The sequence below is a fragment of the Luteibacter sp. RCC_6_2 genome, from assembly GCF_041360655.1.
Lineage (GTDB): Bacteria > Pseudomonadota > Gammaproteobacteria > Xanthomonadales > Rhodanobacteraceae > Luteibacter.
The window spans coordinates 1-56,366 of record NZ_JBFUPQ010000001.1; the positions used below are offsets into that span (position 1 = coordinate 1).

The 56,366-nt window shown below is 64.5% G+C and carries 54 protein-coding genes (1 of these 54 running past the window's edge); 24 read left to right on the forward strand and 30 right to left on the reverse strand.

The genetic code is table 11. The features are described 5' to 3' along the window. Nucleotides 1–285 (forward strand): hypothetical protein (locus tag AB6730_RS00005; RefSeq protein WP_371021608.1); only part of this gene is annotated, 285 nt, incomplete at its 5' end. A 51-nt stretch (nucleotides 286–336) separates the two neighbouring features. Here the strand turns inward: AB6730_RS00005 and AB6730_RS00010 are convergent. The 3 genes from AB6730_RS00010 to AB6730_RS00020 form a co-directional block, all read right to left on the reverse strand. Further along, nucleotides 337–1,161 (reverse strand): alpha/beta fold hydrolase, encoded by an 825-nt coding sequence (locus tag AB6730_RS00010; protein WP_371021967.1) that lies wholly within the window; start codon nucleotides 1,159–1,161, stop codon nucleotides 337–339. Nucleotides 1,162–1,401: 240 nt separating this feature from the next. Beyond that, nucleotides 1,402–1,785, reverse strand: a complete 384-nt coding sequence (locus AB6730_RS00015; protein ID WP_371021609.1) for a TraR/DksA family transcriptional regulator — start codon at nucleotides 1,783–1,785, stop codon at nucleotides 1,402–1,404. A gap of 95 nt (nucleotides 1,786–1,880) precedes the next feature. Further along, on the reverse strand, nucleotides 1,881–2,639 hold the full coding sequence (locus AB6730_RS00020) for a hypothetical protein (RefSeq protein WP_371021610.1): 759 nt from the start codon (nucleotides 2,637–2,639) through the stop codon (nucleotides 1,881–1,883). A 135-nt stretch (nucleotides 2,640–2,774) separates the two neighbouring features. On the opposite strand from AB6730_RS00020, the gene AB6730_RS00025 reads away from it, so the two are divergent. Next, entirely contained in the window at nucleotides 2,775–3,227 is a 453-nt protein-coding gene (locus AB6730_RS00025) for a nuclear transport factor 2 family protein (protein WP_371021611.1), read from the forward strand. A gap of 22 nt (nucleotides 3,228–3,249) precedes the next feature. Here AB6730_RS00025 and AB6730_RS00030 read toward each other — a convergent pair whose 3' ends face one another. Beyond that, nucleotides 3,250–3,591, reverse strand: a complete 342-nt coding sequence (locus AB6730_RS00030) for a hypothetical protein (protein WP_371021612.1) — start codon at nucleotides 3,589–3,591, stop codon at nucleotides 3,250–3,252. Nucleotides 3,592–3,650: 59 nt separating this feature from the next. Further along, nucleotides 3,651–4,016, reverse strand: coding sequence for a hypothetical protein (locus tag AB6730_RS00035; protein ID WP_371021613.1), 366 nt, complete (start codon nucleotides 4,014–4,016; stop codon nucleotides 3,651–3,653). Nucleotides 4,017–4,197: 181 nt separating this feature from the next. On the opposite strand from AB6730_RS00035, the gene AB6730_RS00040 reads away from it, so the two are divergent. Then, on the forward strand, nucleotides 4,198–5,316 hold the full coding sequence (locus AB6730_RS00040; protein WP_371021614.1) for a sensor histidine kinase: 1,119 nt from the start codon (nucleotides 4,198–4,200) through the stop codon (nucleotides 5,314–5,316). Continuing rightward, nucleotides 5,313–6,116, forward strand: coding sequence for a LytR/AlgR family response regulator transcription factor (locus AB6730_RS00045; RefSeq protein WP_371021615.1), 804 nt, complete (start codon nucleotides 5,313–5,315; stop codon nucleotides 6,114–6,116). Before AB6730_RS00040 ends, AB6730_RS00045 begins: the two co-directional genes overlap by 4 nt. A gap of 26 nt (nucleotides 6,117–6,142) precedes the next feature. Here the strand turns inward: AB6730_RS00045 and AB6730_RS00050 are convergent, their stop codons facing one another. Next, nucleotides 6,143–6,784, reverse strand: a complete 642-nt coding sequence (locus AB6730_RS00050; protein WP_371021616.1) for a glutathione S-transferase family protein — start codon at nucleotides 6,782–6,784, stop codon at nucleotides 6,143–6,145. A gap of 1 nt (nucleotide 6,785) precedes the next feature. Next, nucleotides 6,786–8,267 carry an efflux transporter outer membrane subunit gene (locus AB6730_RS00055; RefSeq protein ID WP_371021617.1) on the reverse strand — a complete coding sequence of 494 codons (1,482 nt, stop codon included), beginning with the start codon at nucleotides 8,265–8,267 and terminating at the stop codon, nucleotides 6,786–6,788. Nucleotides 8,268–8,322: 55 nt separating this feature from the next. On the opposite strand from AB6730_RS00055, the gene AB6730_RS00060 reads away from it, so the two are divergent. The 3 genes from AB6730_RS00060 (at nucleotide 8,323) to AB6730_RS00070 (ending at nucleotide 13,270) form a co-directional block, all read left to right on the forward strand. Continuing rightward, entirely contained in the window at nucleotides 8,323–8,937 is a 615-nt protein-coding gene (locus tag AB6730_RS00060) for a TetR/AcrR family transcriptional regulator (protein ID WP_371021618.1), read from the forward strand. 74 nt (nucleotides 8,938–9,011) lie between these two features. Next, on the forward strand, nucleotides 9,012–10,166 hold the full coding sequence (locus tag AB6730_RS00065; RefSeq protein ID WP_371021619.1) for an efflux RND transporter periplasmic adaptor subunit: 1,155 nt from the start codon (nucleotides 9,012–9,014) through the stop codon (nucleotides 10,164–10,166). Next, nucleotides 10,163–13,270: an efflux RND transporter permease subunit gene (locus AB6730_RS00070; protein ID WP_371021620.1), complete on the forward strand. Its 3,108-nt coding sequence runs from the start codon at nucleotides 10,163–10,165 to the stop codon at nucleotides 13,268–13,270. The genes AB6730_RS00065 and AB6730_RS00070 overlap by 4 nt, the downstream gene beginning before the upstream one ends. Before the next feature lie 112 nt (nucleotides 13,271–13,382). On the opposite strand, the gene AB6730_RS00075 is transcribed toward AB6730_RS00070, so the two are convergent. Next, nucleotides 13,383–14,030 carry a glutathione S-transferase family protein gene (locus tag AB6730_RS00075; protein ID WP_371021621.1) on the reverse strand — a complete coding sequence of 216 codons (648 nt, stop codon included), beginning with the start codon at nucleotides 14,028–14,030 and terminating at the stop codon, nucleotides 13,383–13,385. A gap of 91 nt (nucleotides 14,031–14,121) precedes the next feature. Between AB6730_RS00075 and AB6730_RS00080 the strand changes: the two genes are divergently transcribed. Continuing rightward, complete coding sequence (locus AB6730_RS00080; protein ID WP_371021622.1) at nucleotides 14,122–14,685, forward strand: TetR/AcrR family transcriptional regulator; 564 nt, start codon at nucleotides 14,122–14,124, stop codon at nucleotides 14,683–14,685. A 5-nt stretch (nucleotides 14,686–14,690) separates the two neighbouring features. Here the strand turns inward: AB6730_RS00080 and AB6730_RS00085 are convergent, their stop codons facing one another. Further along, nucleotides 14,691–15,677 carry a zinc-binding alcohol dehydrogenase family protein gene (locus tag AB6730_RS00085; protein ID WP_371021623.1) on the reverse strand — a complete coding sequence of 329 codons (987 nt, stop codon included), beginning with the start codon at nucleotides 15,675–15,677 and terminating at the stop codon, nucleotides 14,691–14,693. Between the two features lie 322 nt (nucleotides 15,678–15,999). Here AB6730_RS00085 and AB6730_RS00090 point away from each other — a divergent pair, with 322 nt between their 5' ends. After that, a complete protein-coding gene (locus AB6730_RS00090) occupies nucleotides 16,000–17,436 on the forward strand; it encodes a catalase (RefSeq protein ID WP_371021624.1) in 1,437 nt (478 codons plus the stop codon). 13 nt (nucleotides 17,437–17,449) lie between these two features. On the opposite strand, the gene AB6730_RS00095 is transcribed toward AB6730_RS00090, so the two are convergent. After that, on the reverse strand, nucleotides 17,450–18,076 hold the full coding sequence (locus AB6730_RS00095; RefSeq protein WP_371021625.1) for a phosphatase PAP2 family protein: 627 nt from the start codon (nucleotides 18,074–18,076) through the stop codon (nucleotides 17,450–17,452). A gap of 56 nt (nucleotides 18,077–18,132) precedes the next feature. Between AB6730_RS00095 and AB6730_RS00100 the strand changes: the two genes are divergently transcribed. Beyond that, nucleotides 18,133–18,570: a low molecular weight protein-tyrosine-phosphatase gene (locus tag AB6730_RS00100; protein ID WP_371021626.1), complete on the forward strand. Its 438-nt coding sequence runs from the start codon at nucleotides 18,133–18,135 to the stop codon at nucleotides 18,568–18,570. Here AB6730_RS00100 and AB6730_RS00105 read toward each other — a convergent pair whose 3' ends face one another. From AB6730_RS00105 to AB6730_RS00135, 7 genes are all read right to left on the reverse strand, one after another. Further along, nucleotides 18,571–20,793: a YjbH domain-containing protein gene (locus tag AB6730_RS00105; protein ID WP_371021627.1), complete on the reverse strand. Its 2,223-nt coding sequence runs from the start codon at nucleotides 20,791–20,793 to the stop codon at nucleotides 18,571–18,573. It lies immediately after the preceding gene. Continuing rightward, nucleotides 20,793–21,584 carry a capsule biosynthesis GfcC family protein gene (locus AB6730_RS00110; protein ID WP_371021628.1) on the reverse strand — a complete coding sequence of 264 codons (792 nt, stop codon included), beginning with the start codon at nucleotides 21,582–21,584 and terminating at the stop codon, nucleotides 20,793–20,795. Before AB6730_RS00110 ends, AB6730_RS00105 begins: the two co-directional genes overlap by 1 nt. After that, nucleotides 21,581–22,246: a YjbF family lipoprotein gene (locus AB6730_RS00115; protein WP_371021629.1), complete on the reverse strand. Its 666-nt coding sequence runs from the start codon at nucleotides 22,244–22,246 to the stop codon at nucleotides 21,581–21,583. Before AB6730_RS00115 ends, AB6730_RS00110 begins: the two co-directional genes overlap by 4 nt. 8 nt (nucleotides 22,247–22,254) lie before the next feature. After that, nucleotides 22,255–23,592, reverse strand: coding sequence for a UDP-glucose/GDP-mannose dehydrogenase family protein (locus AB6730_RS00120; RefSeq protein ID WP_371021630.1), 1,338 nt, complete (start codon nucleotides 23,590–23,592; stop codon nucleotides 22,255–22,257). Between the two features lie 45 nt (nucleotides 23,593–23,637). Continuing rightward, complete coding sequence (locus tag AB6730_RS00125) at nucleotides 23,638–24,753, reverse strand: polysaccharide biosynthesis/export family protein (protein ID WP_371021631.1); 1,116 nt, start codon at nucleotides 24,751–24,753, stop codon at nucleotides 23,638–23,640. 127 nt (nucleotides 24,754–24,880) lie between these two features. After that, nucleotides 24,881–25,213: a hypothetical protein gene (locus tag AB6730_RS00130; protein WP_371021632.1), complete on the reverse strand. Its 333-nt coding sequence runs from the start codon at nucleotides 25,211–25,213 to the stop codon at nucleotides 24,881–24,883. A 102-nt stretch (nucleotides 25,214–25,315) separates the two neighbouring features. After that, complete coding sequence (locus AB6730_RS00135) at nucleotides 25,316–25,441, reverse strand: hypothetical protein (RefSeq protein WP_371021633.1); 126 nt, start codon at nucleotides 25,439–25,441, stop codon at nucleotides 25,316–25,318. A gap of 182 nt (nucleotides 25,442–25,623) precedes the next feature. Here AB6730_RS00135 and AB6730_RS00140 point away from each other — a divergent pair, with 182 nt between their 5' ends. From AB6730_RS00140 to AB6730_RS00150, 3 genes are read left to right on the forward strand one after another with little or no spacing between them, the layout of a single operon-like run. After that, on the forward strand, nucleotides 25,624–27,075 hold the full coding sequence (locus tag AB6730_RS00140; RefSeq protein ID WP_371021634.1) for an undecaprenyl-phosphate glucose phosphotransferase: 1,452 nt from the start codon (nucleotides 25,624–25,626) through the stop codon (nucleotides 27,073–27,075). A gap of 54 nt (nucleotides 27,076–27,129) precedes the next feature. Beyond that, entirely contained in the window at nucleotides 27,130–28,107 is a 978-nt protein-coding gene (gene galE, locus AB6730_RS00145) for a UDP-glucose 4-epimerase GalE (RefSeq protein ID WP_371021635.1), read from the forward strand. Then, on the forward strand, nucleotides 28,083–29,291 hold the full coding sequence (locus tag AB6730_RS00150; RefSeq protein ID WP_371021636.1) for an acyltransferase family protein: 1,209 nt from the start codon (nucleotides 28,083–28,085) through the stop codon (nucleotides 29,289–29,291). Before galE ends, AB6730_RS00150 begins: the two co-directional genes overlap by 25 nt. Nucleotides 29,292–29,328: 37 nt before the next feature. Here the strand turns inward: AB6730_RS00150 and AB6730_RS00155 are convergent, their stop codons facing one another. The 10 genes from AB6730_RS00155 to AB6730_RS00200 are packed head-to-tail and all read right to left on the reverse strand — an operon-like array spanning nucleotide 29,329 to nucleotide 40,561. Continuing rightward, nucleotides 29,329–30,810 (reverse strand): right-handed parallel beta-helix repeat-containing protein, encoded by a 1,482-nt coding sequence (locus AB6730_RS00155; RefSeq protein ID WP_371021637.1) that lies wholly within the window; start codon nucleotides 30,808–30,810, stop codon nucleotides 29,329–29,331. Nucleotides 30,811–30,826: 16 nt separating this feature from the next. Then, nucleotides 30,827–31,648, reverse strand: coding sequence for a glycosyltransferase (locus AB6730_RS00160; RefSeq protein ID WP_371021638.1), 822 nt, complete (start codon nucleotides 31,646–31,648; stop codon nucleotides 30,827–30,829). Next, nucleotides 31,645–32,154 carry a serine O-acetyltransferase gene (locus AB6730_RS00165; RefSeq protein ID WP_371021639.1) on the reverse strand — a complete coding sequence of 170 codons (510 nt, stop codon included), beginning with the start codon at nucleotides 32,152–32,154 and terminating at the stop codon, nucleotides 31,645–31,647. The genes AB6730_RS00160 and AB6730_RS00165 overlap by 4 nt, the downstream gene beginning before the upstream one ends. Next, entirely contained in the window at nucleotides 32,147–33,355 is a 1,209-nt protein-coding gene (locus AB6730_RS00170) for an O-antigen ligase family protein (RefSeq protein WP_371021640.1), read from the reverse strand. The genes AB6730_RS00165 and AB6730_RS00170 overlap by 8 nt, the downstream gene beginning before the upstream one ends. 11 nt (nucleotides 33,356–33,366) lie before the next feature. Beyond that, entirely contained in the window at nucleotides 33,367–34,242 is an 876-nt protein-coding gene (locus AB6730_RS00175; protein WP_371021641.1) for a glycosyltransferase family 2 protein, read from the reverse strand. Beyond that, entirely contained in the window at nucleotides 34,239–35,681 is a 1,443-nt protein-coding gene (locus tag AB6730_RS00180) for a lipopolysaccharide biosynthesis protein (protein WP_371021642.1), read from the reverse strand. The genes AB6730_RS00175 and AB6730_RS00180 overlap by 4 nt, the downstream gene beginning before the upstream one ends. Before the next feature lie 12 nt (nucleotides 35,682–35,693). Beyond that, nucleotides 35,694–36,926 carry a glycosyltransferase gene (locus tag AB6730_RS00185; protein WP_371021643.1) on the reverse strand — a complete coding sequence of 411 codons (1,233 nt, stop codon included), beginning with the start codon at nucleotides 36,924–36,926 and terminating at the stop codon, nucleotides 35,694–35,696. A gap of 2 nt (nucleotides 36,927–36,928) precedes the next feature. Then, nucleotides 36,929–38,161, reverse strand: a complete 1,233-nt coding sequence (gene wcaK, locus AB6730_RS00190) for a colanic acid biosynthesis pyruvyl transferase WcaK (protein ID WP_371021644.1) — start codon at nucleotides 38,159–38,161, stop codon at nucleotides 36,929–36,931. 41 nt (nucleotides 38,162–38,202) lie between these two features. Beyond that, a complete protein-coding gene (locus AB6730_RS00195; RefSeq protein ID WP_371021645.1) occupies nucleotides 38,203–40,401 on the reverse strand; it encodes a polysaccharide biosynthesis tyrosine autokinase in 2,199 nt (732 codons plus the stop codon). After that, nucleotides 40,385–40,561 (reverse strand): hypothetical protein, encoded by a 177-nt coding sequence (locus AB6730_RS00200; RefSeq protein WP_371021646.1) that lies wholly within the window; start codon nucleotides 40,559–40,561, stop codon nucleotides 40,385–40,387. Before AB6730_RS00200 ends, AB6730_RS00195 begins: the two co-directional genes overlap by 17 nt. Before the next feature lie 582 nt (nucleotides 40,562–41,143). Here AB6730_RS00200 and dmeF point away from each other — a divergent pair. From dmeF to AB6730_RS00230, 6 genes are all read left to right on the forward strand, one after another. Then, complete coding sequence (dmeF, locus tag AB6730_RS00205) at nucleotides 41,144–42,133, forward strand: CDF family Co(II)/Ni(II) efflux transporter DmeF (protein WP_371021647.1); 990 nt, start codon at nucleotides 41,144–41,146, stop codon at nucleotides 42,131–42,133. Between the two features lie 9 nt (nucleotides 42,134–42,142). Beyond that, nucleotides 42,143–42,526, forward strand: coding sequence for a hypothetical protein (locus tag AB6730_RS00210; protein WP_371021648.1), 384 nt, complete (start codon nucleotides 42,143–42,145; stop codon nucleotides 42,524–42,526). Nucleotides 42,527–42,639: 113 nt separating this feature from the next. After that, on the forward strand, nucleotides 42,640–44,454 hold the full coding sequence (locus AB6730_RS00215; RefSeq protein ID WP_371021649.1) for a copper resistance system multicopper oxidase: 1,815 nt from the start codon (nucleotides 42,640–42,642) through the stop codon (nucleotides 44,452–44,454). Beyond that, nucleotides 44,451–45,257, forward strand: coding sequence for a copper resistance protein B (locus AB6730_RS00220; protein WP_371021650.1), 807 nt, complete (start codon nucleotides 44,451–44,453; stop codon nucleotides 45,255–45,257). The genes AB6730_RS00215 and AB6730_RS00220 overlap by 4 nt, the downstream gene beginning before the upstream one ends. A 9-nt stretch (nucleotides 45,258–45,266) precedes the next feature. Further along, nucleotides 45,267–45,812 (forward strand): cytochrome c, encoded by a 546-nt coding sequence (locus AB6730_RS00225; protein WP_371021651.1) that lies wholly within the window; start codon nucleotides 45,267–45,269, stop codon nucleotides 45,810–45,812. 80 nt (nucleotides 45,813–45,892) lie between these two features. Then, complete coding sequence (locus AB6730_RS00230) at nucleotides 45,893–46,837, forward strand: MBL fold metallo-hydrolase (RefSeq protein WP_371021652.1); 945 nt, start codon at nucleotides 45,893–45,895, stop codon at nucleotides 46,835–46,837. A gap of 4 nt (nucleotides 46,838–46,841) precedes the next feature. Here AB6730_RS00230 and AB6730_RS00235 read toward each other — a convergent pair whose 3' ends face one another. Next, complete coding sequence (locus AB6730_RS00235) at nucleotides 46,842–48,596, reverse strand: MOSC domain-containing protein (protein WP_371021653.1); 1,755 nt, start codon at nucleotides 48,594–48,596, stop codon at nucleotides 46,842–46,844. A 183-nt stretch (nucleotides 48,597–48,779) separates the two neighbouring features. Here AB6730_RS00235 and AB6730_RS00240 point away from each other — a divergent pair, with 183 nt between their 5' ends. Further along, nucleotides 48,780–49,682, forward strand: a complete 903-nt coding sequence (locus AB6730_RS00240) for an alpha/beta fold hydrolase (RefSeq protein ID WP_371021654.1) — start codon at nucleotides 48,780–48,782, stop codon at nucleotides 49,680–49,682. Between the two features lie 12 nt (nucleotides 49,683–49,694). Here the strand turns inward: AB6730_RS00240 and AB6730_RS00245 are convergent, their stop codons facing one another. Next, nucleotides 49,695–50,585 carry a LysR family transcriptional regulator gene (locus tag AB6730_RS00245; protein ID WP_371021655.1) on the reverse strand — a complete coding sequence of 297 codons (891 nt, stop codon included), beginning with the start codon at nucleotides 50,583–50,585 and terminating at the stop codon, nucleotides 49,695–49,697. 55 nt (nucleotides 50,586–50,640) lie between these two features. Beyond that, nucleotides 50,641–51,636, reverse strand: a complete 996-nt coding sequence (locus AB6730_RS00250; protein WP_371021656.1) for an aldo/keto reductase — start codon at nucleotides 51,634–51,636, stop codon at nucleotides 50,641–50,643. A 166-nt stretch (nucleotides 51,637–51,802) separates the two neighbouring features. On the opposite strand from AB6730_RS00250, the gene AB6730_RS00255 reads away from it, so the two are divergent. The 4 genes from AB6730_RS00255 to AB6730_RS00270 all read left to right on the forward strand — a co-directional run. Next, nucleotides 51,803–53,338, forward strand: coding sequence for a cation:proton antiporter (locus tag AB6730_RS00255; RefSeq protein ID WP_371021657.1), 1,536 nt, complete (start codon nucleotides 51,803–51,805; stop codon nucleotides 53,336–53,338). A 43-nt stretch (nucleotides 53,339–53,381) separates the two neighbouring features. Beyond that, nucleotides 53,382–54,578: a multidrug effflux MFS transporter gene (locus AB6730_RS00260; protein ID WP_371021658.1), complete on the forward strand. Its 1,197-nt coding sequence runs from the start codon at nucleotides 53,382–53,384 to the stop codon at nucleotides 54,576–54,578. A gap of 88 nt (nucleotides 54,579–54,666) precedes the next feature. Continuing rightward, complete coding sequence (locus tag AB6730_RS00265) at nucleotides 54,667–55,386, forward strand: IclR family transcriptional regulator (protein WP_371021659.1); 720 nt, start codon at nucleotides 54,667–54,669, stop codon at nucleotides 55,384–55,386. A gap of 76 nt (nucleotides 55,387–55,462) precedes the next feature. Further along, a protein-coding gene (locus AB6730_RS00270; protein WP_371021660.1) for an MFS transporter crosses the window boundary here: on the forward strand, nucleotides 55,463–56,366 show its 5' portion. The gene runs 350 nt beyond the window's last position; only the first 904 of its 1,254 coding nucleotides appear in the window; it begins with the start codon at nucleotides 55,463–55,465; its stop codon lies off the right edge, out of view.

Below are 56,366 nucleotides of genomic sequence, written 5' to 3' on the forward strand. Positions count from 1 at the left end.
CCCGAGGCATCGGAAGATCGCTTGCTGCAGTTCACGGCCGCATGTCACACGAACCAGATCACCGCCGACAATCTCTCTGCTGTTCATCTGAACGAGGAGACTCTGACGTTGACGATGCTCGGCAAAGGGCCATTGACGAGTCCGGCCCAGGTGGACCTCAGTACCCCTCCACCGCAGCCGGAACAGGCGATCGGGCAGATCCAGCAATTCGATCAGCAGCAATCACAGATGCTCCAGGCGTTCCAGGAGCAGAACATGCAGCTCAGCCAGGGGATGTCGCGCTAAGCGAAGCAGAAATTGCCGCAACGGCCAAACCCGTTGCGGCAACCCCACACATCAAGCCTTCTTGATGAAGGCCAGGATGTCCTTGTTGAGCTCTTCCGCATGCACGGTCAGCATGCCGTGCGGGTAGCCCTTGTAGATCTTCAGTTCGCTGTTCTTGAGCAGCTTGGCCGACAGCACGCCGGCGTCGGCGTAAGGAACGATCTGGTCGTCGTCGCCGTGCAGGACGAGGGTCGGCACGTCGATCGCCTTGAGGTCTTCGGTGAAGTCGGTTTCCGAGAAGGCCTTGATGCAGTCGTAGTGGGCCTTGGCACCACCGATCATGCCCTGGCGCCACCAGTTGTCGACCACGCCTTCGATCGTCTTCACGCCGGGGCGGTTGAAGCCGTAGAAGGGTATCGGCACTTCACGGTAGAACTGGGCGCGGTTGGCGGCCAGCTGCTGGCGGAGGCCGTCGAACACCGAGATGTCCAGGCCACCCGGGTTTGCCGGGGTCTTGACCATGATCGGCGGCACGGCGCTGACCAGCACGGCCTTGGCCACGCGGCCTTTGCCATGACGGGCGACATAGCGCGCCACTTCGCCACCGCCGGTGGAATGGCCGATGTGGATGGCGTTCTTGAGGTCGAGGTGCTCGGCGAGGGCGGCGACGTCGGCGGCGTACGTGTCCATCTCGTTGCCGGTGGCCGTCTGCGTGGAGCGGCCATGGCCACGGCGGTCGTGCGCGATGACGCGGAATCCTTCGTTGAGGAAGAACAGCATCTGCGCGTCCCAGTCGTCCGCGCTCAGCGGCCAGCCGTGGTGGAACACGATCGGCTGGCCCTTGCCCCAATCCTTGTAATAGATCTGGGTGCCGTCTTTGGTGGTGATGAAAGACATCGAGCTTTCCTTCTTGCCTGTGGAAGATGACGTGGGCGCGGCGACCGCGGGGGCCGAGGCGGTCATCGCGCCGGCACCGACGAGGGTGCCGGCGGCGAGCGTGCCTGCATTGACGACAAAGTTGCGGCGCTTGGGATCGAGCGCTGATTCATTGGGTTCGGTCACGGGTCTGTCTCCTGAGTGGCCCTCGGCCATTCTCAGGGGGTGCCGAAGCGGCACGATAGGACGCTCGTGCTTTTTTTAGCCGCGTCGTGCGGCGCGTTCGCGGTCGCTCGATTCCTCGACGGTGTAGCAGCTTTCCGGGACCGCCTCCAGGCGCTCGCGCGGGATCGGGTCACCGCTGCTGTCGGACAGGCCGTAGGTGCCTTCGTCGATCTTCTCCAGCGCACGGTCGATCGCGACCAGGCGGGCTTCGTTGTGCGACAACAGGGCTTCATCGTTGCCTTGCTGCGCGAAACGGTCGCCGTCGTCTCCCTCGTCCTGTGGCTCGCCGCCCGCGGCCGCCTGCCACCGTTGCTCGTCGTCACCGGCGGCATCGCCCGTTTCGATCAGCTGCTGGCGAAGGTCGAGCAAGCGTTGCTTCTGGCTTGCGATGAAGGCGGCATCCAGCGTGGCATGGGACATGGTGGTACTCCGGAGTGAGGTAAGTGGCGAGGCCAATACGCTGGTTTAACACCCCGTCCTGCACTCGGCTTGTGAATTTGTATCCTGCTTGCCGCTCAGCTCGCGCAGCGGCCGTCCAGCGGCGCGCTCAAGGCATCGTCGATGGGATCGCCCGTGACGGCGCTCCGCCGTTCCGACGGCGGGAACTCGATCCGCACGGGAATCGGCTTGCCACGGCCATCGCGGATGTTGCCCGGTCCTTCGTAGCGACGCAGGCGCCGATCGGCTTCGCTATAGGTCACCAGGATGGAGGGAGCCACGAAGGCGTACCAGGCATCCAGCTTCAGGGTGAGCTGGCGGTCACCGTCGCGTGGTTCGTCGGCGGAGATGTGGATCGGCATGAACCGGCCGCGCGAGGTGAGCAGGAAGGCCACCGTGGCGCCGCGCCGCACGACCGTGTCCCAATGGGTGCGCAGGTAAGTGTCGAAGCCGGCATCGATCACGGCGTCGCCCTTGTCCGGCAATGGCCGTTCCACACGCTGGCCGCCGGGCCGGCGGACATAGGCCACGCGCGTGGCGCCTTCGCGTGCCACCCCTTCCTCGTAGCCGGTACGGGCATCCACGAAGGAATAGTCCGGCTGAGGGGAACCGCCCCGCATGTCGAGCTCCTTCCTGGCGAAGGCCTTGCCATCGAGGCATTCGAACAGGACCGTGTGGCGCGAGGTGTCCACGAAGTGCACCTCGCGGTAGAGGGGCGTCGTGGCCCCGGCGCGGTAAGCCGTGCCGACATAACGTTCCACCGCGGCGGCCGGCGGCGCCACCATGAGGCACGAGGCCAGAAAGATCGTCCGACGGGCGGAATCGTCCAGGGTCATATGGCTGCCAGAAGAGGTATGGCCTCGACTGTACGCGTATTGCCGTCAAGCCGATGAATGCGTGACCACTGACACATACGCCCCGGCCCCCGATCCGGCTTAGGATGGCGCACGTCCTGAAGACAGGGGAATCGCATGAAGCTTGGGTCACTGGTCGCCGCCATGACGGCGTTCGTGGGTTTCGCCGTGCTGCCGGCCCACGCCGCCACCAAGGAAGAGGCCGCCGTCCTGGCGCCCGTCCAGGCCTTGTTCGACGGCATGGCGAAGTACGACAGCGGAGCGATGCTGGCCGCGGTGCAGCCGGAGGGCAGCGTGGCCTTGCTGCGCAAGGGCAAGGTCGTGCGCATGACCCTTGGCGATTTCGCCAACCACATCAAGCCAGGCAAGGACCGCATCGAGGAACGTATCTACGATCCGCTGGTGCGTATCGACGGTGACATCGCCATCGTCTGGGCGCCCTACGATTTCCTCGTGAACGGGCAGGTCAAGCATTGCGGCACGGATGCGGTGAACCTGGTGCGCGTCGATGGCCGCTGGCTGATTTCCGGTATCGCCGACAATAGCCGGGACGATTGCCCCGCGCGTTGAGGCGCGGACACGGCGGATTGCTTCAGTCGCCGTGCTCGGTCACATGGGTGTCGATCCACGCGTTGACGAAGGCATCGAGCGATGTCCTCGGCGGCGGCGTGAGGCCGGCGGTGCGCACGAATTCCACGGCGGCCTTGAGGAAGGCCTGCCGGGAACGTGCACTGGCCTGGCGCGCCGCCGCCTGTTTCTGACGAAGCTGCACGATGTGCGCCGAAGGCTGCCCCGGCCGTGCGAACTTCTGGTATCGACGCAACTCGTCGGCGGCCAGCGCCGTGTCATGGGCCGCCTGCGCCTCGGCGGCACGCGCTTCGAGCAATCGGTCGAGCCATTGGCCGGCGTCGCTCTGGGGATCGGGTCGTGTCATCGGGCGCCGACGGTTCCATGAAGGTCCGCTAGCGTAGCCGCCGCACGCTGGCGACGCACCTAGGTCGGTTGCGTACCCAGGCGCAGGCCGTGCGACCGGCACACGTCCACGCCGGAAAAGACCTGGCTGCGCCCACCCTGGAAGGTCACGCGCACGTCGCGCAGGCAATCGCCTGGTGGCAGCCGTACCGTGGCGGAGGTGAGGCCGCCGGGCAGGGCAGCGCCGAGCTTGGCATCCTCGAAGGCCTGCGAGTTCGCCGGTGCCGTGGCCAGCCCGGTCACGCTGTCGAAGGTGGCGTTGACCACGGTGAACAGGCTCACCTCGCGCTTCTCCACCGGCAGCCTCGTGAGGTCTCCGGCAAGGGCGGCGGTGGACGCGACAGTGGCAATGACGAGGACGGCGATAGTGGCGCGGATCGATGACATGGGACTCTCCTGAGTCGGTCGATGACGCCCCTATCTGGCCCTTGCATGGGCAAGCTGGACAACGCATCCGGGACGAATCGTAGGAGGGCCGGGGCGAATCGTAGCTGGCGAAAGGAACGCTTCTCCCGCGCTGGAAACTGCGTCTAAGATGGTCCCGCACTCTTCCTGGATACCCCCTGTGATGAAGCTTCGCCTCGGCACGACCGACATCGGATGGAGGCGTTATATCGGCCTGTGGACGATCGTGGTCGTCGTCTTCGCCGTGCAGCGTTACCAACAGGATGCCCTGTCCGGACACACCTGGGACGCCACGGATTACCTGCGCTGGTCGATGATCCAGTGGTACACATGGGCCGCCCTGGCGCCCGCCGTGTTCGAGTTGGCGGCGAGGTATCCTGTCATCGGCGTAACCCGGCTGCGTGAGCTGTTCCGGCCCATCGCGGCAAGTATCGCGGTGACGCTGCTGTCGCTCTTCATCGGCGCCCTGGTCTCCGCGCCGTTCGAACCCAGCTCCTTCGCGGAGCAGTTCCGGCAGTTCCTCGGCCAGCATTTCGCCACCGGCTTGCTCACCTACTGGTCGTTGTTCGCGATCCAGCAGGCGTTGCAGTTTCGCGAGGAAAAGAACCGCCGGGAAATGGAGGCGAGCCGCATGGCGGCCGAACTCGCGCAGTCGCGGTTACAGTCGCTGAAGTCGCAATTGCAACCGCATTTCCTGTTCAACACCTTGCACGCGATCGCCACCCTGCTCAAGGAAGACACGCTGTCCGCCGAGGACATGCTGCTGCGCCTGAGCGACCTGCTGCGTGCGTTCCTCGAAGATTACGACGGTCAGGAAGTGAGCCTGCGGCGCGAACTCGTGCTGCTGGACCTCTACCTCGGCATCCAGGGCATGCGCTTCAAGGACCGGCTCGCCATCCGCATCTACGTGGCACCGGACACGCTGGATTGCGCGGTTCCGAGCCTGATCCTCCAACCCATCGTGGAAAACGCCATCCACCACGGCATCAGTGAGCGGGTAGGCAGCGACATCATCGAGATCGAGAGCCGCCGCGAGGGCGATCTTCTTTGCATCGAGGTGCGCAATCGCAACAGTACACTGGAGAACGGGGAGGGGCGGCGGACACACAAGGGCCACGGGGTCGGCCTGTCGAACACGCAGCTGCGCTTGCAGGAACTGTACGGCGACGCGGGGAAGGTACGCCTCGACATGCTTTGGCCCGAGGGTGTCGCTTGCCGCATCCATCTGCCGTTCCGCCGCATCGAAGACATGGACGATTCACCGGAGATCGACTCGGTATGACCCTCACCGCCCTGGTCGTGGATGACGAGCCGATCGCACGGCGCGCCATCGTTCGCCTGCTGGCCGACGATCCCCAGGTGCAGGTGGCGGGCGAGTACGGCGATGGTGTGTCCGCGGTGCAGGCGATCCGCGAACATTCGCCGGACGTGGTTTTCCTCGACATCCAGATGCCGGGCATGGACGGCATGGACGTGGTGGCCGCGATCGGCCCGGCGAGGATGCCGGCCACCGTGTTCGTCACCGCCTTCGAGAACTACGCGGTGCGCGCCTTCGAAGCCAACGCCGTGGATTACCTGGTCAAGCCCTTCAGCCGCGACCGCTTCGTGCAGACGTTGCAGCGGGTGAAGACGAGGCTGGCCACGCCCGCTACACCCGGCATGAGGGCCACGGGCAGCGAAGCCATCCAGCAGGTGCTGGAAGCGCTGCGCCGGCGCGATGGTTACCTCGACCGCATCCCCATCCGCACGCGCGACCAGGTGACCTTCATCGATGTCGACGACATCGTCTGGATCAAGGCCAACGGCAACGCGGTCGAGATCCACCTGATGAACGGCGTGCACGAGATGCGCGAGACGATGGCGACCCTGGCCGAGCGGCTCGACCCGAAACATTTCGCTCGTGTGCACCGCTCCGCCATCATCAACGTACGAAGGGTGCAGGCCATCCATCCCTGGTTCAACGGTCACCACGTGGTCACGATGGATACGGGCCAGAAGCTGCGCATGAGCCGTTACCAGCGCGAGGCCTTCCTGCGGCTGGTGTCGGCGAGAGGGGATATCCGGCTTCCGCCGACGAGCTGAATGGCCCATACACGCCAGCGTGCAAATTATCCGGTTCTTGCGGTGTCATCCTGATAAAAAACGCGGCTTCCGGCCATGACCGAAGAGCGGGACGCCACGCGGTCACGCCACTCCGACAGGGCAGGGAGCCGTTGCCAGGGAAAGGCACTGCCCCACGAGGTCAGGATTGTGAAAGCAGCGATGTCGGCCAGCGAGAATGTGTCACCGGCCATGAAGGTGCCGTTTGCCGCGAATGTCTCGGCCAGTTCGGCCGTGGCACGCGAAAGCGCTTGCAGCTTCTCGGCCGCCGCCGAGTCGCCTTGTCTTGCGAGCCAGAAACCTGCGTGGCTGGGGGCAATGACATCGGTGACGAAAAAGAAATAACGTGCCATGACAATGGATGCCGCGGTGGCGCTGGTCGGCACCACCGCGCCTGGTGCGATGGCCGAGATCCGAAGCAAGATGGCGTTCGTTTGAGCCGTGACGCGAGGCGCGCCACAGGCACCACGCTCCTCGAGGACAGGAACCTTTCCCATCGGGTTCAGGGCCCGGAAATCGGCTGACTGGTGCTCGGCGTTGGCCAATGAGATACGTCGCGTCTCGAAGGGAAGCCCTGCCTCGTGCAAGGCAATGGCAACCCGGACGCAATTGCCCGTCTGGTCGCCCCAGAGCCGCAGGCCATGGCTCACGTCAGGGGGCCTTCTCGGGTGGCACATCCCAGCCGCCGCCCAAGGCGCGGAAAGATGAGATCGCGGCACGGGTCGCGGCTGCGTTCGCCCGAACGCGTGCGTCCCGTGTAGCAAGGAGTCGCGTGTCGGCATCGAGCACCTCGATGATGCTCACCGCTCCGCCTTCGAAGGCTCTTCGAGACGCCGTTTGCGCCTTCGTGAGCGCATCTTCGCCCTGGGCGAGGATGTGTGCCTGGGCTTCGCGTTTGACCAGCTCCGTCAGACTGTCTTCGACTTCCTCGCTCGCGTGCAGGACCGTCAGTCGGTAATTGGCAAGCGCTTCGGCATGGGCGCCCTTTGCCCGTTTGATATCCGCGTCGATGTGTCCGAAATCGAACAATCGCCAGTGCAGGCCGAGCATGGCCGACGCCTGGTTCGCGGATCCCGTGAACTGGTGACCCGCCGTGGTCGTCGCAGTGCCGGCGAGCGCCGAGAGCGAAAACGTGGGGTAGTACTCCGCGACGGCCACGCCGATGTTCGCATTGGCCGCGGCGAGTTGCCGTTCGGCGGCGATGATGTCCGGTCGACGGCGCAGCAATCCTGCCGGACCATCCATGGTGTCGACGCGGGGAGGCGTGGGTACCGGCGCATTGGCAGGGAGCTCACGAAGTGCCGTGCCGGGTTGTTGCCCGAGCAAGACATCGAGCGCGTTGCCTGCGGCTTCGAGGCTCGATTCGAGATCGGGGATGGCGGCGCTGACTTGAGCGAGGACTCCCTCGGTCTGGCGTAGCTGGAGCTCGGGAGCGACACCCGCATCGAACTGCATGCGTATGGTCGATGTCAGGTGCTCCTGCGTCTTGACCTGGTCCTTGGCAACCGCGAGGCGGCCTTGGAGTTCGCGAATAGTGACGTAGGTGCGCGCGACCTCCGCCTGGACCGCGAGACGCACTGCGATGCCCTCGGCCCGGGCTGCCTGGTAGCTGGCAAGGGCACTCTCGCGCTCGCGCCGGCGTCCCCCGAAGATGTCGATGTCCCAACCCACGGAGACGTCACCTTCGTAGAGGTTGCCGTATCGGTCGAAGTCCGGACTGCTGTCGAGCACACGTCCGAGTGGCGTCTCCAGAGACTGCTTTGCCCGGCTGCCGGAGGCATCGATGGCGCCATTGGGTGCGAGCGACGCGGTCGCGCTGGTGACCCCCGCGCGGGCCTGGAGGATGCGGGCCTCGGCGCGGGCGAGATCGAGATTCGCCTGCATGGCGCGTTCCACGAGCGCGGCAAGTGTAGGGTCGCCAAACGAGTTCCACCACCGCGTGGCGTCGGCGGACTGCGCGGTTCGGATGGAAGCCGTCGCTGCCGAATGAAAGCCCGTCGCCGGGTCGATGGCGGGAGGCTTCTTGTAATCAGGGCCGACGGCGCACGCTTGCAGGGCTGCCGCAAGGGACGCGGCGAGTACAAGCCGGGGAAGGGATGGCATGGGGAGGCCCTGACGATGAAAGGTGACCATATTACGAAATGGTCACTCGTTGTCAAGAACCTCGCCGGGGTTGTACTGTCATCCCATGACCAGTACAGCGCCAGCCCTCGTTCCGGATCCCCTCGCCTCCGTATCGGTGCGGGATCAAATCATCGAAGCCGCCGACGAGTATTTCAGCCGGTTCGGTTATGCCAAGACGACAGTATCGGACCTGGCCAAGGCCATCGGTTTTTCGAAGGCGTACATCTACAAGTTCTTCGACTCGAAGCAGGCCATCGGTGAGGCGATCTGTACCCGTTGCCTCACGGGGCAGCTCTTGGCCGTCGAAGCGGCGGTTGAGGCGGCGGACGGCCAGAATGAGCGCCTCCGTGCCTTTTTCCGCGAGATTCTCAAGCAGAGCCTCGAGCAGTTTTTCAACGATCGACAGCTTTACGACATCGTCTCCCACTCCTGCGCGGAGCAATGGGGAAGCTCGCAGCATTACACCAGGATGCTCCTGGCACGCCTGACCACGCTGGTCCAGGAGGGGCGCGACGCGGGCGCGTTCGAGAAGAAGACACCCATCGACGATGTTTGCTGCGGCATCTGGTTCGCCACATCGCCGTTTACAAATCCCGTGATGCTCCAACTCGACCTCGATGGGGCGCCTGCGGGTCTGGAGGTCGTCCTGGGGCTTGTCCTCAGGAGCCTTGCTCCTTGATTCTCGTGTGACCGATTGACAAATGGGTCACTAGACACCAACACTGGTGCTCCCTGTTTCTTTCGGAAGTCACCATGTTGCACGCTGCCGTTCGGCGCCGGGTTCCCATGCTCCTGGCCCCTGTCGTCGCCGTTGTCCTGTCCGCCTGTTCCCAAAGCCAGGCTGATCCGAGGCTCGAAGCCCCCCTTGTGCGCTCGCAGACGGCGAGTGCCGCGCGGCTCGTGAGTCGCGCCTACACGGGTGTGGTCTCGGCCCGGGTACAGAGCAACCTTGGTTTTCGTGTGCCTGGAAAAATCGTCGAACGCCTGGTCGATACAGGGCAGGTGGTCCACGCAGGCCAACCCCTGATGCGTATCGACAGGACCGATCTTGCGCTGGCCGACATGGCAGCGACGCAGGCGGTCGAAGGTGCGCGCGCGCAGGCGTTGCAAACGGCGGCGGACGAGAAGCGTTTTCGTGGCCTCGTCAGCGCCGGTGCGGTGTCGGCCTTGGCCTATGACCAGGCGAAGGCGGCGTCGGAAGCGGCCGCTGCGAGGCTAAAGGCGGCAGAAGCCCAGGCGCGCGTGTCGGCCAATGAGGCCGGATATTCGGTTCTTACGGCCGACGCCGACGGGACGGTGGTCGATACCTTGGCCGAACCTGGCCAGGTGGTGACGGCCGGACAGGTGGTTGTTCGCCTTGCCCATGCCGGTCCGCGGGAGGCGCTTGTCGACCTGCCCGAGACGGTGCGTCCGAAAGTCGGGTCGACGGCGAGTGCCATGATCTTCGGGTCGACCGGGCAGGGTAGCCAGGCACGCCTGCGCCAACTTTCGGAGTCGGCCGACGCGGCTACGCGTACGTTCGAAGCACGTTTCGTGCTCGAGGGTGATGCGGCCAATGCGCCGCTCGGTGCCACGGTGGTGATCCGCCTCGACCGGTCGGACGAGGGCAACATTGAAATTCCCCTCGGCGCCATTTACGACGCCGGCAAGGGCCCGGGCGTCTGGGTCATCGACGGCAAGAGCCACGCGGTCAGTTGGAGGCCCGTTCGCCTCTCGGGTGTGGGCGAGGAGACCGCATCGGTGGCATCGGGTCTCGCACCCGGGGATCGTTTCGTTGCACTGGGTGCCCATCAGCTTCACGAGGGCGAACGGGTGCGCGTTCTCGACGTATCCGGCACGGATGCAGCCAGATCCGCGGTGACGCCGGGTGACAAGGGCGGCGCGAATCTCGCGGGGGCCGCACGATGAGCGCATTCAATCTCTCGGCGCTCGCGGTGCGCGAGCGATCGGTGACGCTGTTTTTGATTGTCGCCATCTCCGTTGCCGGCTTGTTTGCATTCCTGCATCTGGGCCGCGCGGAGGATCCGAGCTTTACCGTCAAGGTCCTCACGGTCGTTACAGCCTGGCCGGGCGCCACGGCACGCGAGATGCAAGACCAGGTCGCGGAGCCGCTGGAAAAACGCCTCCAGGAGCTCAAGTGGTACGACCGCAGTGAGACCTTCACCAGGCCGGGGCTCGCCTTCACCACGTTGACGCTGCGCGATGACACGCCACCCACCGACGTGCCCGAGGAGTTCTACCAGGCGAGGAAGAAGCTTGGTGACGAGGCGGCGAAGCTGCCCCCGGGCGTCATCGGCCCCTTGGTCAACGACGAATACGCCGATGTGACTTTCGCGCTCTATGCATTGAAGGCAAAGGGCGAACCACACCGCGCGCTGGTTCGTGAGGCCGAAACGCTCCGCCAGAGACTCCTGCACGTAGCCGGCGTGAAAAAGGTCAACATAATCGGCGAGCGGCCCGAGCGCATCTACGTCGAGTTCTCGCACGAGCGCCTGGCCACCCTCGGTATCGCTCCGTCCGCCGTGTTCTCCGCGCTCAACGGCCAGAACCTGCTGACTCCCGCCGGTTCGATCGACACCCAGGGCCCGCAGGTCGTAGTACGCCTCGATGGCGCGTTCGACTCGCTCGACCGTATCGCTCAGACCCCTGTGGTGAGCAATGGGCGCACGCTTCGCCTGGCGGACATCGCGACCGTTCGGCGCGGTTACGAAGACCCCGCCACATTTCTCATCCGTAACCAGGGCGAGCCCGCGATCGTCCTCGGCGTGGTGATGAAGGACCGATACAACGGCCTGGAGCTCGGCAAGGCACTCGAACACGAGGCAGCCGACATCACCCGCGAATTGCCGGTGGGCCTGTCATTCACCAAAATCACCGATCAGGCGGTCAACATCGCCGAGGCGTACGACGAGTTCATGCTCAAGTTCTTCGTCGCACTCGCCGTGGTCATCGCAGTCAGCCTCGTGAGCCTCGGCTTTCGTGTCGGCATCGTGGTCGCGGCTGCCGTTCCCCTGACGCTTGCGGGCGTCTTCGTCATCATGCTCGCAACCGGGCGCGACTTCGATCGAATCACCCTCGGCGCGCTCATCCTGTCGCTTGGTCTCCTGGTCGACGACGCGATCATCATCATCGAAACCATCGTGGTGAAGATGGAAGAAGGGCGTGACCGGGTAACCGCGGCAACCTATGCGTGGGGACACACCGCGGCGCCGATGCTCGCGGGTACGTTGGTGACGGCCATCGGGCTCATGCCGGTGGGTTTTGCGAAATCGAGTGCCGGTGAGTACGCCGGCAACATTTTCTGGGTGGTGATGTTCTCGCTGCTCACTTCCTGGCTCGTCGCCGTGGTGTTCACTCCCTATCTCGGCGTCAAGCTCTTGCCGGACATCAAGCCGGTGCACGGTGGGCACGCGGCCATTTATGGCACGCCAAAGTACAAGAAGCTCCGAGGCCTCATCGCGTGGGCGGTCCGTGGCAAGTGGCTCATCGCAGGCTCGACGGTGGGATTGTTCGTCGTCGCCGTCTTCGGCATGGGCTTTGTCAAGAACCAGTTCTTCCCGGCGTCCGACCGCCCCGAGGTGCTCATTGAAATCCAGTTACCTGAAGGAAGCTCGATCAACGCGACGACGAAGGCCGTGACCGAGGTCGAGGCCTGGCTTCGCAAGCAGCCCGAAGCCAAGATCGTCACCAGCTACATCGGGCAGGGCGCGCCGCGCTTTTACCTTGCCATTGCGCCCGAGCTTCCGGATCCGTCGTTCGCCAAGATCGTGGTGCTGACGGACAACGAGCAAACCCGTGAAATTCTCAAGCGGCGGGTGTGGGAGGCTGCACAGAATGGACTCGCATCCGAAGCGCGTATCCGTGCGACACAGATTGTCTTCGGCCCGTATTCACCTTTCCCGGTGGCTTTCCGGGTTTCCGGTCCGGACGAGGAAAAAGTACGCCGGATTGCGGCGGATGTGAAAAACGTCATGCTCAGGAATCCGGCGATGCGCACAGTGAACACCGACTGGGGCGAGCGTGTGCCCACGATCCATTTCGTGCTCGACCAGGACCGTCTCAATGCCCTCGGGTTGACCTCGCAGGACGCCGCAAGCCAGCTGCAGTTTTTCCTTACCGGCGCGACGGTCACGCGGGTACGCGAAGATATCCGTTCAGTCGACGTGGTAGCCCGGAGTTCAGGCGATGCACGCCTCGACCCGGCGCTCCTCCAGGGATTCAGCCTCGTGTCGTCTTCGGGAAAGCGCATTCCGCTCGACCAGATCGGTCACAGCGAGGTACGAATGGAAGATCCCATTCTTCGCAGGCGCGACCGTATGACGACCATCACCGTGCGTGGCGATATCGGCGAGGAGTTCCAGCCACCGGATGTATCGATGCAGCTCATCAAGGATCTGAAGCCGATGGTCGACGCGTTGCCGGCTGGTTATCGCATCGATACGGCAGCTGCGTTGGAAGAAGCCGGCAAGGCGAACAAGGCACTGGCAGCCGTGTTCCCCCTGATGCTCTTGCTGATGATGGTGGTCATCGTCTTCGAGGTGCGGTCCATCTCTGGGATGCTGATGATCCTGGCGACGGCTCCGTTGGCACTGGTCGGCGTGGTGCCCACGCTCATCCTTTTTCACCAGCCGTTCGGCTTCAACGCCATTCTCGGGCTTATCGGCCTGGCCGGCATCATCATGCGTAACACGCTCATCCTCATCGGGCAGATCCATACCAATGAACGCCAGGGTCTCGACCCCTACCACGCCGTGGTCGAAGCGACCGTACAGCGCGCCCGCCCCGTCATCCTGACGGCGCTTGCGGCCGTGCTCGCCTTCATCCCGCTGACGTTCTCCGTCTTCTGGGGCTCGCTGGCGTTCACGTTGATCGGCGGGACCATCGGTGGAACGGTGTTGACCCTGTTGTTCCTCCCGGCGCTTTATGCCATCTGGTTCCGCATCCGGCCCGACCCGGACATCGATCCGACGGCCGTGCCGGCGATCGACCACGCGCCGACCGAAACCGTGTGAGTGCGCGAGACCCGGCCACGACGGGCTGGGTCTCGCGGATGAGCGCGGTAGATCATTAAACAAAAAAGGCACGACCCTTGCGGGTCGTGCCTTGGTCCCCCGGGTGAGGGCGTCAGGCAGAAGCCTGGATCACGGCGGGCAGCTGGTCGACCCGCTCTTTCCATTCGAGGAGCGCTGTCAGGGCCGACGGGACAGGGATCTGGGCGTAGAAGGCAAACAGCAGTCCGCCGAGGACGGTGGCGTCGGCCATCGAGAAGAAATCTCCGGCGATGTACGGCTGCTTTCGCAGGACGCTATCGAAGTAGTGCATGCCCGCCAGCGCCTTTTCGCGGTGCATCTCGCCCCAGTAGGTACGACCTTCCCATTCGGGGTGCTTATACGGCTGCAAGGCTTCGCCCAGACCGGGGGTGGCGTGATGGAAGTAGATGCCGATGGCGTCGATGAGTTCGGACTCGGCGCGCTTTTGCATCATGTGGACCATCGCTTTTTCGAGCGCGGTCTTTCCTGTCAGGATCGGGTTGCCGTCGAGGTTGTCGAGGTATTCGGTGATGGCCGTGCACTCGGAAATGTATGTGCCGTCGTCGAGCTCGAGCACCGGTACGGTGCCGGTCGGATTGATTGCCAGGAACGGCGGCCGCTTGTGCTCCGCACCGGGGAGGTCCACCGGGACGAAGTCGACCTTGTCGAGAAGGCCCTTGGCCGCCAGGACGACGCGAACGCGCAGGGGGTTGGGAAAACCGGGTATGTCATGGATCTTCATGGGGTCACCTATCTATGGATAGATAGATAATGCGGCTTGCAATTCGGGTCGTCAACCCCTATCAATCGATAGGTAAACGAATCGGAGAACCATGATGAACGCTGATACCCGCCAGTCCATCCTCGCCGTCGCCCGCGGGATGGTGCAGGCCAATGGGTATGCCGCCCTGAGCTTCCGGGACATCGCGACGGCGGTCGGGATCAAGAGCGCGAGCGTCCATTACCACTTCCCGACGAAGGGCGCCCTTGGGGCTGAACTCGCACGCCAGTACACGGCGGAGATGAGTGCATACCTTGGATCGCTCATCGATGAGGGCGTCGATCCGTCCACTTTCATACAGCGCTATACGGGTGTCTTCCGGGGCGCGCTCGCCAACGGGAACCGCATGTGCATGTGCGGAATCATGGCTGCCGAACGTGACGAGCTCCCGCCTGAAGTTCAGGAGGAAGTGATCCGGTTTTCCGAGGTCAACGTCGAATGGCTGACTCGCGCGCTGCAAGTGTCAGATGATCCCGCCGTGAAAGACGCAGGGGCGCGGGCGCTCGCCATCTACGCGGCGGTCGAGGGTGCACAGCTGGTCTCACGTGGGTTCAACGACATTGCCCTTTACGATCGCACGGTCGAGGCCTACCAGACGGCAGGCCTCATCCCGTAACGCTCTCAGGCGGACGGACCGAACAGCACGGAAGCCTTTCCCGTGGTTCGCCGTCCCGAATGCAAGGCTGATAAGGCGCGGTCGATGTCGCCGACCGTTCCCCGCACTCGGGCTCCGGTATGCGGACGTACTTTCCCTTGCTCATACCAGCGAACGGCGTGATGCAAACCATCAGTCAGGTGCTGGCGGATCGTGGCGGGGGCAAATGCCTGGTCGGTGAAGTAGCGGAGGACATTCGCGTTGATGTGCGAGGCGCCCTTGCTCTCCAGGATGTCGTCCACCGGGCTCTGCGTTTCCACGATTCTCGTGGTCTTGCCCGGGCCGACGCCGAGGACGATCCATTTCCCGCCGGGGCGCACGACGCGAGCACTCTGGACGAAGCTTGCTTCGCTGTAGGTCGAATCGAAGACCACGTCGACGCCTTGGCCGCCGGTGAGGTCGAGAACACGAGCGGCCAGGTGATCTTCGCGGTAATCGAGAATTTCCGATGCGCCGCTGTCCCGCGCCAAGGCGGTCGACTCTTCGCGGCCCGTGCTCGTGATGACCATGCCCGCGTCCAGGGCCTTGGCGGCAATCTGTATGGCGAGATGGCCGACGCCACCGCCGCCACCCGGGATGAAGACGGTGTCGCCCGGTCGCACGTGGCCGTGCAGTCCTTCCCAGGCAGCAAGAAAGGCAACGGGGAGCATGCCGGCGTCTTCAACGCTCATCGAGTCCGGTATCTTGACCACGAGCCAGGTCTGGGCCAGTGCATAACCGACGGATTGGTCTGCCCAGCATCCGTCGCGAGTCGGATCGAGCATGGCCATGACCCTGTCGCCTACGGAAAATTCAGCGACTCCCGGGCCGACGGCGACCACCACGCCTGCCGCGTCGAATCCGAGCGGGGAGGGGACGACACGATTGAGGAAATTGATGTCGGCCAGCTTTCGTTCGAGGGGGTTGAGCGAGCTTGCATGTACCTCGATCAGAACCTCATCGACGCCGGGCATGGGAATCTGGGTTTCGATGCGTTGAAGCGGAGTACCGACTGCGGTGACACTGCTGCCGACAGCGGGAAACGATGTGGGTAGGAGCATGGGGGGCGTTCCTGTATGGACGTTTAAATTACGATCATACTCCTAGCATTCGATCCGAGTCCTCCCGCACCTCGTTGAGTTTGCCGTTGCAAGATTGAGCAAGCGCGAGCAATCCATAGCTGGTCCCTATGGTTAGCTTCGGAAATATGTATTTCCCTTGTTGCGGTGACATGTCTATGGTTCATCGCATGCCGCTGTTCGCGCGGTTTCCCCTCAATGCACCAAGGTTCAATTCATGAGCAAGCTGACCACCGTATTCGGCGCACCCGTCGCCGACGATGACAACACCATGACCGCCGGCGCGCGCGGTCCGGCATTACTGCAAGATGTCTGGTTCCTCGAAAAACTCGCTCACTTCGATCGCGAAGTGATTCCTGAGCGGCGCATGCACGCCAAGGGCGCAGGCGCTTTCGGCACCTTCACCGTCACCCACGACATCACGAAGTACACGCGGGCGCGGATTTTCTCGGAAGTGGGCAAGACGACCGAGATGATGGCTCGCTTCTCGACCGTGGCCGGTGAACGTGGTGCGGCAGACGCCGAACGTGACATCCGCGGTTTCGCACTGAAATTCTATACCGAGGAAGGAAACTGGGACCTGGTGGGCAACAACACGCCAGTGTTTTTTATCAGGGACCCGCTGAAGTTCCCCGATCTGAACCACGCCGTCAAACGCGATCCGCGAACGGGCATGCGCAGTGCGGAGAACAACTGGGATTACTGGACGCTTCTTCCTGAAGCATTGCACCAGGTGACTATCGTCATGAGCGACCGGGGCGTTCCGAAGTCGTTTCGTCATATGCACGGCTTCGGCTCCCATACCTACAGTTTCATCAATGCGAGCAATGAACGGTTCTGGATCAAGTTCACATTCAAGACGCAGCAGGGCATAGAGAACCTCACGGATGACGAAGCGGGTCGTGTCGTAGCCAAGGATCGGGAGAGCAACCAACGCGATTTGTTTGAAGCCATCGAGCGCGGCGACTTTCCCAGGTGGACGCTCTACGTGCAGGTCATGCCGGAGGCAGAAGCAGCCAATGCACCCTACAACCCGTTCGACCTGACCAAGGTCTGGCCGCACGGCGATTATCCACTCCTTGAAGTGGGGTACTTCGAACTCAACCGGAATCCGGAGAATTTCTTCCAGGACATCGAACAGGCAGCGTTCGCGCCGGCCGTGATTGTCCCGGGTATCGGCTTTTCCCCGGACAAGATGCTGCAGGGCCGTCTGTTCTCGTACGGCGACACGCAGCGATATCGCCTCGGGGTGAATTATGGGCAGATTCCGGTCAATGCTCCAAAGTGCCCTGTCCATAGTTACCACCGGGACGGCGCCATGCGCATGGATGGCAATGGAGGAAGGTCGGCGCATTACTCCCCCAACAGCAAGGGGACCTTGCAGGCACAGCCGGATTTCTCCGAGCCGCCGCTCGACCTTGGCGATGCAGTGGCTAAGCGATGGAATCATCGCGAGGACACCGATTACTTCAGCCAGCCGCGAAAGCTCTTCGAATTATTCTCGCCTGAAGAGCGGCAGCGCCTGTTCGAGAACACGGCGCGGGCCATCAAGGGCGCGTCACAGTCGGTCGTCCAGCGCCACATCGATAACTGCACCATGTGCCACCCGGCTTACGGTGAGGGTGTCGCAGAAGCCATCGCACGGCTCGGCTGAAGGGTAGACCGCATCACCCCAGCCCCACGCGCCGCGTGAACACATTCGGATGGCCGCTCAGCCATAGCGCGATGTCCTGCAACACATGCTGCGAGGGAAACACGCGGCCATAGCAGACCAGGCCGATCGCCAGGGCGCCGCCGCCGAGCAGGGCGAGGCGCCACGGGTCGGCGGACCTGGCGGGGGTGTCGCGAAGCGCCAGTCCGCGCAGGAACCAGGTGACCACGGCGGTGCCGAGGATCGCGCCCAGCCAGACTTCCGACGGGCTGTGCACTTTCAACACCAGGCGCGAGACCGCGACGGCCGCGCCCATGCATGCACCGAGCGCGATCATGGACAGGCGCTGGCGCCGTGTACCGCCCAGGGAAAGGACGCCCGCGAGCGTGGGCCAAACCAGGATGGCGAGTGCGGTGTGTCCGCTGAAGCCGGTGTAGTTCAGTCCGGGAGGCCCGATGCCCCAGGCCATGAACAGCAGCTTGGAAAGCATCACGCCACCCCCGCATACCGCCGCGGCGATCACCCAGCGGCGCGCGTCACGCCATCCCGGCGTGGGCAGCAGCAGGCAGATCGCGATCCATGCGATCAACGGCAGCAGCAATGCGCTGTCGCCGAAGCTGGTGATGGCGGTCCATATCGTCATGCGTCGCGTTCGATCCGTATCATGGGCAGCGTATCCATTCGTCTATGATGGCGTCTATGTTCAAGCGAATACTCATTGCCTGCGTGGGCAACATCTGCCGTAGCCCGACGGCGGAATACCTCTTGCGCCATCGGCTGGGCGAAGGCCGCGACGTGCAGATCGGCAGCGCCGGCCTCAGCGCCATGACGGGCTACCCCATGGACGAGACCTCGCTTCAATTGTTGCGGGAGCACGGCATCGACGGGGAGCCGCACCGGGCCCGCCAGTTGGATACCGCGCTCCTGCGCCAGTCCGACCTCATCCTCGCGATGGAGAAAAGCCATGTCGCCGCCATCGGCCGGATGGCGCCGGAGGTCAGCGGCAAGGTGTTCCTGCTGGACCGCTGGGTGGAGGGCAGGGACGTTCCCGATCCGTACCGCCAGCAGCGTCCCGCCTATGAACACGTGTACGACCTGATCGATCGTGGCGTGGACAGTTGGTTGCGTTACCTCTAGTTACTCGCTGATCTTGCCGAGGTTCTTGTCGAACAGGTCGCTGTCGAGATCGTTGGTCAGCGTGTACAGGGTGTAGCGCTTGTTCAGGCGCGCGCCACCGTCACGGATCAGCGGTTGCCAGAGCAGGGTGGCGCGGCTGCGCGACGAGTGTGGCAGCAACATGTCGAACGGGATCGACACGTAGATGCCCTTGTCGAAGCTGCCCTCGCCATAGCCGGAACTGCCGGACTTGTTGGTGACCGTCGCGTAGGCACCCATGCGCGCGCCGTTGGCGAACTCGCGCGATACGTCGATGGTGGTGCCCCAATCGCCGGCGAGATAACGGCCCACGCTCACCGCCAGGGTCACGTTGTGGAAGCCGGTATCCAGGTAACCGGTCGCCTGTCCGGTGATGACGTGGTAACGCCGGAACGAGAAGTCCTGGTCGAAGCCGCGCTGCTTCACCCAGTTCACGTCCGCACCCACCGCCCAACGCTCCCCGAAGGGACGGTACAGCACTTCGCCGCCGGCGCCGCCGTACATGCTCTCCAGCATGCCTGCGTAGGCCATGCCGTAGAGGTCCTCGCCCAGGCGATGGGTGCCGGTGAGCTGGAAGTTCGGCAGGGTGAGGTCGGAACTGGTGAGGTACTGGCGAAGGTTCGTGCGCACGCGTGGAAGGTTGCTGGGCGCGTCGTACTTGAACTTGTCGTAGTTGTTGAAGAGGTTGAGCGAGATGACGCCGTCCAGCCACAGGTTGCGGGTGAAATTGAACGTGCCCGACGCCGCGCCGTAGACCTGATAGAGGACGAAGGCGTCGGGGCCGCCCAGGTTCTGCTGGTAACCGAGGGAGAAGCCGCCGCTGAAGCGTTTCAGCGGCGCGCGGTAGAGCACCTCTTCCTCGCGCGCCGTTACCGGGTCCTGCTCGATGCTGCGGCGGAACGTGGGAAGGTCGATGCGATGATCGAGCAGTTCCAGGAAACGCGGCCGGTGCACGCTGGTTTCCACCGTCTTCAGGCCGTTGCGTTCGCTGGCCACGGTGAGCCAGTCGATGCTGCGATCCACGCGGTTGTCGATGATGCGAGTGGCGCGGCCGACACCTTCGGCGCTGTAGAAGAACCGGTCCTGCTGGCCGTGGATCACCAGTTCCGAGCCACGGCGACCGATGCTGCTGACGTTGATGCCGGCGTTGTTGCGCAAGGCGGTGGCCACCTCCGGCCAGTCGACCTGTTCCGGCGCCGCACGCGTCGCCGGGTTGGCGGGGACAGCGTCGGCGGGGGCCTGGCTGGTCGAGCCCGGGCTGGCCGGGGGTGCTTCGACCGGCGTGGACTCGAAGGCCACCGTCTCGGGCTTGGGATCGTAAGTCTTCGGCGGATCGACGTGGGTGGCGAGGTTGGTATGCAAGTTGATCGCCGCGGTCGCCACCTCGCCGCGTTCGTATCCCAGCGTCAGGTCGACGTTGCGATTCAGGCGAAACACCGCGCCCAGGTTGACTGGCCACCGCTGCGGCTGGTTGTTCTTCTGCGGCTGGTGTTTGTAATCGTTGCCGTCGAGTTCCGCCTTCAGTAGCAGCCATTGCCATGGTGAGCGGTATTCGATGCCACCGATGAAGCCGGGACGCCCACGGAAGAACTTGTTGGTGCTGAAGTTGCCGGTGCCGGTGCTGCTGGTGGGCCGCGTCTCGAAGCGGTCGCTGATGAAATTCAGCGGATTGGCGATGTCGCCGCGCGCGCCCATGTAACCCCAGGCCAGGCCGAGGCTGAAATCGAACGGCCCGGCGCGCTTGCTGGTGACCACGTACTCGCTGGAGAACAGGCCCGTGCCGCCGATGTCGCGCGCGCCAACGACCACCGCCGGCAGCCAGCGGCTTTCCTCCCAGATCCTCACCTTCGCGTCGATCGACTTGTCCTTGTAGGTCTGGCTTCCGCTGAGCGAACGCGGTCCGTACAGCCGGTTGCTCACATTGGTGTAACGGAACGAGGCCTCCAGCCACGGCAGCGGCTGCATCGATACGTTGTAGTTGGTGTATGGCGTGGTCCGGCTCAGCACGAAGCTGAATTCGCCTTCGCGCGCCATGCGTGCGGTCGGCGTTTGCAACAGGCCGACGCCACCGAAGTCGCTCTGCGTATAAACCTCTTGCGCGTGCAGGGCGGTGGCTCCTCCGGCCCACAGGGCGAAGCCCGCGCGGCAGCAACCGTGCAACGCGGTTCGCCGCATGGCGAGCCGTGGCATGCGTGGCGCGCGCATTATCGCCAGCCCTCGTCGCTCAGGAGCTGGGTCGCGATGAAGTCGGCGACATCGCGGTTGAAGGCCTCGTCGGCCGCACCGGCGATCGCATGCCGGTCGAACGGCACGTAGATCCATGCGCCCGGCGCGAGCGGCCGCGGCAAGTCGCGATTCCACAAGGCGACGTTCTGGGCGAAGACCGCGCCATCGGGTTGCACGACGTAGATCAGGTCGGGGTCCGCGGCAGGGGAGGCAGGGCAGCTGGCCAGGTAACGCCGCGCGTCCTGCAACGGGACATGCGGAAGGCGGCATGGCTTGTCCACCGCACCGACCACGCGGATGTCCACGGGGCGCCGTGGGTAGAACAGGGTATCGCCCTCGTGCACTGGCCAGTCCTCGGCGGGTGTCACTTCGAGCCGGGCAGGGTCCAGCGCCACACCGGTGCGACGGCCGGTGATCGGCCGTGCCGAGATCCAGGCCTGGAACGCCGCCGCCGTTTCGCCGAGGGGCATATTTTCACTGCCTAGCGCCTGACGACGGATGGCGCCCAGTTCGTATTCGATACCGGCACGAAGCCGCAACTGGTCGCGCCGCAATGCGGGCTGCAGCCATGCTGCGCCGAGGATATACGCCTCCGGATCGACCTTGGCCGCCACGGCCACGGCGGAAAGCCGCGCGTCGGACGGGTAGGCGGCCGGACCGGCCTGGGCCACGGCGCCCTCGGCGGTGACCGTGATCGTCGCCGTCTGCGCCATCAGCGGCAGCGCATGTGCGCACAACAGCAGGCCGACCATGCGGGCGGCGCGCTTCACGACGCGTCCTCCCGGTAAGGCCGCAACTGGATCAGTTCGAGCGGGACGCCGGGAGCGATGTACTGCCTGCTTTTCCAGATGAAGCCATCCGAGGGATCGACCCAATAGCGGTTGGTCATGTGCGTGCCGAGGCCGGGCACGCTGAGTTGTTCGTCGATGCGTCGCAAATGACGGACGGTGCCGAGGATCTCCACGTCCTCCAGCGCCTTCGGTTCGAGATGGGCCTGCACGAGCACGCCGTAACGGTAGCCTGGCGACCAGTCCATGCGTCGCGCGTAGTCGAGCGGCCCGTTCAACCGTTGCAGGCCGGCCGCGAAGGGATTGCCGGAGGGGAAGGCCGAATCGTCGAGGTTCTGCGGCAGGCCGACGGTCTTCACTACCACGCCGTCGCGAGTGAACACGATGTCGTTGCCGGTGCCGTACCAGCCTAGTTGCCCGTGCCCGGTGCTGGCGAGGACGAGGATGGCCTCGCCCTCCGGTCCATTCACCTGGAGCTGGAAGTACGGCGCGGCGGCGACCGATGCCGCCGTCGGCTCGACCTTCTCGCCTCGCACAGCGAGGCGAACCGCTTCAAGGCTGCCCCGCGATACGGACGAACAGCCACCTGCCACCACCAGCGCCAGAGCCAGTCCGCCGAAAGAAAGGTATCGCAGCGCGAACACCGTGCCCTTCAGCGCTGCAGCGAACGGCCGCGGCCGATGCCGTAATAGGCGATGCCGGCGTCCTCGACCACGCGCGGATCATACAGATTGCGGCCGTCGAAGATCGCCGGGTTCTTCAGCGCGGCCTTGATGCGCGCGAAGTCCGGGCTGCGGAAGGCTTTCCATTCCGTGACCAGGGCGAGCACGTCGGCGCCTTGCAAGGTGTCGTACGCGTTGTCGCAAAGGACGAGGTCGTCGCGTTCGCCGTAGATACGCGTGGTTTCCGCGCGTGCCTCCGGATCGTAGGCGCGCACCTTGGCGCCGGCTTCCCACAAGGCTTCCATCAGGCGGCGGCTCGGCGCCTCGCGCATGTCGTCGGTGTTGGGCTTGAAGGCCAGGCCCCACAGCGCGACCGTCTTGCCGGCCACGTCGCCATCGAAATGTTTCTGGATCTGCGCGAACAGGCGGGTCTTCTGTTGGGCGTTGACCGCCTCGACCATGCCGAGCAGGCGCGCATCGTAGCCATGGCCACGTGCGATCCGTTCCAGCGCCTGCACATCTTTCGGGAAGCAGGAGCCACCGTAGCCGGCACCCGGGTAGATGAAGTGGTAACCGATGCGCGGATCGGCACCGATACCCTGGCGGACCAGTTCGACATCGGCACCGACGCGCTCGGCGATGTTGGCGATCTCGTTCATGAAGCTGATCTTGGTCGCCAGCATCGCGTTCGCGGCGTACTTGGTGAGTTCAGCCGATCGTTCGTCCATCACCACCATGCGGTCGTGATTGCGGTTGAAGGGCGCGTACAACTTGCGCAGGCGGGCCACGGCGCGCTCGCTGGACGAACCGACGACGATGCGATCGGGACGCAGGCAATCCTCCACCGCGTCGCCTTCCTTCAGGAATTCGGGATTGGAGACCACGTCGAAGTCGACCGCCGCGCTGCGTTCGGCCAATACGTCGCCAATCGCCTTGCGCACGCGGTCGGCCGTACCGACCGGCACCGTGGACTTGTTGACGACCACCGCATAGCGATCGAGATGCTCGCCGATGGTGCGGGCCACGCTCAGCACGTACTTCATGTCGGCGCTGCCGTCTTCGTCCGGCGGCGTACCCACCGCGATGAAGATGAGTTCGCCGTGTGCGATCGCCGGTGCGGGATCGGTGGTGAAATCCAGCTGGCCCGAGGCGTAGTTGCGCCGGACGATGGGCTCCAGGCCCGGCTCGAAGATGGGGATCACGCCGTTGCGAAGCCCGTCGACCTTCGCCTGGTCGACATCCACGCAAACCACATGGTTGCCCATTTCCGCGAGGCAGGCGCCCGTGACCAGCCCAACATAACCGGTGCCGAAAATAGTGACCTTCATCTGTATCGCCTGTTTAGCAAGAAAATGTGGAGCCAGCCGCCTCTGTCAAAGCTGGCGATCGCGATCCAGGTTGTACTGGGCGTTGGCCGCGTTGCTGATCAGGCCGGACAGTGGAAGCAGCTGACTGATGAAACGGTTCCAGCGGGTGATCCCGGCGGGGCCGACGAAGACGACGTCGCCTGGCTTGACCGAGAACTTCGATGCCACCGCGAAGGCGGAGGGCGAGGTATTGTCGAGCTGGTAGATGGTCGCGGGCGCCTTTTCCATGTCCTCGACACCGCGGATCACGTAGACGGCCTTGCCCTTGGCGCTGGTCTGGTTGAGGCCACCCGCACGACCCAGGGCCTGGGTGAGGCTGAGGTCGCTGGTCTTGAACGAGATCGCTTGTGGACGCAGTACCTCGCCGATCACGTACGCCTCGTGGCGATCGTTGTAGGGCAGGTAGATGCTGTCGCCGCCTTTGAGATAGATGTCTTGCGGACCCTGTTGCGCATGCGACAGCGCATCGAGGTCGAGGTGGTACTCGTGGTTGTCACGGCGTAGCACCACGTCGGAGAGGTCGGCCAGTTGCGCGTTGACGCCAGCGGTACCCACCGCTTGGGCGAGCGTCAGCGGCGTCACCGTGATGTCCTGGGGGTCGGTCTTCACGAAAGCGCCGCCGAGCGTGACCCTCTGGCTCGCGTAGCTGACGATGCTGATGTCGACCTGTGGTTTCTCCACGTACTTGGTCAGGCGATCGGTGATCGCCATGCGGAGTTCTTCCACGGTCAGGCCCGACGCGTGAAGCAGGCCGACATACGGGTAGAACAGCGTTCCGTCGGGGCGCACCAGGCGGCCGTTCGCGGCCGTCTGCTGTTGCGAACCCGCGGGCGAGGTCAGCTCCGGATGCTCCCATACGGTGATGTAGAGCGAATCTCCGGGGCCGATGCGATAGGAATCGGGCCGGTAGGAGGTCAGGACGGGATCGATACCGGGCGTGACCGTGCTGGCACGGTCCATGGCGATCAGCTTGGGCGTGATGGGTACCAGCTGGTAGCGGCTGCCTGTCGCGCTTTCCTTGTCATTCAACTCCCCGGTTTTCATGTGCTGGCCGGGTGCGAGGATGCATGCGTGCAGTAACAGACAGCACCCGGCCAGACCGAGAGTCGGCAGGAACTTCATCGTTTACGGGGTCCTTCAATCGAGGCGCCGCATGGCGGGACGCCGTCGACGTACTTAAACCGATCCATTATTAACGGTACTGGAACGTGATTGGACATTTAGACGTCCAGACTGTCGTTCAGGAAGATCAATGCGTGCCTCCCGTCCCACCGGTGCCACCGGTTCCGCCCGTGCCGCCGGTACCTCCCGTGCCGCCCGTGCCGTCGTTGCCGGTGCCGTTGGTGTCGTTCGCCGTGGCACCCGCCGCGGCTGCGACGGCGGCCGCACCCGGGCCGACACGTGCGGGCGTGAGCGAACCCTTCGAGGCCTGATGTGCCTGGTTCGGCGTCGCTACACGCGGGTTTTGCGGGTTGCTTTGCGCATTGTTCGATGGATTGGCTTCATTGGGCTGTCGTTGGCTCTGCGCCCATAACGGTGCCGCGATGGCAAGGATGGTGCATGCAAAAAGTAGGCGTCTCACTGGCGTGTTCTCCGTGCGAGGGGAAGGATGCGTACCACATGCATGTACGCGTTCATGAACGCATTCATGAATGAGCGCGAGTGCGCGCAGTACGCATTGCATTCACTGCCATCCCTCGTCGATGGTCAAGGCAATCAGCTGAACAGGTGTTTCCGGCAACTGTTTTTGTGACACGCCCCGCAGAATCGACGCTGCCGGATTGCCCGCATTTTCGTCGCGATGCAGCATGCATCATCGCAACAAGCAAGTTCGAACACTTTCAGGCTGGACCCGGCGTTCAACGGGGTTCGGTCGAAAACGTGTTGGGCCATCCAGATTCCTAGGAACAGGACATGGCGGCCCTACAGGGGGCACGTACCTGGGCACGCCGGCATGGCCGGTAGTTGTCGCGTCGGCAGAGGGTACATGTCATGCAACTGACAAAATTCAATGCGTTACTGGATCTCGAGCTTCGTGCCGCCGATCCCCTTTGCGTGATCGCTGCGGCCTATCTGGCCTACTCCGTCCGTTTCGATACGTTCAGCATGAGCAGCGTATATGCTGTTGCGCTGATCATTCTCCTGCTCATGACGCTGGCGGCCTCGATCGTCTTCAAGGTCTACGAACAGCCTCTCGGCGAACGCCCCGTAAGCCAATTCTTGTGCATCGCAGCATCGTGGACCAGCGCGTTCGCGGGCATGATCGCGCTCGGTTACCTGCTCAAGGTCGGCGAGCTCTACTCGCGTGGATGGGTATCGCTGACCTTCGTGCTGGGTCTCGCGTTGATGGCATCGGTGCGACTCGTCGCGGTGCTCTCGTTGCGTTACCTGCATCATCGCGGCATCGGCATGAAGCGCTGCCTGCTCATCGGTGCCACCGAGGCGGGCATCCACATGGTTCGTCAGGTCGAGGACAACCTCGGTCTCGGCATGAAGATCACCGCGTACGTCAAGACCAGCCACGATCACGGCGTTCCGCCAAACGTGCCGCTGGCCGGTTCACTCCTGCATCTCGACGAGATCCTCGATCGTGGCGAGTGGGACCAGGTGCTGGTCGCCTTGCCCGTGAGCGCGAACCGCGCGATCAGCTACGTGCTCGATCGCATGGACGAGCGTGTGTTGACGGTGAAGTTCGTACCGGACTTGCTGGGCAGGCAGTTGATCAACCACCGCATGGAAGACTGCGCGGGCGTGCCCCTGGTCACGCTTCGCGAAAGCCCCTTGCATGGGCATGCGTGGATCCTGAAGGCGATCGAGGACCGCATCATCGCCGGCGCCATCCTGCTGATGATCAGCCCGCTGATGCTGTTCCTTGCGATCGGCGTGAAGCTTTCCAGCCCCGGCCCGGTGCTCTACCGCCAGGTTCGCGTCGGCCTGGACGGCAAGGAATTCGAGATGCTGAAGTTCCGCTCCATGCCCGTGGACATGGAGAAGAACAAGAATGTCCAGTGGGGCAATGCGCAGAGCAAGACGACCACGCGCTTCGGCCGTTTCATCCGGCAAACCAGCCTCGACGAACTCCCCCAGTTCATCAACGTGCTCCGCGGCGACATGTCCATCGTGGGCCCGCGCCCCGAGCGGCCGATGTTCGTCGAGAAGTTCAAGGGCGAGATCGCTGGCTACATGCACAAGCACCTAGTCAAGGCCGGCATCACGGGATGGGCGCAGATCAACGGGTGGCGCGGCGACACCGACCTGGTGAAGCGCATCGAGTACGACCTCTACTACATCAACCACTGGTCGCTGGCGTTCGATCTCCGCATCATCTTCCTGACCATCTTCAAGGGCTTCATCCATAGCGAGGCGAACGCTTCGGCGCCGCTTCCCGCCGGACCCTCGATGCCTGCGGCCACGGCCAGCACGGCCAGTGAAGAGACAGGCTAGGGACGCGATTCGATCGCGTCCCCCCATCATTCCAATCGCGAACTGAGGCAATCTTTGAAGTTTCTGATCTGTGGCGGCGCGGGATACGTGGGTTCGCACATGGTGCGATACCTGGTCGCGAACGAGCATGAAGTGGTCGTCTACGACGACCTTTCGACGGGCCACCGCGAAGCGGTGGATGCCGACGTGCCGTTCGTTCATGGTGATATCGGCGACGCGGTAACCTTGTGGCGATTGTTCGCCACGCACAAGTTCGACGCGGTGATCCATTTCTGCGCCCGGTCCCTGGTCGGAGAGTCGGTCATCGATCCCTATCAGTACTACCGGAACAACGTGGGCAACACTCTGGTGCTCTTGGCCGCCATGCGCGAAGCCGGCATCCAGCGCCTGGTCTTTTCCTCGACGGCGGCGGTGTTCGGGCACCCCAAGAGCGACACCATCGATGAGTCGCACCCCACCGATCCGATCAATCCGTACGGCCAGAGCAAGCTGATGATCGAGCGGGTGCTGGGCGATGCGGCGCGTGCCTATGGCCTGCGGTCGGTGGCGCTGCGTTACTTCAACGCGGCCGGTGCCGATCCGTCGGCCTCTATCGGCGAGGCGCACGATCCCGAGACCCACCTCATTCCCAACGTGTTGAAGGCCGTGCTCGGCCAGAGTGCCGCCCTGAAGGTATTCGGCGACGACTACGACACGCGCGACGGCACCTGCGTGCGCGACTATGTCCACGTGAACGATCTCGCCTCGGCCCATTTGTTGGCCGTGCAGTTCCTCGAGGAGAACGAGGGCGCGTTCACGTTCAATCTCGGCAACGGCGAGGGCTTCAGCGTGCGCGAGGTGATCGCCGCCGCCGAACGCGTCACGGGAAGGCCGGTGCCGCATGCGTTCGCTCCGCGCCGTCCTGGCGACCCCGCGACGCTGGTGGCGTCGAGCCTGCAAGCCCGCCAGCGTCTCGGTTGGCAACCACGGATCACGGTGCTGGACGATATCCTCGCCAGCGCGTGGCAGTGGCACCTCCAGCCGCGCTTCTGATCGTGCAGGCCCAACCGAAAGTTCAGCTCGACTTCATCGATGCGCTGCGTGGCCTGGCGATCGTCGGCGTGCTGCTAAGCCATGCGCAGCGTAACGTGGAAATCTACCAGGCGATGGGCCACCAGGCGCTGATGTCGCCGTGGCTGAGCCGCTATGCGGCACAGGGCGCCCGCGGCGTGCAGTTGTTCTTCGTGGTCAGCGCGCTCACGTTGTTCCTCTCGGCGGGCAAGCGCACGCGTGAGGACACGCCCTGGCTGAACTTCTATGTGCGAAGGGTTTTCCGCATCGCGCCGATGTTCTATCTCGCGTTCGGTGTGTATTGCCTGGTTCCCGTGCTGCTGAAAGGGCAGGCGCTGCCGCCCCTGGGCACGATACTCGGCACGCTGAGCTTCACCAACGGATGGAACCCGGCCTGGTTGCTTGGCGCCAACGACGTGGTGCCGGGTGGCTGGTCGATCGGCGTCGAGATGTCGTTCTACATCGTCTTTCCATTGGTGTTCCTGGCGCTGCGAAGCTTTCCGCGGGCGCTGGCCGCGCTGGCGGCATGCCTGCTGCTCGCGGTACTTACCTGGCCTTGGCTGCTCCGCCACCCGCCGGTCGACGACGCGGAGCTGTGGCAGCGCTACGTGTTCGTATGGCTGCCCAACCAGTTGCCCGTCTTCCTGTTCGGCATCTGCGCCTATTTCGTGATGTTCGGCCACGCCGGCAAACTATCGGTCTTCTTCCGCGAGGGCGACCGGCGGCGGAACGCCTGCTGGTTCGTGCTTTCGGTGGCCATCCTGGCACTCGCGCCGCAGTGGCTGGACGATCCGCGGGCGGTGTTCGTATACGCGGCGGCATTTGCGCTGCTGGCCCTGTGCCTCTTCCGGCAGCCCTACCGTTGGCTGGTGAACCGCCCGCTGCAACACATCGGCAAGATCAGCTTCAGCGGCTACCTGACGCACTTCTTCATGCTGCAAGTGGCGCGCAAGGCACTGGCGGCGGTGCACGCGGGCGACCGCCTGAGCCCCGATCTCTACTTCGTGGCCACGGCCGTGCTCGCGCTGGCGGGCACGGTACTGGTGTCGAGCGTGACCTATCGCTTCGTCGAGGTGCCGGGCCAGGCATTGGGCAAGCGGGTGATCGAGATGCTGGCGGCACGCCGTGCGCGTGACGCTCGTTCGGCGGAAGGCGCGGCGGGCTGACCAGGCCTGTCGACCGGCCGGATCAGGTCGAGCCGGCTCAGGTCAGCCGCGCGATCAGATCCAGCGCGTTGGGCACGGGCTTGCCATTGGCGAAGCATGCCTTGACCAGCGCGTTGACCTGGGCGAGCGACGGGCGGTGCGTCCTGAAGCGGTCGAGCATGGCGTCGTCGGCCTTGGCGAGGGACGTGCCGCCGCCTTTGCCGGCGTAGAAGTGGTTCTCGCCGAGCTTCGTCTGTGTCGCCAGTTGCATCTCCACGCCCGGGGCACGTGGCGCCACGACGATGTTGTCGTGGATGGCCGTGCTGTTCGGGACACCTTTCCAACTGGTCGCCTTGAACACGGTGACCTCGGCGTCGGCGATGGGTTTCTGCGGAATGATGATGATGTTGTTGTAGATCTGGCTGCCGTCCACCGGGCCCGAGATGCGCAGGGAAGCGCTGCCGGTCTTGCGCAGGGCGTCGTTGATGCTCACGTTGAAGCGCACGATCGTTCCGGTATTGCCGATCTTGTCGCCACCACGGCCGTCGTTGCAGACCAGGGCCATGCCGCCGGCGTTGTCGTGGCTGTAGTTGTACTGGATCACCGTATTGCGGCAGCGGAAATCGGCATCGTAGCCCTGGCCGTCGGCATAGGCCTTGTGGTCGCTGACTTCGTTGTACTGGATCAGGGTGTTGTCGCAGTCGAACGGCCAGATGCCGGCGGCCGCCTCGCCGCGAGGCAGTTCACCGCAGTGGCTCACCGTGTTGCGTTCGACCAGGGCGCCGTCGCAGCCCTTGACCAGGATGCAATCGCCGGGCACTTCGCTGATGCGATTCCCACGCACGATCACGCCCGTAGCCAGCCCGCCCGTGCGGTTGCCGGCGGCGAGGAAGAGGATGCCGTCGCGCTCGCTGCGCTCGATCGTGTTGTCGACGATCTTCAGGTCCTGGTAGCGCGTGGGGCGGCCCTTGCCCTTCGCCTCGACGAGGATGGCGCTGCCGCCACCTTGCTGCTTGAGGGGCGATCCATTAACGTCGTGGATGTGCAGGCCTTGCAGCACGATGCCATGGGCGATGCCGAAATCCTGGTGGAACAGGTGCACGCCGGTGCGGCGGGCCCCCGGCTGCGGACCCTGGTTGGAGATGGCCAGGTTGCGCACCGTCCAGTACTCGACGTTCTGCAGGCGCACGGTGGAAGGAGTTCGCCCGTCCGCGTGCAGGTGCGGCGGGGCACCTTCCCCATAAGCATCGACGACGATGGGCGCGCCATCGCGGCCCGAGCCTTTCGGCTGGAAGACGCCGGGGTAGTCGCCACCACGCTTGAACAGGATCTTGTCGCCGGGCCCGAAACTGGCCTGGTTGAGCCTGTCCAGGCTCCGCCAGGCCTGGGCTGGACTGCCGCCGTCATGCCGATCGTTTCCCGCCGCGCCGTCCACGTAATAATTCTTGCCGGCAGTGGCGGCAAAGACCTCGTCCAGCGGCAGCGTGGCGAGGGCGGCCCCTGCCCACAGCGACCGGCTAAGAAACGTTCGACGATGCATGCGGTACCTCCGGGCGTCAGCGACGCTCGCTCAATGAATAGCGGTAGACGCCACCATGCTTCCTGAGCATGTAGGCGAAGCCGGCGAGGTGCTTGATGGTCAACTTCGAGAACTTGCGCGTGCGCCGCTTGTAGTCGTGCACGATGGAGATCTTCCGGCTGTAGTAGTTGCGCAGGCCCATCTTGCGCGTACGCACGCAGAACTCCGCGTCTTCCGGGCCGAAGAAGATCCGGTCGTCGTAACCCATCAGCAGGGCCGCGACGTCCTTGGTGAAGGTCTGGTTGGCGCCCAGCACATAGTCGACCTCGAGCGGATCGTTGCTGTCGTCGAAGCGCGTGTCGAGCATCAGGTGCCGCTCGAGTTCACGCTTGACGAAACCGAGCTGGCGGGTGATGGGAATGCGCGCCGCGATCGGCTGGTAGAAGCGCGGGAAGCGCCGGGTCGAATCCTGGCGGGTACGGTCGACGTTGAGCAACTGGAAACCGACCACGCCCGCGTCGGGATGCGACTGGAAGAACGCATCGACGATGGCGCCGGGGTCTTCCGTCAGGAAAATGGTGTCGTTGTCCAGGGTCATGCAGTACTTGCCGCGCGCCAGGAACAGCCCGCGGTTTCGTGCCGGGCCCACGCCGAAGTTGCGTTCCAGCGGGAAGTAGCGGATCTGCGGCAGGGTGGCGACGAACTCGGCGCTGCCATCGCGCGAGCCGTTGTCGACGACGATCACCTCGTCGCGCGCGAAATCCACCTTGTCCATCAGCGAGAGCAGGCAGCGCTCCAGGTTCTCCCGTTCGTTCCAGGTGATGATGATGATCGACAATCTCACGTCGTCGGCGCTCATGACGATGCTCCAGCGGGGGGCGTGGTGGGGGATGAACGGTCGGTGCTGCCGCGCAGCGAGGAAGGGGTGATGACCTCGTTGGCCTTCACCACGAAGTTGTCCGGAATGACCACGGGCCCGAAGATGCAGGCGCCCGTGCCGATGATGACGTTGTCGCCGATGATCGGGGTGCCGTCGCCCGGCCAGCGGTTGCCGATGCACACGCGGGCGTACATCGTGCAGTTGGCGCCTATCGTGGTCTTGCCGTTCACGATGATGCCGAAGGCGTGGTAGATCACCAGGCCCGGGCCGATCGTCGCGGTGGTCGGCAGGTAGCACTTGAAGATGAATTCGGCGACCTTTTCCAGCACGCGCAACGGAGTGTGCAGGCGCGTGCCACGGGCCGTGGCGACAAGGCGGTAGCAGAGGATCACCCAGAAGGACTGGTCGAGCATCCACCACGGCATGCCCCGGTAGCCGGGCAGGGACCGGAGGCGGCGGACGTCGGCGCGGAAATCGTCAAGCATGGGTCGGGTCCGGATGGGGTGGCGGCAGCGGGGAAGCCTTTCGCGCGGCGGTGGCGTCGATCCGCGCCTGCGCACGGCGCGCGTCGGTACGCGCATAGAACATGCCGACGAAGAACCAGAAATAGGCCTCGTACCCGCTGAACTCGATGAAGGCCAGCATCAGGTAACAGAGCAGGAAGGCCTTGATGTTGCGTTGCTGCCCTTCGGCCGGACGGAACAGGATGTGCAGCACCAGCGCCAGGAACAGCAACAGCGATTGCACGCCACCTTCGAGCAGGAATTGCAGGTAGATGTTATGGACGTTGTTCTCGACGAAGGTCAGGCCGGATATCTGCTCCATCAAGGGCACGCCGTTGCCCACCCCATAGCCCAGCAGGTTCTGCTCCAGCGCGGCGGCGGCGCTGTTCCACAGCGCGAGGCGGCCCACGTTCTTGTGTTCGAGTTGCGTCTCGGCCTGGAGGTTGAAGCGATCCAGCACGGGGATGTCGATGACCGACGACAACACCAGGCCGCCGATCAGCACCATCATGGCGATGCCGAGGAAGGTATACAGATAATAGTGACGGGTCTTGCGCGTGCGATAGGCGGCGATGCCGATGGATACCGCGGCACCGAGCAGCCCCGCGCGGGAAAGCATCATCCCACTGGTCAGCAACGCGATCCCGGCGGCGATCGGGTATACGCGGGTGCCGAGCAGGAGGATCGACAGCAGGGCGAGCAGGCTGGCCTCGATGTTGCGCCCGCCCGTGGACATGTAGAGGATGCCCGAGGCGCCCTCGCTGCGCGCGTACACCGCGCCCAGCTGCCCCGCGTAGACGGCGTCGCGCAGGATGATGAAGACGATGCAGCAGCCGAGTATCCACACGAAGATCTTGCGCAGTTCCACGTCCTGCAATTTGCGGCCGAACACCACGCCAAGGAAGTACGCCGCGGCCACGAACACGATCAGCGTGGAGCGCATGCCGCCGCCGTACGAAGCCGCCGCGGCCAGGGATGTGCCCATCATCGTCGCGATGAAGGCCGTCGCCGGGTTCAGCTTGAGGTAGCGCACGGCCGGCAGGTAGAGCAGCGGCATCAACAGCAGCAGCACGTGGTAGACGTTGACATGCGACTTGCTGCTCGTGCTGTGCGTCAAGGGCACCTGCACGAAGATCATGGCCATCAAGGTGACGGCCGCGGCGCGAGTGCGGTTGATCAACATCGTCATTCGCGTCAACCGATCGCCACGCCGAAGAACTTGTGCAGGAGTACCTTCAAGGTCGACTTGTATCCTCCGAGGGAAATGTTGCGGACGATCTCGCCCAAGGGCGGTCGTTGCCGGTTCATCACGTACTGGATGTTGCGGTGGTTGCGCTGCTGGTCCGCGTTCATCAGCCGCGCGTGCTTGGCGATGAAGCGCTCGCTGCCCTCGGCGCGCCGGCTGGAATTGCGGATGCGCGCACGCGAGCGGTCGTCGTCGACGAAGGAAAGCAGTTGCCGCGTGCACACGGCCGTGCCGTAGCGGTCGGCGAGGCGTATCCACATGTCGTAGTCCTGCCACGAGGGCATCGACTCGTCGAAGCCGCCGAGTTCGCGCATGCGCGACAACTCGGTCAGCACCTGGTTGCCGGCGAGGTTCGCGTACAGGAGCGCTGGCAGGGTGAGTTTGTCCACCTTGCCCAGCTCCGCTTCGCTGAAACGGCGCTCGCGCAAGCGATCGATCTGCGCCGTGGCCTGGAAGTACTTGAAGCGGCTGCAAGCGAACGACGGCGAATGGCGGCGATAAAGGTCCACCAGGCATGCGATGCGCTGCGGATGGAACAGGTCGTCATCGTCGAGGCCGGTGACATAGGTGCCGATGGCTTGCTCGATGCAGCGGTTGCGCGCACGGCATGCGCCCTGCGGCGTCTCGTTGCGCAGGTAGGTGAACTTGCCGGGATAGCGGCGGGCATAGTCGGCCACGACCTCGGCGGTGTCGTCCGTGGAGGCCTCGTCGCAGATGAGGACCTCGATCTCCGGATAGGTCTGGGCCAGTACGGAGTCGACCGCCCGGCGCAGCAGCGCCGAGCGATTGCGGGTGGGGATGTATACGCTCACCAGGGGTGTCATGTCGGCCTCGTTCCTTGGATGCGTTGGGTCTGTGGATGCCGGTTCAGGAGCGTATGCCGGCTTCGCCATACCACCCACAACAGCGGCGGCGTCACCAGCGCCAGGCGTACCGCACTGGCCTTCCAGTCGTCGCCCTGGTAGATGAAGACGGCCAGCATCAGGAAGGCGTAGGGCACGAAGCTCTCCACCGTCCATGACTGGAAGAATTCGCGCGCGGTGAGGCTGATGATCTTCGAGGAGAAGAAGTAGTAGGACAGCACCGTGGCCAGCAGCTGGCTGATCGCCAGCGCCACCGCCATGACCTCGAGCGAGCGCGACATCGCGCCGAGCACGCTGACCAGCAAGGTGATGCCGCCGATCTTCAGGTTCCAGGCGAACTCGATATCCGAACGGCCCAGGCTCTGGCTGAGGGCGCCGATGAGCGAGCCGAGCGGGCGCAGCATGCCGAACAGCAGCATCAGCGGGATGAGTTCGGCGACGCCGGTGTAACGATGCCCGTAGAGGATCGTCACCGCGGGCGGCGCGAACACCGCGAGCATGATGAACACGCCGCTGCTGAAGACGGATACCCCGCGCAGTCCCACCAGGTAGGCGTGACGCAACGCCAGCGGATCGTCCTGGCGCGTCGCCAGCCGGGGCAGGGCGAGCCGTTGGACCACGGGCATGATCAGCTTGGTCGGTTGCAACACCAGTTCCTTGGCCAGCGAATACACGCCGAGCGAGGCGAGGCCGAGGAATTTGCCGAGGATGATCTGGTCGGCCTGGCTGCGCAGCTGGTTGATGACCTGGGAGCCGAGCTGGAACGCGCCATAGCGCAGCGCCTGGCGGATGATTCCACGGTCGTAGCCCCGCCCAGGGTGCCAGTCGCGATCGGCCACGGCCACGAAACATACCAGGCGCACCAGGCTGTTCACGATCATCGCGTAGACGGCCGCCTCGATCGATGCCCCGAACTGGAGCACCAGCAGCAACAGGGTGCCCAGGCCGGACAGGCGCCCGATCACCTCGATTCGTGCCAGCCGGGGCAACTGGAAGGTCTTGATGAGGCTCGCCTGGTACTGCGCGGCCAACCCGAGCAGCACGAAATTCACCGTGGACAGCCGCAACAGGTGACCCAGCACGTCCGAGCCATAAAAATAGGCCACGGCATAGGAGATGCCGAACAGCACCAGCGCGGACATGAGGCCCAGCCCCGCGCTGATCATGTACAACGAGGTGCGCTCGTGGCGGGTGATGCTTTGCCGGTGGATGAGGTAGCTGCTGAGGCCCATGTCCTGCAACAAGGTGGCGATCGCGTTGACGACGTTGACGATCGCCAGCGCGCCCAGCAGGTGCGCGTCGACGTGATGGGCCAGTACCGCGATCTGCAGCAGCTGGCTCGCCGCGCTGATGACGGTCGAACCGACGGTCCATAGGGCATCGCGTCTGGCGGAGGGCATCGGCATGCGCTCCTAGGCCAGTTGCGCGGCGAGCTGGTCGTGCAACCGGCTCTGGTTGAAGCGCGATTCCACGGTGGCGCGCGCAGTCGCCGCGATCGCCGGCAGATCGTATTCGCCCCGTTGGATGCGGGCGAGCTTGTCGGCCAGCGCATCCACGTCACGCTCGGGCACCAGCCAGCCCGACTGGCCGTCCTCGATCAACTCCGGGATACCGCTGTGCACCGTGGACAAGCAGGGCACGCCACTGGCCATGGCCTCCATCAGCGACACCGGAATGCCTTCCTGGTCGCCGTCCGCGGCGGTGACGCTGGGCAGGGCGAACACGTCGGCACGGCGCAGCGCGTCCTGCACATAGGCCTTGTCGCGGCGGCCGCGAATGAAGACACGCTGGTCCAGGCCGTGCCGTGCGACGAAACGCTCCAGCTCCTGCTGTAACGGGCCGTCGCCGACGACCTCCAGCTCGACGGGGACATCGCGCTTCGCGAGCCGTGCCACGGCTTCGCAGAGATAGGTCACGCCTTTCTTCTCGACCAACCGCGCGACGCTCAGCACGCGCAAGGGCCGCGACGGCGATGGCGCATCGTTCGTGCGGGGTTGGAAACGGAAGCTGTCCAGGTCGACACCCATGCGGTGGACCTGGATCTTCTCCGGCGCGCAGCCCAGCGCCTCGAGCTTGCGCTGCCATCGCGTGCTGATCGGCAGCATCCGCTCACCGCTGGCGAACAGGCGCCGGTAGTCGTCGGCGTGGCGCGCTAGCACGCTGTGCCGCGACAGGTCGTAGCCGTGGAACACCGTATAGATCGGTCCCTCGATCAGCCCCAGCGTACGCAGGTTCGTCGCGAGCACGCCGGTGGGGCCGAAGTGCGCGATGATCGCGTCCGCCTTGAGCGGCTCGCGCAAGCGCCGCACGGCGCCGGCGAGCACCAGCGACTTCGCGGCATGGCCGTAAAGTCGAATCGACAGGGCCCGTCGCACCCGCGCGCTAGGCAGGCCCGGCACCACGTGGCGAAGGCGTTGCAGCAGGATCTGCCAGCCGCGTGACGCGCTGGCGGAATGGTCGAAGATGAAGGTGGCGCGGTCCATCAATCCGCGGGTCGCCACGATGTCTCCGGGTGCGGGCTCGGGACCGCGGCTGATGGCGAGGATGCGCACATCGAAGCCGCGGTCGAGCAAGCCCACGATCTGGTCGATCACGAAGGTTTCCGAATACTTGGGAAACTCGGGAAGGACGAACAGGATCGTCATGATCAGGGCCCTATCGCGAGCGTCGAGAGCAGGGACTCTCGCGCGAAAGCCTTTTCACGGGCCACGGCGGCGGCCACCCTCGGACGCAGGGTCTCGTCGCCGAGCAGCTCCAGCACCTTGGCGCGCAGGCTGCCGTCGAGCAGGGACGGCACGGGCATCGCCAGGTCGTCCACGCCGAGGCGCTTCATGATGCCTTCGGACTTGTGCTCGTAATTGAGCGCGACGGATGGCGTGCCGAAGTTCATCGAGATGATCGCGCTGTGCAGGCGCGTGCCGATCGTGAGGACGCAGGCGCCCAACCTCTGGCCGAGTTCCACGTCGTTGAGCTCGTTCATCTCGACATGGCAGGCCTCGGGGTGGCGCAGGCGTGCCCGCACCTTGAGCGCGATCATGCGGTCGTCCTTGGGATAGCCGTCGATCGCCGTGCAGGTGGAGAACGCCGCGATGCGGTAGCCCGCTTCGATCACAGCATCGAGCAGTTCGGCGAAGGCCGTCTCGTACTGGGCCTGGGTCACGCCCAACCGCTTGTCGAACGGCGCCAGTTCGCGGAAGGTGACCGCGACCGTCGGGCGTGCGGTGTCGACCGCCACCGGTTCGCCCGGATGCACCAGCCACGCGGTGTCTGAGGCCCAGCGCACCTTGTCCTGCGGGATGGCGCTGTCCTGCATGTGCCTCGCGCTGACTTCCTCGCGCAAGGCCAGTGCATCCACCCGCATCATCACGTCTTGCGAGACCTTGCGGAAGAACGCGTGCTGGAACGGCCCGACGCTGTGCCCGATCAGGTAGGTGGGCAGCCCGGCGAGCAGGGCGCAGCTGACCTGGTCGTACTGGGTGGCGCCGTAGAGATCGACGAAGAACGAGCCGCCCACCTGGATCACCAGGTCGTACGCCTTCAGCGATTCGATGTACTCGCGATGACGCCGGGGCAGCGGCAGCCAGCGCGCCCACCAACGGCGGTTGAGGTGCCCGTGCAACAAGCGTGGCACCAGCCTTCGCAGCAGCAGCGAACGAAGGGCGCCGAAACGCCGCTTGCCCGCTTCCTGGTAGTAGCTGTTCAACGTGTCGGTCAGCAGCGGCCGGCCGAGCAGGTACGCCGAGCTCACCGGAAAGCGGCTGGTGACGTCGATCCGGCTCTCCGGCAGCACGTCTTCCAGGCATTCCAGGAGGCCACGCAGGATCGCGCAATCGCCGCGATTGCCGCAGGTGTGGTTTCCGACGATCAGGATGCGCGCCATAGTCCTTGATTCATGCAGTGTCCCCTTGTTCATGGGACGGTTCAGGCCGGGTCGGCCTTGTACTTGTAGTAGGCGTAGGTGGAGTAACCGGCGGCCCGGTGTTCCACGGCATTGAAGATCGCGCCCCTCAGGGAGACACCGTTCTGTTCGAAGCGCTGCTTCGCCAGGGCCAGCTCACGCGCCTTGTTGAGCCCGAAGCGGGCGACCATCAGGCTCGTGCCGGCGTGGTGGCCGATCACGGCCGCATCGGTGACCGCCAGGATCGGCGGCGTATCGATGATGATCAGGTCGTAGGCGGATACCACCTCGGCGATGAACTGGGTGAAGTTCTCGTGCATCAGCAGTTCCGACGGGTTGGGCGGCACACGCCCGCGGCTGATGAAGTCGATGTTGGCCAAGGGCCCTTTCTTCTTCACCGTGGCGATTTCCGCGCCGCCGACGAGGATGTCCGACAGGCCTTGCCCGGTTTCCATGCCGAGGAGGTGGTGCAGGGTGCCGCGGCGCATGTCGCCGTCGACCAGGAGCACGCGCTGTCCCGCCTGGGCGATCACCGCCGCCAGGTTCGCCGAGACGAAGGTCTTGCCGGCGAAAGGGCTGGAGCCGGTGATCATCAGGATGTTGTTCTTGGCCTCCAGCCGCGCGAAATGCAGGCTGGTGCGCAAGCTGCGGATCGCCTCGACCGCGAGGTCGGCGGGTTCGCTGATGGCCAGCAAGGGGCCACGGCCGCCGTGGCCGTGATGACCGTGGTGCGTGCGGGTCGAACGCGCGGTCTGGCCCTCGCTGAGCGGAACCGAGGCGTACACCGGGAGGCCGAGGTCCTCGATGACCGCTGGATCTTCGATACCGCGGTTGAGTATCTGCCGGAGGAAGACGAAGGCGAGGGCGAGGAAACCACCCAGGAACGTCACGATGATGACGACCAGGGCCTTGCGCGGCTGCACCGGCTGGGTCTTGTCCACCGCCGAGGTATCCACGATGCGCACGTTGCCCACGGTGCCGGCACGCGCGATATCGAGTTGCTGCGCCTGGTTGAGCAGGCTGGTGTAGGTGTTGCTGCTGACCTGCACGTCGCGATTGAGCTTGAGCAACTGCTGCTGCGTGTCGGGCAGGTCGCCGACCTGCTTCTGCATCTGCGCCTTCTGCGCCTGCAGCTGGCCCATCTGTTGCTGCAAGGCCTTGTACGCCGGGTGGTCGTGGGTGAAGCGGCGGTCGATGTCGGCTTCCTGCAGGTGCAACTGCTGGATGTTGTTTTCCACCGCCACGATCTGGTCGAGCAGGCCCTTGGTCTGCATGCTGAGGTCGACGGAGTGCGACTGGGTCTGGAAGACGTTCATCGCCGCCTGGGCCCGGTCGAGTTCCTGGCGCACCTTGGGCAACTGGTCCTTGACGAACTGCAGCTGGCTCGCGGCTTCGGCCGAATTGCGCTCCACGTTCTGGCGGACATAGGCGGTGGTGATGCGATCGAGCACCTTCTGCGCGAGATCGGGATCGGCGTTGTTGTAGGTCAGGCCGATGATCCCCGAGTCCGTGCCTTGCTCCAGCGCCACGACATCGGTCTGCAAGCGGCCGATGGTGGTCAAGGTCGGCTGGGTGACCACGTCGAAGCGCGTTCCCGGATTGGCCGTGAGCTGCCTGATCTGCATCGTGATGCCGTTGGCGCGAACCAGCTGGCCGACGACGCCTTCGAGAAGGCGTTTGCCATCGTCGTTGTAGAGACCGAAGCGGTGGTCGTCACCAGCCCGCAGCTCGAGCTTCTGGCCGACCATGTTGTCAGGCAGGTCGAGCTTGAAGATGTCCACCACTTCGCCGCCCCAACCATAGCGGCTCAGGCCGAAACGCACAGGTCCGAGTTGGCCGGGCTTGTAACCTCGCGAGAGGTAATCGCCCAGCACGGGCATGCGCTGGGGTTGCGTCTGGATATCCAGGCGCAGGTCGTTCACCGCCTGGCCGATGACCAGGCGCGAGGTGATCAACGCGATCTCGGTGGTGGCCTGCGACGCGGTGGTGCCCAGCGATTGGGTGAGATCGCTGAGGCCGGGAAGGCTCGGCGTCTTCTGCTCGACCTGCACGATCGCGGTCGCCTGGTAGATAGGCGTGGCGAGCAGCGAGTAGAGGACTCCCGCCACGAAAAACGTCCCGGTGATGGCGACGATCAACCATTTGTGATCAAGCAACGTGCCGAGCAACGCATTGAGATCGATGGTGTCGTCGTCGTGGGCCTGATCAATCTTCGTCGTCATGCGGCAGCGTTTTTCCTGAAAATGAATGGACGGCCAAACGTTTATAGCGCACCGAGTATGAATGGGCCGAAACGCATGCCGACGCCACTTTTGCCTTGTTTTCCGGTGTTTCGCGCAGCCGAAACCGTGCGTCTTTCGAGCACGCAAGCGCATCGCGCATCACGTGGATGCGCCACTCGGGTCATGAGGCGAGCGTCTATTCGATGGCGGGCGATGACGATGCCGCGCCGACGCCACTCGTGCCTTTGCACGATGTCCTTCGCCGGCACCGATTCCGCCCGCGCCCACTCGGGGACGGAGATCGATGGAAGGTTTGAGCATAGACGCGGCGGCCGGTGCCTCAAAGTGAAAGGCGCCAGTTTTGCGACCTGCGTCAAGTAACCGACGCGGGTATGGCGCTAAAGAGGCGGAAACGTAAGTTAATCGTTAGGCATGAAGGCTTATTCGTGCACGAATGCCTAATAAATGGTTCATCTTCCGGTTATGTTTTGCTGCGACGCACGATCATGCCGAAGCGGGAGTCGTGACGACGGTGACCTGCGGGTGGGTGAACCGAGGGTGTGATCTTTGTCACGAAATAGCCACAAATAGACGGGTTTTCGGCGGGGCGGCCCGGCGACACGAGGCGGGGAACCCATCAGGGGCCGGCGTCTACAATCGCTTTCATCGTGCGTCGCAACACCCGGCGTCGTGCTGCCTGGCGGGCTATCATCAGCACCTCCTCGTGCACGGGTACCGCCACATGTCGATCCAAGCCGCCGCTGCCTCGCGTGCGCATAGCCACGCGTTCGACGAAGGCAATCCGATGGCCGAGCGCAATACCCGGCGAGCCGTGCTGCTGACGGCCGCGATGATGGTGGTCGAGATCGCCGGTGGCTGGTACTACAACTCCATGGCCTTGCTGGCCGACGGCTGGCACATGAGTTCGCATGCGTTGGCCCTGGGGCTGTCCGCGTTCGCCTATGTCTGTGCGAGACGTTTTGCGCACGATCGCCGTTTCGCCTTCGGCACGTGGAAGATCGAGATCCTGGGAGGCTATTCCAGCGCGATCCTGTTGCTGGGCGTAGCGGGGCTGATGGCGTTCCAGTCCGCGGAGCGCCTGTTCACGCCGCTGCCGATCCACTACGAGCAGGCCATCGCGATCGCCGTGGTCGGCTTGCTGGTGAACCTCGTCTGCGCGTGGTTGCTGCGCGACGACCATCATCACCATCATCATCACCATGACCACGATCATCATCACCACGGTCACGCGCATGGCGCGCATGCCCATCACGACCTGAACCTGCGTTCGGCGTACATGCACGTGTTGGCGGATGCGGCCACGTCCGTCCTCGCCATCGTCGCCCTCATCGCCGGCATGATCTGGGGCGCGCGCTGGATGGACCCGGTGATGGGCTTGCTGGGCGCGGTCCTGGTCACCGTGTGGGCGTGGGGTCTCCTGCGCGATAGCGGCCGGGTCTTACTGGATGCGGAGATGGATGCCCCCGTCGTCGATGAAATCCGCCAGGTGATCGCGGAAGACCGGCATGAGGCCGTCATCGACGATATCCATGTATGGCGTGTCGGCAAGGGCAAGTTCGCCGTGGTCCTCGAGATCACCACGACCGCCGATGTCGATGGCGACTACTACCGGCGCGCGCTGGCCATCCACGACGAACTGGTCCACGTGACCGTCGAGGTGCACCGCGTTGGACCCGGCTCCAGAGTTGAGGGCATCGCCTCGGGGGCATAAGCTGTCGGCATGAATGCCTTCTTCCATCGTTATCGCCACCGGCGCGCCCTCTGGGTGTTCGCCTGGCTGGCGTGGGCGATGGTGGGCCTCGCGCCGGCATGGTCGGCCGACGTGCACGCCGCGCCGGGGCCGGGCGTGCATCGCACGCATGCCCATCATGTGTCGGCGCACACGGCATCGGCGGACGAGGGTGGTTGCAACGACCACGATGGCAACTGCTGTCACAGTCCCGGCCAGGCGTGCCATTGCACGCCTGCCTGCACGAGCGTCCTTCCCGCCAGCGCGCTCGCGCTCGGCGACACGCCGGCGACAACCATCACGATCTTCGCTGCCGGTGTTCGCGCCGCGCCCCAAGCCGGGTACGGGCCACCGCTGCGTCCACCCGCCGCCTGATCCTCCGCTGACGCTTTCCCCCGCGCCGGGCATTCCGTCACTCCCTTGTGGCGACGAATGCACGACCGCGCCACGCGGCCGTCGGCCGCGCATCGTATTCGTGGAGCATCCGTATGACATCCCCCGATTCTTTCGAACCAGTGCACGCCTCGCGACGACGTTTCGTGGCCGGCCTCGCCGTCGGCGGCGTCGCCGCCGGCATGGGCCTGCTACGTCCATCGCCAGTCTGGGCATTGACCAACCCCGGTCATCCGACGGTGCTGAACGGCACCGATTTTTCCCTCGACATCGCCGAGACGCCGGTGAACATCACCGGCGCGCCGCGCACCGCCGTCACCGTCAACGGCGGTATTCCGGGGCCGATCCTTCGCTGGAAGGAAGGAACGACGGTGACGTTGCGCGTGGCCAACCGGCTACGTACGCCGACCTCGATCCACTGGCACGGCATCGTGCTGCCGTTCGACCAGGACGGCGTGCCAGGCATCAGCTTCGACGGCATCGGCCCGGGCGAGACCTTCGTCTATCGGTTCGACGTGCGCCAGGCAGGCACTTACTGGTACCACTCGCATAGCCGCTTTCAGGAGCAGACAGGCTTGTATGGTCCGCTAGTGATCGAGCCGGCCGGATCGGACCGTTACCGCAGCGACCGCGACTACGTGGTCATGCTCAGCGACTGGACCGACATCGATCCGGAACGCATCTTCCTTCGCCTGAAACAACAGAGCGACTATTTCAACTACGCGCAGCCCACCGCCTCACGGTTCTTCCGCGACGTGCGTGAGAAGGGTCTGGGACAGGCGCTGGAAATGCGCAAGATGTGGAACACCATGCGCATGAACCCCTCCGACCTGAGCGACGTGTCGGGCGCGGCGTATACCTATCTCATGAACGGCATGCCTGCCGCGGGGAACTGGACCTGTCAGTTCAAGCCGGGCGAAAAGATCCGCCTGCGCTTTATCAACGGCTCGTCGTCGACGATCTTCGACGTGCGCGTTCCAGGCTTGAAGATGACCGTGATCTCCGCGGACGGCCAGGATGTGCTGCCCGTGCCGATCGATGAGTTCCGTATTTCCACGGCCGAGACGTACGACGTGCTGGTGGAACCGGAAGAAGAGGTTGCGTACACGATCTTCGCCCAGTCGATCGATCGCAGCGGCTATACGCGCGGCACGCTTTCGCCTCGGCCGGGAATGGAGGCGGCAGTGCCGCCGGTCGATCCGCGCCAGTGGCTGAGCATGGGTGACATGATGGGTGCGATGGGCGGTAGCGCGAAGATGATGAAGGGCATGGATCACGGCGGGATGCCGGGCATGAACCATGGCTCCATGGCCGGCATGGATCACGGTTCGATGGCCGGCATGGACCACGCCTCCATGGAAGGCATGCATGACATGAAGGCGAACGCGCCGAAGGTGCGACACGCGCGCACGGAGTACGGTCCCGGCGTGGACATGCACGTGGACACACCGCGCACCAACCTCGACGATCCCGGCATCGGCCTGGGCGACAACGGCCGCCGCGTGCTCACCTACGCCGACCTGCACACGGTCGGCGGCAATCCCGATCCTCGCGAGCCCGGCCGGGAGATCGAGCTGCACCTCACCGGCAACATGGAACGCTTCATGTGGTCGTTCGATGGCGTGAAGTTCTCGGATGCCGCGCCGGTGCACCTGAATAAAGGCGAGCGCGTTCGGATCGTCCTGGTCAACGACACCATGATGAATCATCCGATCCACCTGCATGGCATGTTCAGCGACCTGGAAAACCCGGAAGGCGCATTCCAGGTGCGCAAGCACACGATCAACGTGCAGCCCGCGCAACGGATCACCTATGCCGTGACGGCTGACAACCCCGGGCGCTGGGCGTACCACTGCCATCTGCTCTATCACATGGAGGCGGGCATGTTCCGCGAGGTGGTGGTGTCATGAGGGCCCGCACGATGTGGTTCGTCGCGCTTGGCCTGGGCATACCCATGGCCGCGGGGGCGCAAGAAATGAAGATGGGACCGATGCAAGGCGGCGATGCGCCTGCCGATGCGCGTAGTCCCGACTACTCCGACGGCATCGGCCATGGTGCGATGAAGGGCATGGACATGAATGACAATGGCCCCTACCGGATGATCCTGATCGACCAGCTCGAGGCGGTTCATGGCAAGGATGCCCATGGTCAGGCGTGGGAGGCGCAAGGCTGGTACGGCAATGACGACGACAAGCTGTGGTTCCGCACCGAAGGCGATCGCAGCGGCGGCAAGCTGGAGGAAGCCGACGTCGAAGCGTTCTGGAACCATGCGATAGCGCCGTACTGGAGCACCCAGCTAGGCGCCCGCCAGGACTTCGGTCAGGGACCGAACCGCACCTGGGCGGCGTTCGGCGTGCAGGGCCTGGCACCGTACTGGTTCGAGGTGGAAGCCACCGCGTACGCGAGCGCGCACGGACGCACCGCGGCGCGCGTGCGCACGGAATACGATCTCTTCCTGACCCAGCGGCTCATCCTGCAACCGGAGCTGGAACTCAACGCCTATGGCAAGGACGATCCGCTGGCCCGCGTCGGCAGGGGCGTCTCCGATGCCTCGTTCAGCCTGCGCCTGCGTTACGAATTCCGTCGTGAGTTCGCGCCCTATATCGGCATCCGTTTCGTCGATCGCTTCGGTCGCACCGCCGATTATGTTCGCGCGGATCGTCAACCCGTCTTCGACCGTCAGGTCGTCGCCGGCCTCCGGCTATGGTTCTAGGACATCCTCGTGAAGCCAATCACCCTCGTTCTTTCCACCGTGCTGGGCGTGGCGGTCGTGGCCGCTTGCGGTGCCGGAACCTTCATCTATTCGGGTGCCTATGACATAGGCGCCGACGCGCCGCATTCCCGGCCGGTGTATGCAGCGCTGGAGACCTTGCGACGACGTTCGATTCAGGCAAGGGCCTCGGACATCACGGTGCCCGATTTGTCCGATCCACAGTTGATCCTCAAGGGCGCCGGACAGTACGCCGCCATGTGCACCGCATGCCATCTGACACCGGGCCAGGAGGATTCGGAAATCCGCCCGGGGCTCTACCCGCGACCACCGAATCTCACGCAAGCCCGGATCGAACCGGCGCAGGCGTTCTGGACGATCAAGCACGGTATCAAGATGAGCGCGATGCCGGCGTGGGGTGGCAGCCACGACGACATGACCATCTGGAGCATGGTCGCCTTCCTGCGGAAACTGCCCGGCTTGTCGCCGGAGGCATACAAGGCCATGGTGGCCGCGGCGCCGCCCGACGACGATATGGACATGGATCACCCTAAATAACGCATTCCCACAAGCCAGGGCACCCGAAAAGCGGTTGGATGGGGAGCGTCCATCCGGGGCGCCCTGACGGGAGAAGAGCCATGGGTCGTCGTAACCGTGTGCGCCTCGCGCGCTGCGCCGTGATGGGATCGTCGCTAGCCTTGCTTTCGGTATCCGCGTGGGGAGCGGACCGGGTCAGCCCGGTCATCAAGATCAACGAAGCGGCGGCGACGGCCCCGATCGAAACGGTGTCCCTGCGCGACGGCATCAGCGTGCTCATGGGATCGGGAGGAAACATCGGTGTCGTGACGGGCCGCGACGGCAAGTTCATGATCGACGCCGGCATCGCCGTTTCGCGGCCGCGTGTAGAGGCGGCGCTGAACGCCTTGGGACCGCAACCGGTTCGCTACCTGGTGAACACGCATTACCACTGGGATCACACGGACGGTAATGCATGGCTCGCGGGCAAGGGCGTTCAAGTGGCCGCTACCTCGGGAACCATCAAGCGCGTATCCCAGACCACGCGCGTGGACGATTGGGACTTCACCTTCAAGCCGCTGCCGAAATCCGCCGTGCCGGGCACGGTCATCAAGACGAGCAAACACTGGACCGTCGATGGCCAGACCATCACCGCGATCGAGGTCGTTCCCTCGCACACCGATACCGACCTTTACGTGACGATCCAACCCGCCGATGTCGTCTTTCTCGGCGACCTGTTCTGGAATGGTGTCTATCCTTTCATCGATAACGAAAACGGCGGAGGCATCGACGGGATGGTTCGCGTCCTCGACCGCATCCTCCCGACGATAAGCGACAAGGCCGTCGTCGTGCCCGGGCATGGTCCCGTCGGCGGCAAGGCCGATGTGAAGGATTTCCGCGACATGCTCGCGGGCATTCGCGACAACGTGGCGGCACTGAAGAAGCAGGGCAAGTCACGGGATGAAGTCATCGCGGCCAAGCCGACGGCGGCCTGGGATGCGAAGTACGGACACTTCGTCATCGATCCCGATTTCTTCGCCCGCATCGCCTATGACGGAATGCGCTGACCCGTCACAGATCCAGTTCGAGGTCCGTCAACGGCGTGGCGCAACAGATCAGTACCGCGCCGTCGGCGGGAGGCTGGAGGGGGTCCGGGGAATAACGGGTCCGTCCACCTATCAGGCCGCTTTCGCAGCTGTGGCAGACACCGGAGCGGCACGACCAGCGCACGGGCACGTCACTTGCCTCGGCGAGCTCCAGCAAGCTCTGGAAGCGGTCGTCCCAGCGCACCGAAAGGCCACTGCGGACGAACGATATCGACGGGCCGCTGCCAGGCGGTCCGGCCGGTGGGTGTGGTGGAACGACGGCGGTGTTCACCACGCCGGGAGCCATCGATTCGTTCGACCCGAAGAGTTCGGAGCGTATCGAGTCGGCCGGATAGCCCAGCGCGCGCAGGCCTTCGCGTGCCTCTTGCATGAAGAGTGGTGGACCGCAGAGCAGGAAGCGTGCATCGCTTGGAATGCCGAGTGACGCGAGGTCTGCGGCGCGCAGGCGGCCAGTCACGTCGAAATCCGTGCCAAGTCGATCCCCAGGGCGCGGATGGCTGAAGGCCACCAGCGAGGTCACGCCGTCGAGTTGCCCGAGCAACTCACGTGTCTCCTGCGCGAACAGATATTCGCTGCCATCGCGTGTTCCATATATCCAGTAGATTTTCCGCGGACAGCGGCCGCGCTGGGCGACGATGTCGTGGAGCATCGCAAGCAGCGGTGTGACGCCGATGCCGACACCCCACAAAACCAGCGGGCGTTCGTCGTCGGGCAGGACGAAACTGCCGCGTGGCGCGCTGATCGACACGACGGAGCCCGCCTCGACGTGGTCGTGCAGATACGCGCTTCCCATACCTTCCGCGCGCTTCACGCTGATGCGGTAGCTGCCCGGATGCGAGGCATCGGAAATGGAGTAGCTGCGGAGCAGGGCCGTGCCACCGTCGTGACGATCGATCTTCAGCACGAGGAACTGACCGGCGCGCGGGACGGGCAGGGGAGCGCCATCCACCGGTCCGAACACGTACGATCGCACGTGCGGGCTTTCTTCGTGCACGGACAGGACGCGCACGTCGCGAAACCCCGCCCAGGCCGGCGGTGCTTCCGGCACGTTGGCCAGACCGGCGTTTCCCTCGCGTCCGGGTCCGGCCTTCAACAAGGCTTCGAAGGAACCGCGCCAACCTTCGCTCAGGCCGCGCATGCCCACCGCATGGCGCAGTTTTTCCTCCGACCGTTCCGGCAGGTAGAGCAGGGCATCGACCTCGGCCACGCTCATGCCGTCGCCGCGTGTTTCCAGGACGATGGCGTCGCCTTCGCTCACCACGCCCTCTTCGAGCACCCTGCAATAGAACCCGGGCCTTCGGTGCGCCACCAGCAACGACGGCATCCGCGGTTCGGAGAGACGGATTCCCACGCGGTAGCAAGTGACCCTTGGCTGGGTCACCTCGAACAGCGCACCGCCGATCCGGTATCGATCGCCTATCCAGACTTCATCATCGGCAAGGCCGTCGATGGTGAGGTTTTCGCCGAACTGACCATAGCCGCTCAGCGTGCGTCCGAGGACCGTCTCCCAGTATCGGTACGACTGCACCTGGTAGACCATGACCGCGCGGTGTTCGCCACCATGGCCCGCGAGATCTCCCTGGCCATCGCCGTCCAGGTTCAGGTGTCGCGCCATCACCGGGCCCTCGACCGGTTGCTTGAAGACAGCCGTTCGCACGGTTCGCCCTTGCCACTCGATGTCTTGTGGCAGCCCCACGTTGACGGATACCAGCACGGGCATGGCTCATCTCCTGGACGCGCGCGGTCCCCGGAGCATAGTCCTGTTCGACGATGGAAACCTCGTCTCAGAGAATGTTTTTCACGTGCGATCGTGAAGGCGTGAACAGTCAAAAATCACAGGGTGCGACAAGGTTTTCCAAGGAACAGGGCGTAGCGTGTGCTTTGCGTATCCGAGGAACCCGTCATGTCCACCATCACACCGCCTTCCACCCGTGCATCGGCGCTGGTGACGCACCATCGGTTCGCCACCATCGATGGGCTGAAGATCTTCTACCGCGAGGCGGGTCCCGTGGACGCCCCCACCGTGCTCCTCCTCCATGGATTCCCCACCTCGTCGCATATGTTCCGGCACCTGATCCCGGCGTTGGCCGATCGCTACCACGTGATCGCGCCGGACTATCCCGGCTACGGCCAGAGCGACATGCCCGATCCCGCGACGTACGACTACACGTTCGACGCGTTTGGCAACATCGTCGGGCAGTTGTTGGATGGCCTGGGCATAACGAAGTACGCGATGTACGTGATGGACTATGGCGCTCCTGTCGGTTGGCGCTTGTTCCTCAAATCACCGGAGAGCCTGACGGCGCTCATCGTGCAGAACGGCAATGCCTACGACGAGGGATTGACCCGTTTCTGGGATCCGATCAAGACCTACTGGAACGACGACAGCAAGCGGAACAGGGACGCGTTGCGCTGGCTCGTCGACCTCGACACGACGAAATTCCAGTACCTGGACGGCGTGGACGATCCCACGCGCATCTCGCCCGACAACTGGGTCCACGACCAAGCGTTGCTCGACCGGCCGAAGAATGTCGAAGTACAGATGGACGTGATGTACGACTACCGTACGAACGTGCCGTTGTATCCCGCCGTGCAGGCGCTCTTCCGCAAGCACCAGCCGCCGACGCTCATCGTATGGGGTGAACGCGACACGATCTTCCCGGCCGAGGGCGCCCATCCCTATAAACGCGACCTCACGGACCTGGAATTCCACCTGTTTCCGACCGGCCACTTCGCACTAGAGGACCGGTCCGACGAGATGGTGCCGTTGATCCGGGATTTCCTCGACAGGAAGCTTCCGGGCTGATCGTTCGGAAGTTCACCCGCGGTAGCGAAGCGCATCCACGAGCAGCGTGAGCGCGGGTGAAGCCTGGCGCCGGTTCGGGTAATACAGGTGGTATCCCGGAAAGGGATCGCACCAGCTATCCAGCACCCGAATGAGCCGGCCCTCGTGGATGTCGTCGAGAACGACATCGTCCGGCAACCATGCCAGCCCCAAGCCGGCCAGTGCCGCACGGCGGATCTGGCTGAGGGTGTTGAGGACGATCTGTCCTTCCACGCGCACCTTCACCTCGCGTCCGTTCTTCTCGAATTCCCACGGGTACAGTCCGCCGTACGTCGGCAGCCGCAAGTTGATGCAGTTGTGTCCCGTGAGGTCCTGGGGTGTCTTCGGCCGCTTGCGGTTCGCGAAATAGGAGGGCGTGCCGACCACGGCCATGCGCATCTCCGGGCCGATCCGCACGGCGATCATGTCCTTGGCCAGATGTTCGCCCAGACGGATGCCGATGTCGTAGCGCTCCGCCACGATGTCCACCAGGCCGTAGTCGACGGTGACCTCGACGTTGATGTCCGGGTACTTCGGCAGGAAGGTTTCCAGCGCCGGCCAGATGATGGTGTCGGCGGCATGTTCGGCCGTGGTGATGCGGACGGTCCCGGCCGGCCGTTCACGCAGTTCACCCAGTGCCTCGATCTCCGCTTCGATCTCCTCGAAGCGGGGGCCGACGGTACTGATGAGGCGTTCGCCCGCTTCGGTGGGCGACACGCTGCGCGTGGTCCGCGTGAGCAGGCGAACGCCGAGGCGTGCCTCGAGTGCGCGCATGGTGTGGCTAAGCGCCGATTGCGAGGTGCCCAGCTTCGCCGCGGCCCGCGTGAAGCTCTTCTCCCGGGCCACGGCGAGGAAGGCCATCATGTCGTAGATGTCTTTGCGCATAAGTCATGAACGCCCCGCATGAGTCCCTGTCGATCCTACCAGCGGGGCGTTCGCTTCAACGGCCGATGGTGGCCATGAGGTGGGGCGGATAGCGCTCGCCCTGGATGGCGATGGCCGCGGCGGCCTTTTCGATCCGCTCCAGGTCGGCGAAGGTGAGTTCGAGGTCCGCCGCCGCCAGGTTCTCCTCCAGGCGATGCAGCTTGGTGGTGCCGGGAATGGGGACGATCCACGGTTTCCTCGCCAACAGCCAGGCGAGGGCGATCTGCGCCGGCGTGGCGTTCCGGTCGTCGGCCAACGTCTTCAGGAGGTCCACCAGGGCCTCGTTGGCGGCCATCGCTTCCGGGGAGAAACGAGGGAGGTTCTTGCGGAAGTCGTCGTCGCCGAACGTCGTGTCCTTGCTCATGGCGCCGGTGAGGAATCCCCTGCCCAGCGGGCTGTATGCCACCAGTCCGATGCCGAGTTCCTCGCAGGCATCGAGGATGCCGTTCGTCTCGACGCTGCGGGTCCACAGTGAATACTCATTCTGCAAGGCCGTCACCGGCTGCACGGCGTGCGCGCGGCGAACGGTCTGCGCGCCTGCTTCGGACAGGCCGAAATGGCGGACCTTTCCTTCCCGGATGAGATCCTTCACGGCGCCCGCGACGTCCTCGATGGGAACGTTCGGGTCCACGCGGTGCTGGTAGAGAAGGTCGATCGTCTCGATGCCGAGGCGATCGAGCGAGGCCTCGGCGACCTCGCGAATATGTTCGGGCCGGCTGTCCAGCCCGGTCGGCTTACCGGTCGCGCGGTCGATGGCGAAGCCGAACTTCGTGGCGATCACCACCCGGTCGCGCACCGGTGCGAGCGCCTTGCCGACGATCTCCTCGTTCGTGAAGGGACCGTACACTTCGGCGGTGTCGAAGAAGGTGACACCGCGGTCGACGGCATCCCGGACCAGCCGGATCGATGCCTCGTTGCCGAGGGCTTGGCCGTAGCTGGAGTTGAGGCCCATGCAACCGAAGCCGATGGCCGATACGTCGAGACCGCTTTTACCAAGGCTGCGCTTTTTCATCGGGGATTCCTCACGGGTTAGCTGAGCCAGCCATCGTACGGCGGTGCGTCTCTGCGATTAATCCCAATAAAGCGCTTGCTCTTATCCTTTTCATTCATGAATGGGCTCGCTTGCCGGTCTATCGTCCATGTCATATGTTCACGTCTTCCGGAACCAGCGGACGCGCATGCCGATCTTCGAGACGATCCTGGGCCTGCTTCTCGGCGCTTCGCTCCTGTCGATGCTCGCGCAGCGGATCAACGTGCCTTATCCGACGCTCCTTGCCGTCGGTGGGGCACTGGTCGCGTTCCTGCCGGGGATGCCGCGCCTGGATCTCCCGCCCAAGTTGATCCTCGCGCTCTTCGTCGCCCCCGTCCTGCTCGACGCGGCGCACGACGCGTCGTTGCGTGACCTGCGCGAGAACTGGGCGCCGATCCTCTCGCTGGTGATGGTAGCCGTCGGACTGACGACCGTTGCTGTCGCTGTCGCTGCCCGCTACTTCGTTCCCGAGATGCCATGGGCTGCCGCCGTCGCGCTCGGGGCGTTATTGGCACCGCCCGACGCGGTGGCGGCCCTGGCCGTGCTGCGCCAGGTGGAACCGCCTCACCGCATCCGCAACATCCTCGAAGGCGAGAGCCTGCTCAACGACGCGTCGTCACTGCTGATCTACAAGCTGGCGGTCGGTGCCGTGGCGGCGGGAAGTTTCAGTGTCGGGAAGGCGATTCCCGCCTTCGGCCTGGTCGTCGTCGGCAGCGTCGTCGCCGGATGGCTGCTGGCGAAACTGACGGGCTTGCTCACCGTCCGGATGACGGATGCTCCCGCCGCGATCATCGTGCAGTTCGTCACGACCTTCGGTGTGTGGCTGCTTGCCGAACACCTTGGCCTGTCCGGCGTGGTGACGATCGTCGTGTTCGCCATCACGGCCGCGCGCCGCTCCACGGAAGCCATGCCTCCCTCCGTTCGCATACCGTCGTTCGCCACGTGGGAGTCGATCACCTTCGTGCTCAACGTGATGGCCTTCACGCTGATCGGCCTTCACGTGTTGCCGATCATCGAGGGACTCCGCGGTCATGACCAACTGGGCCAGCTCGGCGCCGCCCTCGCGATCCTGGCGGTGGTCGTCGTCGTGCGCCTGGCATGGGTCCTGCTCTATGGATTCGCGCGGAGGCAGACCCAGCGCGCAGGCCAAGGTGACGATTCCGTCGAAAGCCGCGCGCAGACCTTCAAGAGCGGCTTGATGGTGGGCTGGTCGGGCATGCGCGGCATCGTCACCCTGGCCGCGGCGCTGGCGATTCCCAGGGATTTCCCGCAGCGCGATTTCATCCTGCTGACCGCGTTCACCGTGGTGCTGGGTACGCTCCTGGTGCAAGGCCTGACCCTGCAGCCGTTGCTCCTGCTGTTGCGCCTGCCCAAGGATGGCAAGGTGGCGCGCGAGATCGCCCTCGCACGCGTCGCGACACTCAAGGCGGCCATCGCGCATCTCGACAACGATCCCAGCGACGCCGCACGGCGGCTCGGCCACGAATACCGGGCGGCGCTCGAAGCGGTGGAGAAGGGAAGGGACCCGAGGCACTCCCGGGAGAACGTCCTGCGCCAGGAATTGATGCCATGTACGCGGCAGGCACTCGATGAGTTGCGTGACAGCGGACGCATCGGCGACGAAGCGTATCGCGCCGTCGAACAGGAACTCGACTGGCTGGAACTGAGTTCGCGTCCGGTCTAGCCGCCGGGTACACTTCGCGGATTCGTCTCCCCGGACTCCCCCCATGGCTTCCCGTTTCTTCAAGGCGGCGCTCGTCCTCGGCCTTTTGTCGGCCATCGGGCCATTCGCGATCGACATGTATCTCCCGGCATTGCCGTCGATCGGTACCAGCCTGCATGCCGACGTCGGTACCGTCCAGCTCAGCCTGATGGTGTTCTTCATGTCCATGGGCGTGGGCCAGCTCATCTACGGGCCGTTGTCGGACATGTTCGGACGCAAGCGTCCGATCTACGTCGGCTTGTGCATCTTCGCGCTCGGCAGCATCGGTTGCGCGCTGGCACCGGATATCCACACGCTGATCGTATGCCGCTTCATCCAGGGCCTGGGCGCCTGTGCCGGCATGGTCGTTCCGCGGGCGATCGTGCGCGACATGCATACCGGTAACGATGCCGCGCGACTGATGTCGCTGCTGATGCTGATCTTCAGCGTCTCGCCGATCCTGGCTCCGCTGACCGGCAGCCTGGTGATCGAGCTGGCCAGCTGGCGTGGCGTGTTCTGGGTCGTCACCGGTGCAGCCGTCCTGGGACTGATCATGGTCTCCACCGTGCTCAAGGAGACACGGCCGGCCCACCTGCGCTTGAACAGCACGGTCGGCTCCGCATTGGCGGGGTACGCCACGCTGCTGCGTGACCGTCACTTCCTCGGCGTCGTCTTCATCGGTTCGTTCGGCGTGTCGAGTTTCTTCGCCTATCTCGCCAATTCGTCCTTCGTGTTGATCAACCACTACGGCCTGACGCCGACCCAGTACAGCCTGGCGTTCTCGGTGAACGCTGTTTCGTTCATCGGTGCCTCGCAGTTCACCGGCCGCCTGGGCAGCCGCTACGGCTTGAAGCGGGTGGTGAAGACGGCCGTCGTCGGTTACGCGGCGACGATGGTCCTGCTCGCGGCCATCACCGCGGCAGGCGTGGACAAGCTCGCCGTGCTGATGGTGATGCTGGTGATCGGCTACGGCTTCCTCGGACTGGTCATCCCCAGTTCGGCGGTCATCGCGCTGGAGGAACATGGCGCCATCGCCGGTACCGCCTCCGCGCTGATGGGAACCCTGCAGTTCGGCACGGGCGCGTTGGTGATCGCGCTGCTGGGACGCTTCATCGACGGCACGTCGCTGCCCATGGTCGCCGGCATCGCCGCCTGCGCCGTGATCTCGTTCACTTTCGCACGGGTGACGCTGCGTTACCGGACGGTCGTGCCGACGGCATAGCCAGCGGAATGAACGAGGCAGGCGTGCCATCCATGCTGGCGCCGGCTGGCCGCTAGCTAGCGACATACCGTACGGCTAATCTGTACCCATGCGCGCCAAGCCCAATGCCCAGCCCAACCAGAGCCTGATCGACGGCATTCTCACGTTGCAGGCGCTCGCTTCGGCGCCCGAGCCGGTGGGTTGCCGTGAACTCGCCCGGCAACTCGGCGCCGATACCACCCGGGTGAACCGGCTGCTGAAGACGCTCGCTTATATGGGCATCGTGCGGCAGACCTCGAACCGCAAGTACGCCCCCGGTCCGGGCATGCACGTGTTGGCGGCGCAAAGCCTGTTCGCCTCGGGACTCATCCGCCGGGCCTTGCCGGAACTGGAACGGCTACGCCGCTTCGGCCATACCGTGGCGATGGGCGTGCTGTGGAACGATAGCGTCAGCTACCTGTTCCATGCGCCACCGGGTATCGAAGCCGCGCGCGGCCTCGGGCGTATCGGCGTGCTTCCGGCGACCACCAGCGGCATCGGCATCGTGCTCCTGTCGCAGTTGCCCGATGAGGAAGTCCGCGAGTTGTATGCGGACCGGGCGATTCCGATGTTCCCGGAAGGCATCGACAGCTTGCTTGCCACGCTGGCGGTGACGCGGGCACAGGGCTATGCGCGTGTGCACGTCGCCGACGATCGCGATCATCACATCGTCGCCGTGGCGACCGGGGCGCCTGTGGTCGCGGGCCTGGCGATGTCCGGCTGGATTCCCGAATCCGCCACGGCCGAACTGGTCGAAGCGTTGCGCGCCGCCGCGCTGGAAATCGCCTGATACCTTCGCTGCGATGCAGATTGACCTGTTGCTATTTTAGTAATACGTTCGCCCGGTCGTCGTAGGGGGTACAGGCATGGCGGGAAACGAGGGAGGCGCACGGCCGGGGCGGTTGCGCTGGGCGCTGCTGGCACTCCTTTTCGTTTCGACGGTCATCAACTACCTCGATCGACAGGCGCTTTCGATCCTGGCCACCACCATCCAGGTGGACCTCGGCGTCACCGATGCAGCCTACGCGCATATCGTGCAGGCCTTCCTGCTCGCCTATACCGTCGCCTATCTCCTCGCCGGAAGGATCACCGACTGGCTCGGCTCCCGCATGGCGCTCGCGCTCTTCGTGGCATGGTGGTCGGTGGCCAACCTCATGACCGGCATGGCCCGCAGTGCGTTCGAACTCGGTGCCGCGCGTTTCGCGCTGGGGCTCGGCGAACCCGGCAATTACACCGTCGGTTCCAAGGTGGTGTCGGAGCGTTTCCCGCCGGCGGAACGCGGGCTGGCATTCGGCATCTACACGGCGGGAGCGATGGTGGGCGCGACGCTGGCCCCGCCGTTGATCGGCGGTGTCGCCATGATCTACGGCTGGCGTGCCGCGTTCGTCGTGACAGGCGTGGCGGGGCTGCTCTGGCTGGCCGCGTGGTTGTGGATCCATCCGCGCGAAGCGCGTGCCGTGAAGGTGCCGGACGTGGCGGGCGAAGGTGTCCTGTGGGGACGGCTGTTGCGTGACCGCACGTTGTGGTTGCTGGTGCTTTCGCGCGCCGTCGCTGATCCGGTCTGGTACTTCTATCTCTTCTGGTTCCCCAAGTACCTCAACGACGTCCGGGGCATGTCGCTCGCCGCCGTCGCCTCGATGGCCTGGGTGGTCTATCTCGCGGCGGACGTCGGCAGCGTGGGCGGTGGCGCGATCTCCAGTGCCCTGGTCAAGCGAGGCATCGCACCGGCACGCAGCCGCCTGATCGCCATGGCGGGAGCCGCGTCGCTGG

Bases quoted from the DNA above. Each gene is read 5' to 3' on its own strand.
- AB6730_RS00010 (WP_371021967.1), bottom strand. From the start codon at position 1,161: ATGTCTTTCATCACCACCAAAGACGGCACCCAGATCTATTACAAGGAT.
- AB6730_RS00015 (WP_371021609.1), bottom strand. From the start codon at position 1,785: ATGTCCCATGCCACGCTGGATGCCGCCTTCATCGCAAGCCAGAAGCAA.
- AB6730_RS00020 (WP_371021610.1), bottom strand. From the start codon at position 2,639: ATGACCCTGGACGATTCCGCCCGTCGGACGATCTTTCTGGCCTCGTGC.
- AB6730_RS00025 (WP_371021611.1), top strand. From the start codon at position 2,775: ATGAAGCTTGGGTCACTGGTCGCCGCCATGACGGCGTTCGTGGGTTTC.
- AB6730_RS00030 (WP_371021612.1), bottom strand. From the start codon at position 3,591: ATGACACGACCCGATCCCCAGAGCGACGCCGGCCAATGGCTCGACCGA.
- AB6730_RS00035 (WP_371021613.1), bottom strand. From the start codon at position 4,016: ATGTCATCGATCCGCGCCACTATCGCCGTCCTCGTCATTGCCACTGTC.
- AB6730_RS00040 (WP_371021614.1), top strand. From the start codon at position 4,198: ATGAAGCTTCGCCTCGGCACGACCGACATCGGATGGAGGCGTTATATC.
- AB6730_RS00045 (WP_371021615.1), top strand. From the start codon at position 5,313: ATGACCCTCACCGCCCTGGTCGTGGATGACGAGCCGATCGCACGGCGC.
- AB6730_RS00055 (WP_371021617.1), bottom strand. From the start codon at position 8,267: ATGGTCACCTTTCATCGTCAGGGCCTCCCCATGCCATCCCTTCCCCGG.
- AB6730_RS00060 (WP_371021618.1), top strand. From the start codon at position 8,323: ATGACCAGTACAGCGCCAGCCCTCGTTCCGGATCCCCTCGCCTCCGTA.
- AB6730_RS00065 (WP_371021619.1), top strand. From the start codon at position 9,012: ATGTTGCACGCTGCCGTTCGGCGCCGGGTTCCCATGCTCCTGGCCCCT.
- AB6730_RS00070 (WP_371021620.1), top strand. From the start codon at position 10,163: ATGAGCGCATTCAATCTCTCGGCGCTCGCGGTGCGCGAGCGATCGGTG.
- AB6730_RS00075 (WP_371021621.1), bottom strand. From the start codon at position 14,030: ATGAAGATCCATGACATACCCGGTTTTCCCAACCCCCTGCGCGTTCGC.
- AB6730_RS00080 (WP_371021622.1), top strand. From the start codon at position 14,122: ATGATGAACGCTGATACCCGCCAGTCCATCCTCGCCGTCGCCCGCGGG.
- AB6730_RS00085 (WP_371021623.1), bottom strand. From the start codon at position 15,677: ATGCCCGGCGTCGATGAGGTTCTGATCGAGGTACATGCAAGCTCGCTC.
- AB6730_RS00090 (WP_371021624.1), top strand. From the start codon at position 16,000: ATGAGCAAGCTGACCACCGTATTCGGCGCACCCGTCGCCGACGATGAC.
- AB6730_RS00095 (WP_371021625.1), bottom strand. From the start codon at position 18,076: ATGACGATATGGACCGCCATCACCAGCTTCGGCGACAGCGCATTGCTG.
- AB6730_RS00100 (WP_371021626.1), top strand. From the start codon at position 18,133: ATGTTCAAGCGAATACTCATTGCCTGCGTGGGCAACATCTGCCGTAGC.
- AB6730_RS00105 (WP_371021627.1), bottom strand. From the start codon at position 20,793: ATGCGCGCGCCACGCATGCCACGGCTCGCCATGCGGCGAACCGCGTTG.
- AB6730_RS00120 (WP_371021630.1), bottom strand. From the start codon at position 23,592: ATGAAGGTCACTATTTTCGGCACCGGTTATGTTGGGCTGGTCACGGGC.
- AB6730_RS00125 (WP_371021631.1), bottom strand. From the start codon at position 24,753: ATGAAGTTCCTGCCGACTCTCGGTCTGGCCGGGTGCTGTCTGTTACTG.
- AB6730_RS00135 (WP_371021633.1), bottom strand. From the start codon at position 25,441: ATGCTGCATCGCGACGAAAATGCGGGCAATCCGGCAGCGTCGATTCTG.
- AB6730_RS00140 (WP_371021634.1), top strand. From the start codon at position 25,624: ATGCAACTGACAAAATTCAATGCGTTACTGGATCTCGAGCTTCGTGCC.
- AB6730_RS00155 (WP_371021637.1), bottom strand. From the start codon at position 30,810: ATGCATCGTCGAACGTTTCTTAGCCGGTCGCTGTGGGCAGGGGCCGCC.
- AB6730_RS00160 (WP_371021638.1), bottom strand. From the start codon at position 31,648: ATGAGCGCCGACGACGTGAGATTGTCGATCATCATCATCACCTGGAAC.
- AB6730_RS00165 (WP_371021639.1), bottom strand. From the start codon at position 32,154: ATGCTTGACGATTTCCGCGCCGACGTCCGCCGCCTCCGGTCCCTGCCC.
- AB6730_RS00170 (WP_371021640.1), bottom strand. From the start codon at position 33,355: ATGTTGATCAACCGCACTCGCGCCGCGGCCGTCACCTTGATGGCCATG.
- AB6730_RS00175 (WP_371021641.1), bottom strand. From the start codon at position 34,242: ATGACACCCCTGGTGAGCGTATACATCCCCACCCGCAATCGCTCGGCG.
- AB6730_RS00180 (WP_371021642.1), bottom strand. From the start codon at position 35,681: ATGCCCTCCGCCAGACGCGATGCCCTATGGACCGTCGGTTCGACCGTC.
- AB6730_RS00185 (WP_371021643.1), bottom strand. From the start codon at position 36,926: ATGACGATCCTGTTCGTCCTTCCCGAGTTTCCCAAGTATTCGGAAACC.
- wcaK (WP_371021644.1), bottom strand. From the start codon at position 38,161: ATGGCGCGCATCCTGATCGTCGGAAACCACACCTGCGGCAATCGCGGC.
- AB6730_RS00195 (WP_371021645.1), bottom strand. From the start codon at position 40,401: ATGACGACGAAGATTGATCAGGCCCACGACGACGACACCATCGATCTC.
- AB6730_RS00200 (WP_371021646.1), bottom strand. From the start codon at position 40,561: ATGCGCGATGCGCTTGCGTGCTCGAAAGACGCACGGTTTCGGCTGCGC.
- dmeF (WP_371021647.1), top strand. From the start codon at position 41,144: ATGTCGATCCAAGCCGCCGCTGCCTCGCGTGCGCATAGCCACGCGTTC.
- AB6730_RS00210 (WP_371021648.1), top strand. From the start codon at position 42,143: ATGAATGCCTTCTTCCATCGTTATCGCCACCGGCGCGCCCTCTGGGTG.
- AB6730_RS00215 (WP_371021649.1), top strand. From the start codon at position 42,640: ATGACATCCCCCGATTCTTTCGAACCAGTGCACGCCTCGCGACGACGT.
- AB6730_RS00220 (WP_371021650.1), top strand. From the start codon at position 44,451: ATGAGGGCCCGCACGATGTGGTTCGTCGCGCTTGGCCTGGGCATACCC.
- AB6730_RS00230 (WP_371021652.1), top strand. From the start codon at position 45,893: ATGGGTCGTCGTAACCGTGTGCGCCTCGCGCGCTGCGCCGTGATGGGA.
- AB6730_RS00235 (WP_371021653.1), bottom strand. From the start codon at position 48,596: ATGCCCGTGCTGGTATCCGTCAACGTGGGGCTGCCACAAGACATCGAG.
- AB6730_RS00240 (WP_371021654.1), top strand. From the start codon at position 48,780: ATGTCCACCATCACACCGCCTTCCACCCGTGCATCGGCGCTGGTGACG.
- AB6730_RS00245 (WP_371021655.1), bottom strand. From the start codon at position 50,585: ATGCGCAAAGACATCTACGACATGATGGCCTTCCTCGCCGTGGCCCGG.
- AB6730_RS00250 (WP_371021656.1), bottom strand. From the start codon at position 51,636: ATGAAAAAGCGCAGCCTTGGTAAAAGCGGTCTCGACGTATCGGCCATC.
- AB6730_RS00255 (WP_371021657.1), top strand. From the start codon at position 51,803: ATGCCGATCTTCGAGACGATCCTGGGCCTGCTTCTCGGCGCTTCGCTC.
- AB6730_RS00260 (WP_371021658.1), top strand. From the start codon at position 53,382: ATGGCTTCCCGTTTCTTCAAGGCGGCGCTCGTCCTCGGCCTTTTGTCG.
- AB6730_RS00265 (WP_371021659.1), top strand. From the start codon at position 54,667: ATGCGCGCCAAGCCCAATGCCCAGCCCAACCAGAGCCTGATCGACGGC.